66 protein-coding genes (2 of these 66 running past the window's edge) are annotated in these 57,671 nt (G+C 37.1%); 8 read left to right on the top strand and 58 right to left on the bottom strand.

Translation table 11 applies throughout. The annotated features are described in order from the left end of the window. The 31 genes from CKK03_RS13510 to CKK03_RS13660 form a co-directional block, all read right to left on the bottom strand. Nucleotides 1–232: the 5' portion of a cell division protein SepF gene (locus CKK03_RS13510; RefSeq protein WP_099363078.1), read on the bottom strand. It extends 203 nt beyond the left edge of the window; the window shows 232 of its 435 coding nt (coding positions 1–232); it begins with the start codon at nucleotides 230–232; its stop codon lies beyond the left edge, outside the window. A gap of 48 nt (nucleotides 233–280) precedes the next feature. Next, entirely contained in the window at nucleotides 281–958 is a 678-nt protein-coding gene (locus CKK03_RS13515; RefSeq protein WP_099363079.1) for a YggS family pyridoxal phosphate-dependent enzyme, read from the bottom strand. A 7-nt stretch (nucleotides 959–965) separates the two neighbouring features. Next, the gene (gene pgeF, locus CKK03_RS13520; protein WP_099363080.1) at nucleotides 966–1,787 is read right to left on the bottom strand and encodes a peptidoglycan editing factor PgeF; all 822 of its coding nucleotides are present in this window, start codon (nucleotides 1,785–1,787) and stop codon (nucleotides 966–968) included. A 156-nt stretch (nucleotides 1,788–1,943) separates the two neighbouring features. Then, nucleotides 1,944–2,189: a YlmC/YmxH family sporulation protein gene (locus CKK03_RS13525; RefSeq protein WP_099363081.1), complete on the bottom strand. Its 246-nt coding sequence runs from the start codon at nucleotides 2,187–2,189 to the stop codon at nucleotides 1,944–1,946. 188 nt (nucleotides 2,190–2,377) lie between these two features. Next, nucleotides 2,378–3,247 (bottom strand): RNA polymerase sporulation sigma factor SigG, encoded by an 870-nt coding sequence (sigG, locus tag CKK03_RS13530; protein ID WP_099352347.1) that lies wholly within the window; start codon nucleotides 3,245–3,247, stop codon nucleotides 2,378–2,380. A gap of 55 nt (nucleotides 3,248–3,302) precedes the next feature. Then, on the bottom strand, nucleotides 3,303–4,022 hold the full coding sequence (gene sigE, locus CKK03_RS13535; RefSeq protein ID WP_099352346.1) for an RNA polymerase sporulation sigma factor SigE: 720 nt from the start codon (nucleotides 4,020–4,022) through the stop codon (nucleotides 3,303–3,305). Nucleotides 4,023–4,095: 73 nt separating this feature from the next. Continuing rightward, complete coding sequence (gene spoIIGA / locus CKK03_RS13540) at nucleotides 4,096–5,022, bottom strand: sigma-E processing peptidase SpoIIGA (RefSeq protein WP_099363082.1); 927 nt, start codon at nucleotides 5,020–5,022, stop codon at nucleotides 4,096–4,098. Nucleotides 5,023–5,366: 344 nt separating this feature from the next. After that, the gene (gene ftsZ / locus CKK03_RS13545; protein WP_099363083.1) at nucleotides 5,367–6,521 is read right to left on the bottom strand and encodes a cell division protein FtsZ; all 1,155 of its coding nucleotides are present in this window, start codon (nucleotides 6,519–6,521) and stop codon (nucleotides 5,367–5,369) included. A 45-nt stretch (nucleotides 6,522–6,566) separates the two neighbouring features. Beyond that, nucleotides 6,567–7,859, bottom strand: a complete 1,293-nt coding sequence (ftsA, locus tag CKK03_RS13550; RefSeq protein ID WP_099363084.1) for a cell division protein FtsA — start codon at nucleotides 7,857–7,859, stop codon at nucleotides 6,567–6,569. 129 nt (nucleotides 7,860–7,988) lie between these two features. Further along, nucleotides 7,989–8,351, bottom strand: coding sequence for a small basic family protein (locus CKK03_RS13555; RefSeq protein WP_010282644.1), 363 nt, complete (start codon nucleotides 8,349–8,351; stop codon nucleotides 7,989–7,991). A gap of 18 nt (nucleotides 8,352–8,369) precedes the next feature. Continuing rightward, entirely contained in the window at nucleotides 8,370–9,080 is a 711-nt protein-coding gene (locus CKK03_RS13560; protein WP_099363085.1) for a DUF881 domain-containing protein, read from the bottom strand. Nucleotides 9,081–9,116: 36 nt separating this feature from the next. Then, entirely contained in the window at nucleotides 9,117–9,824 is a 708-nt protein-coding gene (locus CKK03_RS13565; RefSeq protein WP_245864117.1) for a DUF881 domain-containing protein, read from the bottom strand. Beyond that, nucleotides 9,808–10,611, bottom strand: coding sequence for a cell division protein FtsQ/DivIB (locus tag CKK03_RS13570; RefSeq protein WP_180271249.1), 804 nt, complete (start codon nucleotides 10,609–10,611; stop codon nucleotides 9,808–9,810). Before CKK03_RS13570 ends, CKK03_RS13565 begins: the two co-directional genes overlap by 17 nt. A gap of 209 nt (nucleotides 10,612–10,820) precedes the next feature. Further along, nucleotides 10,821–11,729, bottom strand: coding sequence for a UDP-N-acetylmuramate dehydrogenase (gene murB / locus CKK03_RS13575; protein WP_099363087.1), 909 nt, complete (start codon nucleotides 11,727–11,729; stop codon nucleotides 10,821–10,823). An 82-nt stretch (nucleotides 11,730–11,811) separates the two neighbouring features. Beyond that, complete coding sequence (gene murG / locus CKK03_RS13580; protein WP_099363088.1) at nucleotides 11,812–12,900, bottom strand: undecaprenyldiphospho-muramoylpentapeptide beta-N-acetylglucosaminyltransferase; 1,089 nt, start codon at nucleotides 12,898–12,900, stop codon at nucleotides 11,812–11,814. Nucleotides 12,901–13,010: 110 nt separating this feature from the next. After that, nucleotides 13,011–14,111 carry a stage V sporulation protein E gene (gene spoVE, locus CKK03_RS13585; protein ID WP_099363277.1) on the bottom strand — a complete coding sequence of 367 codons (1,101 nt, stop codon included), beginning with the start codon at nucleotides 14,109–14,111 and terminating at the stop codon, nucleotides 13,011–13,013. Nucleotides 14,112–14,159: 48 nt separating this feature from the next. After that, the gene (gene murD / locus CKK03_RS13590; protein ID WP_099363089.1) at nucleotides 14,160–15,512 is read right to left on the bottom strand and encodes a UDP-N-acetylmuramoyl-L-alanine--D-glutamate ligase; all 1,353 of its coding nucleotides are present in this window, start codon (nucleotides 15,510–15,512) and stop codon (nucleotides 14,160–14,162) included. After that, entirely contained in the window at nucleotides 15,513–16,487 is a 975-nt protein-coding gene (mraY, locus tag CKK03_RS13595; RefSeq protein WP_099363090.1) for a phospho-N-acetylmuramoyl-pentapeptide-transferase, read from the bottom strand. It lies immediately after the preceding gene. 2 nt (nucleotides 16,488–16,489) lie between these two features. After that, entirely contained in the window at nucleotides 16,490–16,936 is a 447-nt protein-coding gene (locus CKK03_RS13600) for a hypothetical protein (RefSeq protein WP_099363091.1), read from the bottom strand. Further along, nucleotides 16,937–18,400 carry a UDP-N-acetylmuramoyl-L-alanyl-D-glutamate--2,6-diaminopimelate ligase gene (locus tag CKK03_RS13605; RefSeq protein ID WP_099363278.1) on the bottom strand — a complete coding sequence of 488 codons (1,464 nt, stop codon included), beginning with the start codon at nucleotides 18,398–18,400 and terminating at the stop codon, nucleotides 16,937–16,939. It abuts the gene before it with no gap. A gap of 209 nt (nucleotides 18,401–18,609) precedes the next feature. Beyond that, nucleotides 18,610–20,565 (bottom strand): stage V sporulation protein D, encoded by a 1,956-nt coding sequence (locus CKK03_RS13610; protein ID WP_099363092.1) that lies wholly within the window; start codon nucleotides 20,563–20,565, stop codon nucleotides 18,610–18,612. A gap of 170 nt (nucleotides 20,566–20,735) precedes the next feature. Then, nucleotides 20,736–22,952: a penicillin-binding protein gene (locus tag CKK03_RS13615; protein ID WP_099363093.1), complete on the bottom strand. Its 2,217-nt coding sequence runs from the start codon at nucleotides 22,950–22,952 to the stop codon at nucleotides 20,736–20,738. Nucleotides 22,953–22,954: 2 nt separating this feature from the next. Then, on the bottom strand, nucleotides 22,955–23,317 hold the full coding sequence (gene ftsL, locus CKK03_RS13620; RefSeq protein WP_099363094.1) for a cell division protein FtsL: 363 nt from the start codon (nucleotides 23,315–23,317) through the stop codon (nucleotides 22,955–22,957). Between the two features lie 53 nt (nucleotides 23,318–23,370). Next, a complete protein-coding gene (gene rsmH, locus CKK03_RS13625) occupies nucleotides 23,371–24,303 on the bottom strand; it encodes a 16S rRNA (cytosine(1402)-N(4))-methyltransferase RsmH (RefSeq protein ID WP_099363095.1) in 933 nt (310 codons plus the stop codon). 296 nt (nucleotides 24,304–24,599) lie between these two features. Then, nucleotides 24,600–25,031: a division/cell wall cluster transcriptional repressor MraZ gene (gene mraZ, locus CKK03_RS13630; protein WP_099352331.1), complete on the bottom strand. Its 432-nt coding sequence runs from the start codon at nucleotides 25,029–25,031 to the stop codon at nucleotides 24,600–24,602. A gap of 120 nt (nucleotides 25,032–25,151) precedes the next feature. After that, a complete protein-coding gene (gene bshC / locus CKK03_RS13635; protein WP_099363096.1) occupies nucleotides 25,152–26,777 on the bottom strand; it encodes a bacillithiol biosynthesis cysteine-adding enzyme BshC in 1,626 nt (541 codons plus the stop codon). 91 nt (nucleotides 26,778–26,868) lie between these two features. Next, complete coding sequence (locus tag CKK03_RS13640) at nucleotides 26,869–27,261, bottom strand: DUF3397 domain-containing protein (RefSeq protein WP_099363097.1); 393 nt, start codon at nucleotides 27,259–27,261, stop codon at nucleotides 26,869–26,871. Between the two features lie 3 nt (nucleotides 27,262–27,264). Beyond that, the gene (locus CKK03_RS13645; RefSeq protein ID WP_099363098.1) at nucleotides 27,265–28,140 is read right to left on the bottom strand and encodes a 2-dehydropantoate 2-reductase; all 876 of its coding nucleotides are present in this window, start codon (nucleotides 28,138–28,140) and stop codon (nucleotides 27,265–27,267) included. Nucleotides 28,141–28,286: 146 nt separating this feature from the next. Continuing rightward, nucleotides 28,287–29,828: an acyl-CoA carboxylase subunit beta gene (locus CKK03_RS13650; protein WP_099363099.1), complete on the bottom strand. Its 1,542-nt coding sequence runs from the start codon at nucleotides 29,826–29,828 to the stop codon at nucleotides 28,287–28,289. A 10-nt stretch (nucleotides 29,829–29,838) separates the two neighbouring features. Then, nucleotides 29,839–30,051 carry a biotin/lipoyl-containing protein gene (locus CKK03_RS13655; protein ID WP_099363100.1) on the bottom strand — a complete coding sequence of 71 codons (213 nt, stop codon included), beginning with the start codon at nucleotides 30,049–30,051 and terminating at the stop codon, nucleotides 29,839–29,841. Nucleotides 30,052–30,065: 14 nt separating this feature from the next. Continuing rightward, on the bottom strand, nucleotides 30,066–31,391 hold the full coding sequence (locus CKK03_RS13660) for an acetyl-CoA carboxylase biotin carboxylase subunit (RefSeq protein ID WP_099363101.1): 1,326 nt from the start codon (nucleotides 31,389–31,391) through the stop codon (nucleotides 30,066–30,068). Nucleotides 31,392–31,580: 189 nt separating this feature from the next. Here CKK03_RS13660 and CKK03_RS13665 point away from each other — a divergent pair, with 189 nt between their 5' ends. Then, a complete protein-coding gene (locus CKK03_RS13665) occupies nucleotides 31,581–32,054 on the top strand; it encodes an N-acetyltransferase (RefSeq protein ID WP_099363102.1) in 474 nt (157 codons plus the stop codon). Nucleotides 32,055–32,098: 44 nt separating this feature from the next. Here the strand turns inward: CKK03_RS13665 and gerR are convergent, their stop codons facing one another. From gerR to CKK03_RS13685, 4 genes are all read right to left on the bottom strand, one after another. After that, nucleotides 32,099–32,716: a sporulation-specific transcriptional regulator GerR gene (gene gerR, locus CKK03_RS13670; RefSeq protein WP_099363103.1), complete on the bottom strand. Its 618-nt coding sequence runs from the start codon at nucleotides 32,714–32,716 to the stop codon at nucleotides 32,099–32,101. A gap of 85 nt (nucleotides 32,717–32,801) precedes the next feature. Further along, nucleotides 32,802–33,566: an enoyl-CoA hydratase/isomerase family protein gene (locus CKK03_RS13675; RefSeq protein WP_099363104.1), complete on the bottom strand. Its 765-nt coding sequence runs from the start codon at nucleotides 33,564–33,566 to the stop codon at nucleotides 32,802–32,804. 188 nt (nucleotides 33,567–33,754) lie between these two features. Beyond that, complete coding sequence (gene rpmF / locus CKK03_RS13680) at nucleotides 33,755–33,928, bottom strand: 50S ribosomal protein L32 (RefSeq protein ID WP_077617716.1); 174 nt, start codon at nucleotides 33,926–33,928, stop codon at nucleotides 33,755–33,757. Between the two features lie 39 nt (nucleotides 33,929–33,967). Continuing rightward, nucleotides 33,968–34,489 carry a YceD family protein gene (locus tag CKK03_RS13685; RefSeq protein ID WP_099363105.1) on the bottom strand — a complete coding sequence of 174 codons (522 nt, stop codon included), beginning with the start codon at nucleotides 34,487–34,489 and terminating at the stop codon, nucleotides 33,968–33,970. Between the two features lie 353 nt (nucleotides 34,490–34,842). Here CKK03_RS13685 and CKK03_RS13690 point away from each other — a divergent pair, with 353 nt between their 5' ends. Next, nucleotides 34,843–36,084: a nucleotidyltransferase gene (locus tag CKK03_RS13690; protein WP_099363106.1), complete on the top strand. Its 1,242-nt coding sequence runs from the start codon at nucleotides 34,843–34,845 to the stop codon at nucleotides 36,082–36,084. A gap of 39 nt (nucleotides 36,085–36,123) precedes the next feature. Here CKK03_RS13690 and CKK03_RS13695 read toward each other — a convergent pair whose 3' ends face one another. Together CKK03_RS13695 and CKK03_RS13700 are read right to left on the bottom strand one after the other, a co-directional pair. Continuing rightward, complete coding sequence (locus CKK03_RS13695) at nucleotides 36,124–37,158, bottom strand: SepM family pheromone-processing serine protease (RefSeq protein WP_099363107.1); 1,035 nt, start codon at nucleotides 37,156–37,158, stop codon at nucleotides 36,124–36,126. Beyond that, nucleotides 37,139–37,945, bottom strand: coding sequence for a patatin-like phospholipase family protein (locus CKK03_RS13700; RefSeq protein ID WP_099363108.1), 807 nt, complete (start codon nucleotides 37,943–37,945; stop codon nucleotides 37,139–37,141). The genes CKK03_RS13695 and CKK03_RS13700 overlap by 20 nt, the downstream gene beginning before the upstream one ends. A 266-nt stretch (nucleotides 37,946–38,211) precedes the next feature. Here CKK03_RS13700 and spoVV point away from each other — a divergent pair, with 266 nt between their 5' ends. Next, a complete protein-coding gene (gene spoVV, locus CKK03_RS13705; RefSeq protein ID WP_099363109.1) occupies nucleotides 38,212–39,438 on the top strand; it encodes a dipicolinic acid transporter SpoVV in 1,227 nt (408 codons plus the stop codon). Between the two features lie 36 nt (nucleotides 39,439–39,474). Here spoVV and coaD read toward each other — a convergent pair whose 3' ends face one another. The 3 genes from coaD to CKK03_RS24140 form a co-directional block, all read right to left on the bottom strand. Further along, a complete protein-coding gene (coaD, locus tag CKK03_RS13710) occupies nucleotides 39,475–39,969 on the bottom strand; it encodes a pantetheine-phosphate adenylyltransferase (RefSeq protein WP_099363110.1) in 495 nt (164 codons plus the stop codon). Nucleotides 39,970–39,971: 2 nt separating this feature from the next. Further along, nucleotides 39,972–40,541 (bottom strand): 16S rRNA (guanine(966)-N(2))-methyltransferase RsmD, encoded by a 570-nt coding sequence (rsmD, locus tag CKK03_RS13715; protein ID WP_099363111.1) that lies wholly within the window; start codon nucleotides 40,539–40,541, stop codon nucleotides 39,972–39,974. 106 nt (nucleotides 40,542–40,647) lie between these two features. Further along, entirely contained in the window at nucleotides 40,648–40,770 is a 123-nt protein-coding gene (locus CKK03_RS24140; protein WP_281254503.1) for a hypothetical protein, read from the bottom strand. A gap of 176 nt (nucleotides 40,771–40,946) precedes the next feature. Between CKK03_RS24140 and CKK03_RS13725 the strand changes: the two genes are divergently transcribed. Further along, on the top strand, nucleotides 40,947–41,336 hold the full coding sequence (locus CKK03_RS13725; protein WP_099363113.1) for a DUF7147 family protein: 390 nt from the start codon (nucleotides 40,947–40,949) through the stop codon (nucleotides 41,334–41,336). A gap of 560 nt (nucleotides 41,337–41,896) precedes the next feature. On the opposite strand, the gene CKK03_RS13730 is transcribed toward CKK03_RS13725, so the two are convergent. From CKK03_RS13730 to ylbD, 5 genes are all read right to left on the bottom strand, one after another. After that, nucleotides 41,897–42,172, bottom strand: coding sequence for a YlbG family protein (locus CKK03_RS13730; RefSeq protein ID WP_099363114.1), 276 nt, complete (start codon nucleotides 42,170–42,172; stop codon nucleotides 41,897–41,899). Between the two features lie 134 nt (nucleotides 42,173–42,306). Beyond that, complete coding sequence (locus CKK03_RS13735; RefSeq protein ID WP_099363115.1) at nucleotides 42,307–42,750, bottom strand: YlbF/YmcA family competence regulator; 444 nt, start codon at nucleotides 42,748–42,750, stop codon at nucleotides 42,307–42,309. A 71-nt stretch (nucleotides 42,751–42,821) separates the two neighbouring features. Next, a complete protein-coding gene (locus tag CKK03_RS13740) occupies nucleotides 42,822–43,205 on the bottom strand; it encodes a hypothetical protein (RefSeq protein ID WP_099363116.1) in 384 nt (127 codons plus the stop codon). Between the two features lie 95 nt (nucleotides 43,206–43,300). Next, nucleotides 43,301–43,540, bottom strand: a complete 240-nt coding sequence (locus CKK03_RS13745) for a YlbE-like family protein (RefSeq protein WP_099363117.1) — start codon at nucleotides 43,538–43,540, stop codon at nucleotides 43,301–43,303. A gap of 18 nt (nucleotides 43,541–43,558) precedes the next feature. Then, nucleotides 43,559–43,948: a YlbD family protein gene (gene ylbD, locus CKK03_RS13750; RefSeq protein ID WP_099363118.1), complete on the bottom strand. Its 390-nt coding sequence runs from the start codon at nucleotides 43,946–43,948 to the stop codon at nucleotides 43,559–43,561. 143 nt (nucleotides 43,949–44,091) lie between these two features. On the opposite strand from ylbD, the gene CKK03_RS13755 reads away from it, so the two are divergent. Next, nucleotides 44,092–44,589: a PaaI family thioesterase gene (locus tag CKK03_RS13755; protein WP_099363119.1), complete on the top strand. Its 498-nt coding sequence runs from the start codon at nucleotides 44,092–44,094 to the stop codon at nucleotides 44,587–44,589. Between the two features lie 12 nt (nucleotides 44,590–44,601). Next, nucleotides 44,602–44,967 (top strand): hypothetical protein, encoded by a 366-nt coding sequence (locus CKK03_RS13760; RefSeq protein WP_099363120.1) that lies wholly within the window; start codon nucleotides 44,602–44,604, stop codon nucleotides 44,965–44,967. Between the two features lie 22 nt (nucleotides 44,968–44,989). Here the strand turns inward: CKK03_RS13760 and CKK03_RS13765 are convergent, their stop codons facing one another. The 3 genes from CKK03_RS13765 to safA all read right to left on the bottom strand — a co-directional run bounded on the left by CKK03_RS13765 (nucleotide 44,990) and on the right by safA (nucleotide 47,239). Then, nucleotides 44,990–46,042, bottom strand: coding sequence for a CAP domain-containing protein (locus CKK03_RS13765; protein ID WP_245864118.1), 1,053 nt, complete (start codon nucleotides 46,040–46,042; stop codon nucleotides 44,990–44,992). 118 nt (nucleotides 46,043–46,160) lie between these two features. After that, on the bottom strand, nucleotides 46,161–46,586 hold the full coding sequence (locus tag CKK03_RS13770; RefSeq protein WP_099363121.1) for a CBS domain-containing protein: 426 nt from the start codon (nucleotides 46,584–46,586) through the stop codon (nucleotides 46,161–46,163). A 35-nt stretch (nucleotides 46,587–46,621) separates the two neighbouring features. Beyond that, entirely contained in the window at nucleotides 46,622–47,239 is a 618-nt protein-coding gene (gene safA, locus CKK03_RS13775; RefSeq protein ID WP_099363122.1) for a SafA/ExsA family spore coat assembly protein, read from the bottom strand. Nucleotides 47,240–47,411: 172 nt separating this feature from the next. On the opposite strand from safA, the gene CKK03_RS13780 reads away from it, so the two are divergent. Then, a complete protein-coding gene (locus CKK03_RS13780; RefSeq protein ID WP_099363123.1) occupies nucleotides 47,412–47,780 on the top strand; it encodes a YugN family protein in 369 nt (122 codons plus the stop codon). A 41-nt stretch (nucleotides 47,781–47,821) separates the two neighbouring features. On the opposite strand, the gene CKK03_RS13785 is transcribed toward CKK03_RS13780, so the two are convergent. The 9 genes from CKK03_RS13785 to cyoE all read right to left on the bottom strand — a co-directional run bounded on the left by CKK03_RS13785 (nucleotide 47,822) and on the right by cyoE (nucleotide 55,436). Then, nucleotides 47,822–48,187: an Asp23/Gls24 family envelope stress response protein gene (locus CKK03_RS13785; RefSeq protein WP_180271250.1), complete on the bottom strand. Its 366-nt coding sequence runs from the start codon at nucleotides 48,185–48,187 to the stop codon at nucleotides 47,822–47,824. Nucleotides 48,188–48,286: 99 nt separating this feature from the next. Beyond that, on the bottom strand, nucleotides 48,287–48,796 hold the full coding sequence (locus CKK03_RS13790) for a GNAT family N-acetyltransferase (protein WP_099363125.1): 510 nt from the start codon (nucleotides 48,794–48,796) through the stop codon (nucleotides 48,287–48,289). A gap of 123 nt (nucleotides 48,797–48,919) precedes the next feature. Continuing rightward, a complete protein-coding gene (locus tag CKK03_RS13795; RefSeq protein ID WP_099363126.1) occupies nucleotides 48,920–49,381 on the bottom strand; it encodes a DUF420 domain-containing protein in 462 nt (153 codons plus the stop codon). 38 nt (nucleotides 49,382–49,419) lie between these two features. Then, entirely contained in the window at nucleotides 49,420–50,319 is a 900-nt protein-coding gene (gene ctaG / locus CKK03_RS13800) for a cytochrome c oxidase assembly factor CtaG (protein ID WP_425432865.1), read from the bottom strand. Nucleotides 50,320–50,464: 145 nt separating this feature from the next. After that, on the bottom strand, nucleotides 50,465–50,791 hold the full coding sequence (gene ctaF, locus CKK03_RS13805) for a cytochrome c oxidase subunit IVB (protein WP_099363127.1): 327 nt from the start codon (nucleotides 50,789–50,791) through the stop codon (nucleotides 50,465–50,467). 4 nt (nucleotides 50,792–50,795) lie between these two features. Then, nucleotides 50,796–51,416 (bottom strand): cytochrome (ubi)quinol oxidase subunit III, encoded by a 621-nt coding sequence (locus tag CKK03_RS13810; RefSeq protein WP_099363128.1) that lies wholly within the window; start codon nucleotides 51,414–51,416, stop codon nucleotides 50,796–50,798. Then, nucleotides 51,416–53,290 (bottom strand): cytochrome c oxidase subunit I, encoded by a 1,875-nt coding sequence (ctaD, locus tag CKK03_RS13815; RefSeq protein ID WP_099363129.1) that lies wholly within the window; start codon nucleotides 53,288–53,290, stop codon nucleotides 51,416–51,418. The genes CKK03_RS13810 and ctaD overlap by 1 nt, the downstream gene beginning before the upstream one ends. 31 nt (nucleotides 53,291–53,321) lie before the next feature. Continuing rightward, a complete protein-coding gene (coxB, locus tag CKK03_RS13820) occupies nucleotides 53,322–54,389 on the bottom strand; it encodes a cytochrome c oxidase subunit II (protein WP_099363130.1) in 1,068 nt (355 codons plus the stop codon). Nucleotides 54,390–54,497: 108 nt separating this feature from the next. Further along, a complete protein-coding gene (gene cyoE / locus CKK03_RS13825; protein WP_099363131.1) occupies nucleotides 54,498–55,436 on the bottom strand; it encodes a heme o synthase in 939 nt (312 codons plus the stop codon). 658 nt (nucleotides 55,437–56,094) lie between these two features. On the opposite strand from cyoE, the gene CKK03_RS13830 reads away from it, so the two are divergent. Beyond that, nucleotides 56,095–57,072, top strand: coding sequence for a COX15/CtaA family protein (locus CKK03_RS13830; RefSeq protein ID WP_099363132.1), 978 nt, complete (start codon nucleotides 56,095–56,097; stop codon nucleotides 57,070–57,072). A 78-nt stretch (nucleotides 57,073–57,150) separates the two neighbouring features. Here the strand turns inward: CKK03_RS13830 and pyc are convergent, their stop codons facing one another. Beyond that, nucleotides 57,151–57,671, bottom strand: the final stretch of a protein-coding gene (gene pyc, locus CKK03_RS13835; protein ID WP_099363133.1) for a pyruvate carboxylase. Its footprint extends 2,920 nt past the window's final position; only the last 521 of its 3,441 coding nucleotides appear in the window; the start codon falls outside the window, past its right edge; it ends in the stop codon at nucleotides 57,151–57,153.

The raw sequence follows: 57,671 nt of genomic DNA on the forward strand, positions 1-57,671 counted from the left end.
CTCGTCTGTTTTTCAAATGATCGGCAATTTCTTGTGCCTCTGCATATACTCGAGGTTCAAATAAAATAACCTTAGAAGACTTTTGAACACTTTGCAAGCTTACTACATTTTGCTTTGCAGCTGGTTTTGCAGCCTTTGTAGGTTCTACTTCCTCTTCAAAATAATCTTCTTCATCATAATCATATTCATCTTCTAATGCAAAAAAGCTTTTAAATTTGGTTTTTATACTCATTTGTAACACCTCTCTCTTATCAAATGCTCCTTGGCTAATTTAATAAAGTTAAAATTCTTTACCAACCAATGAAGTACCTACTCGAATGAAGGTAGCTCCTTCTTCAATTGCAATTTCGAAATCGTTCGACATACCCATAGATAATTCAGTACATGGAGCATGTGGCAAACCAAGAGCTTGTACATCATCTCTTAGGTTTCGAAGTCTTTTGAAGCATGAACGAATAACATCTTGATCATCGGTAAATGGAGCCATTGTCATTAATCCGACTACCTCAACAGAAGGATATTTTTCAAGTTCCATTATAAACGACTCAAGATTTTCCGGTGACATTCCGTGTTTGGACTCTTCTCCAGATACATTGATTTGTACAAAACATTTTATTTTATCGCTCGCCCGCTTTTGAATTTCCTCTGCTAACGATATTCGATCGAGTGAATGAATATAGTCCACCTTATCAATAATGTTTTTTACTTTTCTTGTTTGAAGAGACCCAATAAAATGCCAAGTTGGTTCATTCCCAAGTTCTTCTCGCTTCTTTGTCAGACCTTCGTCACGATTTTCTCCAATATGTTGAATTCCTGCTGCAATTGCTTCCTTAGCTGTTTCAACACTTACATATTTCGTTACAGCAATAATTGAAACAGAATCTGCAGGCCGATTTGAACGCTTGCATGCTTGTTCAATGTTTTCTTGTATGTTTATTAGATTTTCTTTTACACTCATTTTAAAATTAATCCTCCTTAAAGCCAATAAAACTCATCATTCTTCCCGTTTTCCCGGCATCCCTTCGATGCGAAAAGAAATTCTGATTCTCACAGGACGTACAATACGAGGAAACTTGAATATTTTCAGGAGGAATTCCTGCCCTCACCATGAGCTGATAGTTCAGTTCCTTTAAATCTAACCGGTATTGGTTGTCACTCACTATTTCGTATGGTTTTGACTCTATTTTGTCCAAACTTTTCACGAAATCTATTACGTAATCATCCACAATGTAGCAGCATTTACCAATTGCTGGTCCGATAACTGCTTGGATATTATCTGGTTTAACACCTTCATTACCCCAAGCATGAATCATTTCACCTGCAATATCCTGAACAGTTCCCTTCCACCCTGCATGAGCAATTCCAATTATTTGTTTAGATGGTGCAATAAAGTAAAGTGGAACACAGTCTGCATAACAAAGGGTTAGCAGAATATTTTTCTCTGTTGTATATATCCCATCTGTATCCTTGATGCTATCATCGTATGTAAAAACACCTGCACCAAGATCTTTTTTAGTGACCTTAGCGATGTTATTTTTATGTGTTTGCTCTGAGCATACCCAGTTTTCAAGTGGAAAGCGGAGAATGTCTGCAAGCTGCTTTCGGTTTGAAATAACCGAGTTGTCCTCATCATTTACGTGTAAACCAAGATTAAAGGATTTAAAATCCCCTTCACTATCTCCGCCATTTTTAGTCGTAAAACCAGCAACCAATTTATCAGAAATATGGCTCCAAGTGGAAAGTTTTAAAACTTGTTCTGCCTTTTGAGTAAATGGTTCAAGCTTCATAACAACATCCTTTTATTCATAATTATCAGCACATCTTACCTAGATATGAAGACAATATTTTATTTTTAGAAAAATGAACCCTTCTTCTGCCTATTTTATCACATCTTAGCAAAAGAAAGGAGAATATGTTAGGAAAAATGTCAAAATTTAGCGCGATTACTCAGTCGTATTCTGAGTTCGCACTAAAATCACATCTTTACCGACTTTGATAATGTTTCTCCATGGAATCACAATCTCTTCCTCACGGCCAAATATGCCTAGTACCTTTCCATAGCCACCTATAATAATGGACTCTATCTTTCCAGTTGTTAAGTTAATGTCGATATCGCCAATATTCCCAAGTCTTTTTCCATCGACAACACTTACAACATCCTTCGCCTGAAAATCAGAAATTTTCACCATTTCCCTCCGCCTCCTTATAGTAAACTATATGACTGGCTTACTGCCTTTTATGAGACAAAATTAGACGAAGTGGGAAGGCTTTAATTTCACACGAGAAAAAAGCGATAAAAAAGACATTCGATTTCACCGAATGTCTGATATTTACCCTATTCATGCTATAACTTGTCCATTTAATGACTAGTCCATCATTAATTTTGGATGTTCTTATTCATTTGTTTAATTGCTGCTTTTTCAAGACGTGAAACTTGGGCTTGAGAGATTCCGATTTCTTCAGCAACTTCCATTTGTGTTTTTCCTTGAAAAAATCGTTTTCGAAGGATTAGTTTCTCACGATCATTTAGTCGTCTCATTCCTTCTTTTAAGGCAATCTCTTCAATCCAATTTGAATCACGATTTCGTTCATCACTTAACTGATCCATCACAAAAATTGGATCCCCACCATCATTATAAATCGGTTCGAATAATGATACAGGGTCTTGAATCGCATCAAGTGCAAAAACAATTTCTTCATGTGGCACTTCAAGAACCTTTGAGATTTCTTCTGCTGTAGGTTCCCTTGATGTTTCACTCATCAAACGCTCTCTTACTTGCAAAGCCTTATAGGCAATGTCCCGCAATGAGCGCGACACCCTGATAGGATTGTTGTCTCGTAAATAGCGCCGAATTTCGCCGATAATCATCGGGACTGCATAGGTGGAGAATTTCACGTTTTGACCAAGGTCAAAATTGTCGATTGATTTCATCAGACCGATACATCCGACCTGAAATAAATCATCCACAAATTCTCCTCTGTTGTTGAACCGTTGGATTACACTGAGAACAAGTCGTAAATTCCCATTTACGAGCTTATCGCGGGCTGACAAATCGCCACTTTGCATTTGTCGGAATAATTGCCGCATCTCTTCATTCTTTAGTACTGGAAGTTTTGAAGTATCAACACCACAAATTTCTACTTTATTTCGAGTCAATTCTTTCCCTCCTAACAGGAGTTGCTGTACAAAGTTAAGTATCTCCGTTAGAGGGAAAAATATGCATTTCGAATTCACAACTATTTCCATAGCTAGTGTATAAAAACAGCAAAATCAATAGCTTTAAAGGAAAATTATTTTTTATTTACACCATTTTGTTAAACTCTTTTCGAAGTCGTTTAATAATTCGCTTTTCCAGTCTTGAAATATAAGATTGCGATATCCCAAGCATGTCAGCAACATCTTTTTGCGTCTTTTCTTCTCCACCAATTAATCCAAATCTTAATTCCATGATTTGTTTCTCGCGATCATTTAACTGATGCAGAGCCTTCACTAATAACTTTCGGTCGACATTCGCTTCCAAATCCTTTGTAATGATGTCTTCGTCTGTTCCTAGAACATCCGATAATAATAGTTCATTACCGTCCCAATCAATATTTAATGGTTCATCAAAAGAAACCTCAGACCTTATTTTATTATTTCGACGCAAATACATTAAAATCTCATTTTCAATACATCTTGATGCATAGGTTGCAAGTTTGATTTTCTTTTCAGGATTAAACGTATTGACAGCCTTGATTAACCCAATTGTTCCAATACTAATTAAATCCTCGATATTAATTCCTGTGTTTTCAAACTTTCGTGCGATATATACAACAAGTCTTAGGTTTCTTTCAATAAGAATTGACCTTGCAGCCTGGTCGCCACTCGGTAACTTATTTAAGAGAACCTCTTCTTCGTCCTTTGATAAGGGTGGAGGTAAAGCTTCGCTCCCACCAATATAATAAATTTCATCTGTCTTCAAACCTAATTTTATTAAAAGTTTATACCACCAATATGTAAGTTTTAATTTTAATTTAGCCACAGATAAGTTCTCCCTTCTAATTTGTAAAAAGCGTGAGTATGATATTTATTAGAATAAATTTGTTAATTACCCCTTAAGAAGCTGTCTGAATAGAGCTTGATACAAGCATTTTTGGATGTACGATACAATCATACTCCCCATCAGTTGATAAAGTAGTATGGTTGAATGCAACCAATCCTTTTTTTACGATATTTTCTTCATTTCCATGATAGATTGTTATTCGGTCCGGTTTAACAGCTAATAAGAATTGATGTTCTTGGCCAACCCCATGATATGGAATAAGTCGTACACGACTTTCCCATTTATGAGATTCTGTTGAGGAATCATTTGTTAAGAGCTCTATATTTTTGGATTGTTCCATAAGGGCTTTAGGAAAGAGTTCTTCATATTTTGTGGTGTCTAAGATCATAACTGGGCTTTTTGTAATTGGGTCGAACAATTGATTTCCACTGTCGACCAAACCTTGTAAATGTAAGATGACATCATCTATCTCAAGCTTCACAGCAACAATCTGGTCATAGAAAACTTGCTTCGTTTCAATGTCATCCATTCTATTTTTTGAAAAATACCATAAGAGTGGAAAGCCGATTAATACAAATCCCCAACTAATTGGGTTTCCATAGCCAGTTGACTGAGTCATGATTGTTCCATCAAATACTTGAACATCGAATTCTAAAAAGTAATGAACCCCTATCATCCCACCTCCAATCATGAAAGTAGCAAAATAAAAGGTTAATAATCCTTGTAAAAAAAAACGAAATCGTTTATATCCGAAAGCAACTCCTACAATTACAATTGAAAAAAGAAGTTTTGTAACCGGATGAGATCCAATTTCTGCGAACGGAGAAACCACTAAGAGGACTAGTAAAGAGCCAATAAATGAACCTACTAAGATTCTCCATTTTACAATCTTTCGCTTTAGGATCATCGCAGTTAATAGTAATAATAAGGCGTCAAAGAAAAAGTTTAACAACCAGATTACATCTAAATAAATAGACACCCCATTTCTCCTTTCACCAAAAGTCACGTCACCTTAGATATATGTTTTTGCATTTGGTAAACTAGTTAGCTTAAAAAATAGTATATAGTACATCTTATATGGAAGTCTGTCACTTCATGCCGATAATAAAAGAGAAATTTTGGAAGATTAGTTCTTATTTTGTCAGTTAAGTTAGAATGAAGGGGAATTCAAAGAAATAGGTGAAAAAATAGAAAAAAGGCATTCGACAACTAAATTGTCAAATGCCTTTTTACGTACTTATGTGAGGCTTTATTTTTGGCTAGCTCTAGGAACCATCGGCTCGAGGTCATAAGCCGATAGGTGGGTGCCTTGCGCTTTTCTATTTATCCTCTTCTGTTACGGTTACGTAGGAATGTTGGTACATCAATTTCTTCTTCTACATGTACTGCACTACGTGTATTTACTTCCTGGACTGGCTCCTCACGTCTCATTTCTCTTCTTGGCGAAACCTGAACCTGTGGTTGCGGTTGTGCTTGTGGTTTTGCGCCAAATGAAGGTCGAGATGGACGTGTTGGGTTAACTTCTGCTTCTGTAAAACCAGTAGCAATAACAGTCACGACGATTTCTTCTTTTAGGTTTTCATTAATAACAGATCCGAAAATCATGTTAACTTCCTGATCTGAAGCTGATGCAACAATATCTGCTGCCTCTTGTACTTCATAAAGACTTAGGTTTGTCCCACCTGTAATATTCATAAGGACACCTTGTGCACCATCAATTGATGTTTCAAGCAATGGACTTGAAATAGCCTTCTTTGCAGCTTCTGCAGCGCGGTTTTCTCCTGTTGCAACACCAATTCCCATAAGAGCAGAACCTCTGTTAGACATAATTGTTTTTACGTCAGCAAAGTCAAGGTTGATTAACCCTGGTACAGCGATTAAGTCAGAAATACCCTGTACCCCTTGACGTAACACATTGTCTGCTTCACGGAACGCTTCGAGCATTGGCGTATTTTTATCAACAATTTCAAGAAGACGGTCGTTTGGAATGACGATCAGTGTGTCAACTGATTCTTTCATTGCACCAATACCACCGGCAGCTTGCGTTTGACGCTTTCTACCTTCAAAAGTGAATGGTCGAGTTACTACACCGACTGTAAGAGCTCCTAAATCTTTTGAAATTTGAGCAATAACAGGGGCAGCACCTGTACCTGTTCCACCACCCATACCTGCAGTAACAAATACCATATCTGCTCCCTTAAGAGCTTCTTCGATTTGTTCTCTACTTTCTTCCGCCGCTTTCTTTCCTACTTCAGGATTGGCTCCGGCACCTAAACCACGAGTTAATTTTCCACCGATTTGCATTTTTATTTCAGCTTTTGAAAGATTTAAGGCTTGGGCATCAGTATTAACTGCGATAAACTCGACTCCTTGAACACCATGTTCAATCATTCGGTTAACCGCGTTATTTCCACCGCCACCTACACCGATTACTTTTATAGTAGCTAATTGATCAACGTTTGTATCAAACTCTAACATTATAAGATCCTCCTAATTTGCAAATATACTTCTCTTTTAAACTAACTATTCAAAGAAGAGACCGAAAAACCTTTTAACTTTTTTCCCGATATTTTGCTCTTCTTTTGAGTTTTTAGGGTGACTTTTCGCTTGAGGCTGTCTAGCAGGTCTTTTTTCAGGATTTTCCACCTGGACCGTAGTACTTATTTTTCTTCCTTGGATTCTAGCTTGCTCATATGCGAACTGCAACAGCCCTACACCTGTTGCGTATTGAGGTTCTCTGACACCAATATAGTCTGGCTTTGCAATTCTAACATTGTTTCGTAACACAATTTGAGATAGCTCCAATACTCCAGGCATATTTGCTACACCACCTGTAAGAACAAAGCCACCAGGAAGATCTCCTACACCCATTTTCTTAATTTCCTTTTGTGCTAACTCTAAAATTTCTTCTAATCTAGCTTCGATGATTTCAGAAATTTGTAATTGGGTAAATCGTTCATGTTGATCACTGCCAATAATTGGAACATCAAATACTTCTTCATCAGAAGCATCGTCGTAAAAGGCATGTCCATGTTTAATTTTAATTTTCTCAGCATCTTCAGTAGATGTTCGTAATCCAATTGCTAAATCCTTTGTAATATGGTCCCCACCAACAGGTAGAACACTTGTTGTTTTTAAATGACCATTATTGAAGAGTGCAATAGTTGTAGAACCTCCACCAATATCAACGAGAGCAACCCCTAAATTTTTCTCATCATCAGATAAGGAAATTGAACCTGATGCGAGAGGTTGTAAGGAAATTGCCGTAATATCAAGTCCTGCTTTTTCTACACAACGCAGCAGGTTATGTAAAATCGTACGTGAAGTTGTAATAATAGTTCCTTCCACTTCAAGTCTAACACCTAACATACCACGTGGATCACTAATTTCATCATATCCATCTACAATAAATTGTTTTGGAATCATATCGATAATTTCTCTTTCAGGTGGTAGAGAAATAAATTGTGCGGCATCGATTACACGTAGGACATCTTCATTGCTTATTTCACGATTTTGACGAGACTCAGTAGAAACTGCCACTACTCCATGTGCATCCTGTAACTGAACATTGATAGCTGGAACGGATACAACTACTTGATTAATAGAAATGCCTACCATTCTTTCTGCTTGCTCAACTGCCTTCTTAATAGAATGAACGGTTTCATCTATGTCTACAATTGAACCTTTTTTCAAACCTTCTGATTTAACATTACCCACACCTATTATGTTAAGAGAATCATCAACCATCTCACCGATGATAACCTTAACATTGGATGTACCGATGTCAAGACTAACACATATTTCATTGCTGTTCATTCTGTGGCACCTCCTTTTTCACATAACACATTTCGTATAACATTTTTCGAACAACAATTGACATTTTTCATAATAATTTTTGTATATGAAAAATATTCAACAACCATAGGGGTTTTCCCTTTATAAAAATCAATTTTTTTCTATTTTATCACGAGAAAGGCTCCATTTGGATAAAATTATTCGTCGGATCACCGCAATATTTTGGAAAAGCCTTACTCCAAATGCGAAAACGGCTACCAAGTACAAGTCTACACCAAGATGCACACCTAGAAAAGCTAAACTTGCTGCCAATAAAATATTAAAAAAGAAACCAGAAACAAATACGGACTGATCATAAATATTTTGCAGATGTGCACGAATGCCACCGAACAAAGTATCAAGAGCTGCTAAAACGGCAATTGATAAATAATTCGAATACTCTGCTGGAATTTTGAACTCCGATAACAGTCCGAGGATGATTCCGACTATTAGACCGAAAATTGGAAGCCACATGACTATGTTCCACCTTTATCACTTATTATCTGGTTCCATATTAGGTTGCATTTCTGTAATCCTAATTGGGTCATCAAATGCAGGAATTGTTACAACTTTACTTGGTTTTGATATTTTTAATCGCAAATTATCAATAAAGAATTGTCGTTCTGCTTCTGATGCTTTTAATTTGTTATAAAGTCGTTCAGCATCGTCTGCAATGACCTTTATTTCAATTGGTAATGGACTTAGAGAATACGAATCAATTTTCGGTCTTCCTTGAATTTCTCGTATGACCGTTGTCGTAATAACACGGTGGCCGTCAATTGAAATCGCCTTTGCCTGATATGAATTCAATTCATTTACTAGCCATCTCAACAAACTTGGAGAAATAGTTGTAGCTTGTCTTCCTGCTTCATTGAACGATTGCTCAACTGTAATCGTAAGACCAGGACCTGATACTTGAGTAAGCCCTGCCTGTTTCTTTAATTCATCAAGCGTATCTTTAAGAATAAGCATTTTACTGTCATCACGTTGATTCTCGTATTGTTCCATCTTTGCTTCATATGTATAAATTTTTGTTAATAATTCTGTATATAATTCTTGTGATTGCTTCAAATCCTCACGCAATTCCCATAAATCACGTGTATCTCGCACTTCAGGTTCTTTAATGGTTTGGAATTGGACAGCAACCATAAGACCAATTATACACGTAATCACGGTGAAGCTAATGCCTGTTTTTTTGTCCAAGAAAAACCACCTAGCCTTCTATATCAAACATCCGGTTTATTCATTCGCCTGAAGTAATGGATCCATTTGAATTTGTGTTTTGTTCTCAATTTTCACGACTATATTGTCTTGAATCAATTGGTCTGTAATTCCACCATTCATATTTAGAGCCGGTATGAGCACATCGGGATCACCAATTGCTGTGATTACAAATGGTGCCGGATACGGTTTACCATCAACCACAACAACTGGTCCATTACAGTATATAAACGAATCATGACTAAGTCTTTTTCCATTTACCGAAACCGCTTGGGCACCTGATACATAAAGTTCATTAATGACCTTAAATAAATGACTCTCATGAACTAAATAATTATTAACATCTTGACCTGATGGAACGTAAGAGGAATCTTCGAGTGTAACTGAAACTCCTGGGCCTTTTACACCAATTTCACCAACGACCATCCGATACTTTTCTACTTCTTCTACAAGATTATAGTAAATTTGTTCTTGTTCCTCTTTCGCAAGTTCTTCTTCAATTGCTTGAATTTGATTTTGTTTTTCAATAAGCTTCAGTTGAAGCTCATTATTTTTTTCATTTTGTTCATTCAATTCTGTTCGTATTTTTGTTTCTTCATTCCATTGTTGTTCAGTGACCTGACTTGATTCCAATTGTTCTTTTGTAAATTGGTACGAGAATGAAATCATAAAGCCAAGGACTAAGCAGACAAATGAAAGAACCACATGCTTACCCTTCACTTTCATCTGTTACCATCTCTCCTTCTTCACTGGTGCTCTCTTTTTCATATGGAATAAAAGTTGGCACTACATCTAGTTCAATATATCCATTTAAAGATGGATCCAATTCACTGACGATTGTAGGATATGCTGGAATATTCTTCGCGAAATTTCGTACAGTAGCTTTAACTTCATACCCATCAATCATGTAAAGGGTCATCTGAAGAGGATCATATTCTGTAGGAGTATGGTGAATTTCGGAAATAAGCTTTGAAATTGAGGGTTGGATTTTATTTAGTTCCTTTGTAAGCAACTTTAATGCTTCATTATCCCAGTCTACTAAGATTGGCGCATCCACTGGAATCGCTTTTGAACCAAATTTTTGGGCATTCTCAATAATCTTCCCATTTTCAAGGATTGGGTAAAAAGTATTATGACCACTTATATATCCTACCCTTTTTAGCTCACTGACATTTATCTTTATATCGTTGGGAAATTTCTTTTGAATCGTAACTTCCTTAATTTCAGGGTGTTTTTTAATATTTTGTTTAACTTCATCCTGATTGACCTTCCAAAAGCTTGTCCCAACAGTCAATTTGCTAAGCTTTGAAATTTGTTCGGATGTGATATTTTGGTTGCCTGTAATAGTGATCTCGCCGATTTTACTTAAAGGAGATTGGAAATAAAGAATTCCGGAAAGCAATAAAAAGAAAAAGGTTATGTACATAATCAATCGACGATTAGCTTTTTGTTTTCTTCTTTGCTTAAGCTTTGGAATTCGGTCTTCTATTGTAACAACCTTTTGCTTTGCCAAATACATTCACCCCGCGAATCAAAAATCTCCTGTAATCATCTTAATATAACAACCTGTCCATTTTTATATAGGCAAAAACATGTATTTTAAAAATGCTTTGAACGAAAGAATAAACGGCATGTATACATGCCGTTTAGTAACTTATACAGTAACACATACATGTTATTGTATTATATCATATTTTCCTAAGAAATGGGTGTAGAATCTGTCTAGATTCGACCAATTATTTCAACTTCTGTTTCCATTCGCACACCGTGTAAAGTATAGATTTTCTCCTTTACGAATTGAATGAGATCAAGAACATCCTGCGCTTTTGCATTTCCAGCATTTACAATAAAATTACCATGCATTTCGGATATTTTTGCTCCGCCAATAGTATGGCCTTTCAAGCCTGATTTTTCTACTAATTGACCAGCATAATGCGGAAGTGGATTGCGAAAAATACTTCCAGCACAGGGTAAATCCCATGGTTGAGTGTCCCTTCGATAGTCTTTATTTTTTTTCATGACTGCCGAAATATCTGCTTTATCCCCTTCAGTTAATTGAAACGTTGCCTCTACTACAATTCCAGGGCGTTTCTTTTGAAGGATTGAGGTACGATAGGAATATTCCATTTCCTCATTGGAAAGCCATTCCAAACTACCGTCATCGAATAAAATATGTGCCTTTGTTAATATTTTGGAAATATCAGACCCATGTGCCCCAGCGTTCATATAGACAGCGCCACCGATGGAACCGGGAATTCCACTTGAAAATTCAAGTCCTGACAATCCTTTTCTTGCAATTTGTACAGCGAGACTTACGATTGAATAACCAGCGCCAACAGTTAATGTTGTACCTTGTAAGTCCATATGATTAATGCCATTTCCTAGTTTAATAACTGCACCTTCAATACCTTTGTCAGAAACTAGGAGATTTGAACCTCTTCCGATGGCCCGCCATTTAATTCCGTGTTTTTTTATTATTTCAAGGGTCTTTTTTAAGGATTCAACACTATTTGGTTCGATAAATAAATCAGCCGGACCACCAATCTTAATGGTTGTATGCTTAGATAAAGGTTCATTCTCTATAACCTTGCCAACATTCGACTCTTGAAGTTCTTTCACTATATTTTCCATGATTACCTCCTTCATCTGCATCTCGACTCAGAACAGACATTACTGTAGTATATGCTCGTTGCTGCTTTCATGGTACATTCGCCTAAATTAGATCATTCATTACATTGTATAGACGACTAGCGGCATCTGGTATCCCTATTTCTGAAGAAGCTTTTTTCATTTCCTCAAGTTTTATTGGATTTAATAGAATTGAGTCAATGTCCTTAATTAGCTGAGAAGCTGAAAGATCTCTTTCAAGTCTTAAAATGGCAGCCCCTTTATCACTTAAGGATCTTGCATTTTTCTCTTGATGATTATTTGTTACATATGGGCTTGGTACTAAGATGCTTGGTAGTCCTAAAGCAGTTAGTTCAGCTAAAGTTGTCGCACCTGCGCGAGCTACAACGAGGTCAACACCTGCTAGTACGTCCGGCATATTGTGAATAAACGGTTTGATGATTACATTATCAGGATTTCCAACCGCCTTTACCCGATTAAGTACATTTTCATAATGAACCTCACCTGTAACATAGAGGAATTGATAATTTTTTTCCTTCACTTCGGATAAAGCACTCAAAAATGCGTCGTTAAGTGGTTTAGCACCTCTGCTTCCACCAACTAGTAAAACGGATTTTTGGGAACTATTTAAACCAACAGATTCTCTCCCCGCATCTCCGTCTTTACCGATTACCTCAGACGCCCGTGGGTTTCCTGTAAGGATTACTTTTTCTTTTGGGAAAAACTGACCAGCTTCTTCAAAGCAGATGGCCACCTTGTCAACATATCGACTTAAAAATTTATTTGTAAGACCTGGTATGCTGTTTTGTTCATGAATGATTGTTGGTATATGTAATTTTGATGCTGCGTAAACAACAGGTCCACATACATAACCGCCTGTACCTATTACAACATCTGGTTTAAAGTCTCTAATCAACTTCTTACTGTCTTGGACACCTTTTAGGAACCGAGTAATTGTTTTAATATTTTCAAAGGAAAGCTTTCGTTTGAATCCAGTGATATGGATTTTTTTAAATGGTATCCCTTCACGGGTTACAATACTGCTTTCCAACCCTTTTTCTGTACCGATATAGAGAAATTCGGCAGAAGGATTCAGTTTTTTTATTTCTTTAATTAAGGCAAGCGCAGGATAAATATGCCCTCCTGTTCCACCACCACTAACAACTATTTTCAAGGAAACTCCTCCCGTTTTTGGAAGTTTATCGTTAAAATTAGTTTAACCCTGTTCAAGTAAACAGGGTTAAACTTTTTTCTAAGTATAACATATATTCATGTGTTTTTGGGTTAATACCTTGAATACCTACTAATATTTAAAAGGACACCGACTGCCATGAGCATTAAGGTTAAGGACGACCCTCCGTAGCTTAAGAAGGGAAGTGTAATACCTGTTACCGGCATCAGACCCGTTACAACTCCAATATTTATAATAACTTGAATCGCAATCATCCCGATAATTCCGATTCCTAGGAAACTTCCATATAAATCAGGTGCACCTAAAGCAATCCGTACGCCTCTCCAAAGAAGAATACTAAATAAAATGATGACAAACGAACCACCGATAAAGCCTAACTCTTCTGCCAGAATGGCAAAAATGAAGTCAGTCTGAGGTTCTGGCAAGTAGAAAAATTTCTGTCGACTTTGCCCCAAACCTAAACCGAATAAACCTCCAGGTCCAATTGCATAAAGAGATTGAATGATTTGAAACCCAGTTCCTAATGGATCTTCCCATGGGTCTAAAAAGGATGTAATCCGTTTAATTCGATACGGAGCCGATAATATTAAAGCAACAAATCCGGCCACTCCGATCAAGCCCAGGCCTACAAAATGGGAGATTCTTGCCCCTGCAACATAGATCATCACAACACAAGTTCCAACCATTACTGTTCCCGTTCCTAAATCCGGCTGTAGCATAATCATACCAAACGCCAGAAAAACAAGAGCTAGTGACGGCATTAGTCCTTTTTTAAAGGACGTAATTTTCTTTTGATTCTCAGATAGGAATTTTGCCAAAAACGCAATCATTGCTAATTTCATAAATTCGGATGGTTGAATTGAAAATGCTCCAACGCCTATCCAACTTTGAGAACCATTACGTTCCATTCCAATTCCAGGGATTAGTACAGCGACCAATAATACAAAACAAATAATGATTAGGACTTTTGCCCAGGTTCTCCAAGTCCAATAGTCCACATTCATAATGAAAAACATCGCAATGACTCCAACACTTGCAAATAATAATTGTCTTTTAGCAAAGAAAAACGAATCATCGAATTTATATGTAGCCCATATTGCACTGGCACTGTACACCATAATTAATCCAACTGCTAAAAGTGTAAGTGTTGTAATAATTAAAATGATATCCGGGGTCGTTCTCTGGGTCACAATCAAAACACCTCTACATTCTAGATTCAGAGCTCTAGATTGTCCAAGCCCTTACTTAAGCTTATGCACGGCGTTTATAAAAATGTCTCCTCTTTCTTCAAATGTTTTATGTTGATCCCAGCTAGCACATGCAGGTGATAATAAAATGACATCACCCTCATTTGAAAGATCATAAGCTACTTTTACCGCTGCTTCAACATTATCGACAGTTTTTACGATTTCTATTCCAGCAAGTTGGCCAGCTCTTTCCAGCTTTTTAGCTGTTTGACCAAATAGAACCATTGCTTTCACACGGGTTAGTTCATCTACAAGTTCATCAAATTCATTTCCACGGTCAAGTCCACCTGCTAACAAAATAACCGGTTGTTCAAAGGCAGAGATTGCCTTCTTTGTAGCAAGAATATTAGTTGCTTTTGAATCATTATAAAATTTACGATTTTCAATTGTAGTGACGTACTGTAGGCGGTGTTTAACACCTGTAAAACTTGTTAAGACCTCAATAATGGCGCGATTAGGTGTTGATACGAGCTTCGCAACCGCAACTGCGGCCAAGATATTTTCGAGATTATGAACACCTGGTAAAACAATATCTTTAATTTCAATGATTTTTTCATCATTAAAATAAATCGCCTGATCTTTTATATAAGCGCCCTCTTGTAATACTTTCGTGGTTGAAAAAGGAACTTTCTTACTTCTAACATTCTCAGCAGCAAACATCACATCCTTGTCATCTAAGTTGATGACACAATAATCAGCTTCTGTTTGATTTTCAAAAATTCTCGCCTTTGCTTTAATGTACTCTTCCTTTGTTCCATGGTAATCAAGATGGGCATCGAAAATATTTAACAACACGGCAATTTTAGGAGCAAAATCTTCAATTCCCATTAATTGAAAAGAAGAAAGCTCAGTCACGATAATATTTTCCTTTACCGCCCCTTGTGCAACCTCGCAAGAAACTGTTCCAATATTTCCTGCAATTAATGGAGATTTCTCTCCTTTTTCGAGCATTTCATAAATTAACGTGGTGGTCGTTGTTTTCCCATTAGACCCCGTAATCCCAATAAAATCGGCTGGAGTAATATGATATGCTAACTCCACTTCCGTTAAAATAGGGATGCCTTTATCGATCGCCTTAACAAGAATAGGATTACTATATGGGATTCCAGGATTTTTGATAATAAAGTCAAAATGATCATCCAAAATGTCAATTGGATGACCTCCACACACTACTTTAATTCCCATCTTTTCTAGTTCCTGAGCAGCCTCATTTTCTTCATATGGCTTTTGGTCATTAACAGTTAGAATAGCCCCAACCTCATGGAGAACTCTTGCTGCAGCATAGCCGCTTTTGGCAAGTCCAAGTATTAAAATATGCTTATTAGTAAACTTCTCTGATTTTTTCAATTAAATCCACACCTCAATATAGATTCCAAGAATGGCACACAATAATCCAACAGTCCAAAATGTCACAACAACTCGCCATTCAGACCATCCTACTAATTCATAATGGTGATGCAAAGGACTCATTCTAAAAACACGTCTGCCCGTTGTTTTAAAGGAAATGACTTGAATAATAACAGACAATGTCTCTATTACAAATACGCCACCAATTAATAATAATAATATTTCAAGCTTTAGCATGATAGCAACTGTCGCAATTGCTCCACCAAGTGCAAGTGAACCTGTATCACCCATGAATACCTTAGCAGGGTTGGCATTAAATACGAGGAATCCAAGAACTGCTCCGACTACAGCTACACAGAAAATAGCAACATCATATTGCGCTTGATTCCAAGCTAAAACCGCAAATGCCCCAAATGCAATTGCTGCTGTACCTGATACTAATCCATCTAAACCATCTGTTAAATTGACTGCATTGGAGAACCCTACTAACCATATAATTAACAGCAGTACATACAGAAGTTTTAGATCAAATTCAAAATCTGTACCTGGTATAGAGATCGCTGTTGAAAAGTTATTTTGTTTGAAAATAAAATAAAAAATGATAGCAATAACGATTTGACCAAACAGTTTTTGTCTCGAAGTCAAACCGAGATTCCTTTTTAATACCACTTTGATAAAGTCATCTAAAAAGCCCAGTACCCCATATCCTATTGTTACAAATAAAAGCAAATATGTAGTAACAGACAGTTCACCTAAACGATTTGACACTAATAGTGTAGTTAGTAAGATGGAAACCAGAATAATAATTCCACCCATCGTCGGTGTTCCCGATTTTTTTTGGTGGGATTTAGGTCCTTCCTCACGGATACTTTGTCCAAATTTTAATCTACGTAAGAAAGGGATAAAAATAGGGGAAAGAATGACACTTATTATAAACCCTATTGCTATCGAGTAAATGACTACTTCTTCTATCATCCTTATCCCCTCCCTTCTTCATACATTGCTACTTTTTTTGTTAGCTTCGTTATTTCATCCACTATGGGATTGTTTTGATTCATTTCTTCAGTTTCATCTTTAAATAGTCTAAATTTTGTCATTTGATCATACCCATTTTCTTCGATTTTTTTAAGATAGAATTCTAGGATTAGTTTAAGTGCTGGTAGTGGTTCTGGTACTACAAATACAGGGAAATGATTGGGAAGAAATCCCGGTAATTTCTCATCCTTGGGCCAAACTGCTGCAACCACACCATTATATAGCGCTCGCTTTAATAATTCATCCCTTTTTTCTTGTTCAATTGAAATAAATAGCCCTTTTTTCGTGATGAGGTTTGGATCAGTAATCACTTCTTCAAAATAAAAATCTTGACTCTTTAATCCATATGATTCTTGAAAAAGAATCCATAAATCGTGATTGGATAACAATTATTTCAACTCCTTAATTGCACGTGCTGCAACAAGGCGGTCATCAAACGAATGAACTTTATTCCCAATGATTTGATAGGTTTCATGTCCTTTGCCAGCAATGATTATTATATCATTCTCACCCGCATTTGAAATAGCATAAAATATTGCTTTTTCACGATCAGGGATTGTGAAGTATTGTTCTCCTACTACTCCCGCTTCCATCTCCTTTAGTATTTGAACAGGGTCTTCTGAGCGAGGATTATCTGATGTAAAAATAGGGATATCCGCAAATTTTGCAGCAATCCTGGCCATGATTGGGCGCTTTGAGCGATCACGATCCCCACCACATCCAATAATGACAAAGATTTTCCTTTTCGAAAACTCTTTTACCGTTTTCAAAACATTTTCAAGGCTGTCAGGCGTATGTGCATAATCCACAATTACAGTAAAATTTTGCCCTAGGTTCACAATTTCAAAACGTCCGGGAACACCTTTTACCTTTTCAACTGCTGCAATAATGGTTGTAATAGGTATTCTTGAAATGATACAAGTAGCGATTGCTGCCAACACATTATAAACACTAAACATACCAATTAATTTCATTTTCACCTCGTAAGAACCGAACGGAGTTGTTATAGTAAACTCTGTTCCTGAAGCAGTCATGCGGATACCTGATGCCATAATATCAGCTGAATGGTGAATTCCATATGAGATGATGGTTGCTGAAGTAGACCTTGCATATTCCCTTGAAGCAGGGTCATCATTATTCAATACAGCAAATTTTGGATTATCTTTGTCAAATCGATTACCTAAACCAGTAAACAACAGACCTTTTACTCTACGATACTCGTCAATTGTCTGGTGGTAATCCAAATGATCCTGAGTCAAGTTAGAAAAAACAGCAATATTAAAATCACATCCATGGACCCTACCAATATCTAGGGCATGTGAGGAAACCTCCATAACTGCGGTGTTTATATTCTCAGAAACCATTTGCTTAAAATACTTTTGCAGCATGATTGATTCTGGTGTAGTATTTTTCATTTCAATGGTTTTTTCACCAATTTTCGTATGCATGGTTCCAATTAAGCCAATTTTCTGGCCTGCTTCTCTAAATATCTCCTCAATTATGTGACTTATTGACGTTTTACCATTTGTCCCTGTAACTCCAATTAAATGGAGTTGATGTGTCGGGTGATGGTAAAAAGCGTCAGCCAACACAGCCATTGTTCTTCGGGTGTTCTTTACCTTGATAACCGGAATGGACACCTGGACTTCTTTTTCAGCAATAATCGCAACAGCACCTTGTTCTTCCGCTTGCTTTGCAAACAAATGGCCATCAAACGTACTACCTTCTACACAAAAGAATAAACTTCCCTTTCCTACCGCCCTCGAGTCCATTTCAAGAGATGTGATAAGTGGGTTGTCACTACCTTTTTCCGTAAAATCATGCAAGTTAGCTAATAATTCTTGTAATCTCATCATGAATTTTACCATTTCCCCTCGAAAGATTTACTCTGTCGAATGGGCACCAGATTAACATGTTACTCCAGACTTACGATGTTGTCTAGTACCCTATTTACCTATTAGACCTTTAACAAAAGGACACCTTACAAAAAATTTTATTCCTCTATATTAAAGGTATTCCTTTTTATAGAAAAAAGAAGCCTAAAGGGGAATCCTTTGGCTACTTAATTCTTATCTTTTGATTCTTTTTTATCTGCGCCTTCCCCGAGATGGATCCGTAATGTTGTTCCTTCTTGAACTCGTTCCCCTGCATTTGGAGCTTGGTCAACGACAACATTTCCTTCGCCACTTATATCCAGTTTAATATTCATTAATTGTTGTGGCAGCTCCTGTTTAGTCAATCCAATCACATCAGGAACTTCAAGATATTTTTTATCGGTCCACAATTTGATCTCTTTCTCGATTTGATTGTCACGCTTTTCAATACCAAGCAATGGTAAACTCTCACGCATAATATTTCCAACGATTGGCGCCGCTACTACTCCACCAAATTGCACAGTACCTTTAGGGTTATCTACGGCAATGTATACGACAATTTGTGGGTCATCCGCCGGTGCAAATCCAATAAAGGATACGATGTGGTTATTTTGAAGATAGCCGCCACCTTTTTTCGATTTTTGGGCAGTACCTGTTTTACCACCTACACGATAACCATCCACATAAGCTCCACCACCAGAACCTTTGGCAACAACATTTTCAAGCGCAAAACGAACCTGTTCGGATGTTTCTTTTGAAATAACACTCCGTACAGCTTCAGGCTCATTCCGTTTAACAACCTGACCTGTTATAGGGTCCACCCATTCTTTAGCCACATATGGCTTATATAGGGTCCCTCCATTTACCGCCGCAGCTACAGCCGTGACCTGCTGAATCGGTGTTACAGCTACCCCTTGGCCAAATGCTGTTGTAGCCAACTCAACAGGACCTACATTTTCGGGTTTAAATAGAATACCTGTTCCTTCTCCTTGAAGATCGATTCCAGTCTTTTGTCCAAATCCAAAATTCTTTATATACGTAAATAAAGTATCTTTTCCTAATCTAGTGCCTAATTCTACAAATCCTGGGTTACATGAGTTTTGTACGACCTCTAAGAAGGTCTGATGCCCATGTCCGCCCCTTTTCCAGCACTTAAGTGTTGCTCCCCCTACTTTTGCAAAGCCAGGATCCGTAAAATGATCATTCTTTAAGTTGACTTTTCCTTCCTCTAAGGAAGCTGCAAGTGTAATAATCTTAAAAGTCGAACCAGGTTCATACGTACTCCAAACTGGGAGGTTACGGTTATATACCTCTTGTGGGACGTTCCTGAAGTTGGCAGGATCAAAATCAGGTCTTGAAGACATTCCTAAAATTTCTCCATTATTTGGATTCATCGCAATCGCAATGATTCCATCAGGGTTATATTGTGCTTCAGCATTATCAAGTTCCCGTTCAATTACGGTTTGTATTTTCGTATCAATCGTTAGCCTCAAATCCAAACCGTCCTTCGGAGGTGTATAATCATCTGCTATATCTGGCATTCTTCTACCTTTCGCATCTGAATAGAACTGAACACTTCCTTTTTCACCCTTTAGTTCTTCATCATAACTTTTCTCAAGTCCTGTTAATCCCTGGTTATCGATACCAGCAAAGCCTAATACATGAGAGAGGTAGCTGCCAAAAGGATAATGACGCTTCGAATCTTCCGCTATGTAAACACCCTTTATCCCAAGTGCACGGACCTCATTCGCTTTTTCATGAGAAATTTTTCTGCCCTCAGGATTGATATATACCTTTGACTCATTTTGGGATATTTTTTTAAATGCTTTCTCTTTTGACATATTTAAAACTGCAGCTAATTTTTCTGCTGCCTCAGCAGGGTTTTCAATTTGTCTAGGAACAACTAAAACTGTCGGAGCACTTTGATTGGTGGCGAGGACAACATCGTTGCGATCGAGAATTTTCCCTCGTTCAGGCTCAAACGGAATGTCCCGGCTCCATGAATCTTTTGCAAGAGCAGTTAGCTTTTCTCCTACAAAAAATTGAACATACCCTAAGCGAACATCAATAATCAGAAATAATAGAAACCCTATAAATAGTACTAATGATAATCTTCTTCGTACTGTTACATTCGAAACTCGCATATTGTTGTACCTCCTATTAAAACGTAAGCGCCTTTAAAAAGTGAAAATCTCCTTAAAATCCAAGGCTCGTCTAAATATATGCTTGTACAGGAATGAATAGAACAAATCAAATGCGCAAGTAATGTACGTCGATAATCCAAAAAATAAGCAACAAAAAAGGAACTGAAAAATCAGCTCCTTTTTTGTTCTTTCTCACTATTCTCTTCTTCAACGGGTTCTTCTCCCGGCGTATTTGGTGTTTCAAGATTTACGGTTAGCTTATCTCCATCTTTTAAAATGGATCCTGGCTCTAAGCTTTGTTTGACAACATAACCATTCCCACTATAAGATACTTTGATATTCGTTAAATCAGCTAACATCATGACGTCCCGTAAAGACCAGCCCGTCATGTCCGGAAGGGTTGCATCTTGGTCAGTACGAAGGAATATATGTTCATTTGGCAGAACTTTTTCGCCTTGTTTTGGAATCTGAGCAATGATTTTCTTTCCATTTCCAATCACAGTCGCTTTAAGATTTTGCTTTTCAATCGCTGCTATTGCCTCTTCTATTGATTTTCCTGCATAAGAATCAGTTACTATTTCTTGATCTACATTCTCATTATTTTCTGGACTTTGATCAGTTGGTTGAATATTTAAATACTGTAGACTATTTTTCATAACATGATTGAATACCATCGCAACTGGTTCGTTTCCAATGTCCGTATCCTTAAGCTCTGGTTGTTGGACTGCAACGTAAACAACAAGTTTCGGATTATCCAGTGGAGCCATCCCAAGAAATGAATATAAATAATTTCCTCTTCCATATAAATACCCACCCTGAGGACTAGGAATTTCGGCAGTACCCGTTTTCCCTGCCACTTGATAACCTTCTAGATTATATTGTCTTCCAGTTCCATCCGTTACCACTTTACCTAACAAATCTAACACATGCTTAGCAGTTTCGGCTGACACAGGTTGACCTGCTACTTTAGGCTCATGGTCGACAACCGTTTTATTCGTATCAGGGTCAACGATTTTATCGACAACATATGGTTTCATCATCTTTCCGCCGTTCGCAATGGCTGTTGCGGCCTGAACCTGCTGTATTGGAGTTACAGAAGATGCTTGTCCAAATGCGGTAGATACTTTATCAATCTCCCATTTAAAGTTTATCTTATTTTCAACTTCGCCTTCTAAATCAATACCAGTTGGTCGGTCAAGACCAAAACGACCTAAATACTCCAATAATTTATCCGTACCCAGTTGCTCATTTGCAATCTTTGCAAATGAAACGTTTGAAGACTTAAGCACGCCTTCATCATAGGTAATCGAACCCCAACCTACCCTGTTATGGTCACGTATGGTTTCTCCACCCACAGAATAGCTTCCGGATGCGAATTTTGCATTCCCATTATAGACTCCCTCTTCTATCGCTGCTGCCAATGTGAATATCTTCATCGTAGAACCTGGTTCATAGGGATAGGCAATCACATCATTCAGGTAATTTTCGATATTTCTAACATTTGGGTCAAAGCTCGGTCTTGTTGACATAGCTAAGATTTCACCGGTCTTTGGATTAGCAACAACACCAATCACTTTTTTCGGCTTATATTCCTTAACAGCCATGTTCATGGCGTCCTCTAAGAAAGTTTGGATTGTTTGGTCAATCGTTAAATAAACATTACTTCCATTATCGGGGGCTACTATCTGTTCTTTAGCGTCCGGAAGCTTATACCCTTTTGTATCACTTTGAAATTTCATATAACCATCTTCTTCACGAAGATATTTATCGAGGTCTTTTTCAATCCCCAACATCCCGACGGTATCCGTCTTTTTTGTTTCCTTATCAGTTACTTTACCGGCATACCCCACAAGATGTGATGCAAATGTCCCATTCGGATAGTAGCGTTTTGATTCTCGTCTAAAGGCGATGCCAGGCAATTCTAATGCTTCAATTTCTTGCTTGAGTGAAGTACTAATATCGCGACCATTCGTACCAAACTCAACCTGTTTTCGATCAGGCTTTGTTAGTATTTTATACATTTCGTTTTCTTCCATTTTTAAAAGCGGCGCGAGCTTGCTTGCCGTTTCTTCAGGATCAACTACATGTTTCGGATTATCTTCATCTATCGTTAGTTCTTCGTCGAGGATTGCGACCACTGTAAATGAAGATGTGTCCTCAGCAATTGGATTTCCATTGCGGTCGTAAATTGCTCCTCGTTTCGCTTCAATTGCTCTTTGTTTTGTATATTTTTCTTCTGCTAAAGCCGCTAAAACAACACCATCAACCTTACCCGTACCTTGGATATACACAAATCTTGCCATCAATGTAAAAAAGAGCAAAGCAAATATTATACTAATAAATGCTGCTCCTCTGTTTATATTGTTATTTTTAACCTTTATTTTCATGATTAGTTTCCTTGAACCACTTTAACGTTATTCTCATTTAAGACAAGTCCAAGTTCTCTTGCTTTTTCCCATAAACGCTCATATTCGCTTAGTTCTTGAACTTGTACATAAAGGTCATTGTTTGTTTTTGTTTGTTGACTAATTGATGCTTCGATTTGTTGGATTTCGATATTTGTTTTGTAGATGGATACTTGGTTAGATATGATATGAATTGCGCAGAATATCACAGCTACAGAGAAAATAATCCCTAATATCTTTTCCCCTAACGAAAATCGAAATTTCTGTCTTCTTTCCGGTCGTGTCTTTGGTGCCTGATTCGGTTGATAGTTTTCTGTTTGTCTAACTTTGTATGCTAAATTACCCATCATATCCCTCCTTAAGTATCTCTTCTATTTATTAATGAATGTAGCCACGAAACTCAAAGTTTCTCTGCAATCCTTAACTTTGCAGAACGGGCCCTTTTGTTTGCCTCTAATTCTTCTTCTGTAGGTAATATCGGTTTTCTAGTGATAAGTTTTAATGTAGGTTTATATTCATCAGGTATAATTGGAATACCTGGTGGTAGGGGTGGACCTTCACTCGCCTTTTTAAAGGCAACCTTACAAATCCGATCCTCCAGTGAGTGAAAGGTTATGACACTTACTCGCCCACCTGTTGCCAAAAGCTCAATTGACTGGTGAATAGCATCTTCAAATACCTTTAATTCATCGTTAACTGCAATTCGAATCGCTTGGAAAATTCTTTTTGCTGGATGTCCGCCAGTTCTTCTAGCCGCAGCAGGAATCCCCTCTTTAATTAACTCAACCAATTCTCCTGTCGTTTCGATTGTTTTCTTTTCTCTTGCAGCCTCTATTTTTCTAGCAATTTGTTTGGAAAACTTTTCTTCACCGTATTGAAAAAAGATTCTTACCATTTGCTCATATGACCAATTGTTGACAATATCATAAGCTGATAATGTTGCATTTTGGTCCATTCGCATGTCAAGTGGTGCATCGTGGTGATAGCTAAATCCTCTTTCCGGTGTGTCTAATTGTGGTGATGATACCCCTAAGTCAAACAGGATTCCATCAACAGCCGTTATACCTTGTTCATGTAATTTCTCAGTTATGTGGGCAAAATTACTTTTGATGATGGTAACAATGTCACCATATTCCGCAAGCTTGTCCTTTGCATTTGCAATTGCAATATCGTCTTGATCAAAAGCATATAGCTTACCCTTGCTTGAAAGCTTTGAAGCTATGTATGAACTATGTCCTGCACCGCCAAGTGTGCAATCTACGTATATTCCATCTGGATGAATCTTCAATCCATCAGCAGCTTCTTCTAATAGAACGGTTTTGTGTTTGAACATGTTAGCACCTCTTATTTCAGTAATACACTTATTTTATACACAAGAGTTCATTCAAATGCGCCTTAGTGTATTTGCCGCCCGATTTTTTTAGGCCCACACGATGTGGGTCACAAAGACGTTGCCACAGGAAGTGGCGTTCTTAGTCTTTGATCTTATGATCGAAAAACTACCTTTGAAAAATCGTGGCATCCGCCGGAGGCTATAACTTTATTCAGTCTGGGTCTGAATCCTCCCAAAATATTATACTAATAAAACATTCATCACACCATAAAAAAAGTGAATCCTGCTGAATAAAGTTATATATCAAAACCGATCATATTTTCAGCTATATCAGAAAAAGATTCTTCGGAAGCAGCGAAATATTCTTCCCACTTCTCCTTACTCCAAATTTCAATACGGTTTGATACTCCAAGTACTACACATTCCTTCTCAAGCCCAGCGTATGAAACTAACGGTGTTGCAATATTTACTCTTCCTTGTTTATCAAGTTCACATTCAATGGCTCCAGAAAAGAAAAAACGTGTGAACGCACGCGCGTCTTTTTTAGTAAGTGGGAGTGTTTTTAATTTTTCCTCAAGTATTTTCCATTCTGATTGTGGGTAACCGAATAAGCATTGATCTAAACCTCTAGTTAAAACAAATGTTTCCCCTAGGTTTTCACGAAACTTAGCAGGTATAATCATTCGGCCTTTCGTATCAACAGTATGATGGTATTCTCCCATGAACATATCTATTGTCCCCACTTTCTGACTTTATATTACCACAATCCCCCACTTTCCACCACCGGTTTTTATAATATTTTTCCAAATAAAAAAAATCCCCGGAATTCCGAGGATTTTCGTCATATTCTACATTTTTACTACCTTATGCTTTCCGTTAAATTCAAACGGAAGTGCTAATAAATCTTGGATAAAATCGTCTCCGTATTTATTTAAATAGTAAAAAACATTCCAAACTCTCTCCTGTGGGGAGCCAAGTGGTAGAAGAGATTTTTCAATTCGGTTAAACCGATTCAATTCTACTTCATTACGGTTTAAAATACTTCTTTTTATTGTGTTCTTCACGAAATCAAGCTGCGATTGGATGTTTTGAGCATTTTTTAAGAGAAGATCCCCTAATCCTGAATCAACTTCAAGCCCCACTTTTCGTATCTTCTTATGAATTTGCTCTACTTCTTTTTTCGCATCGAGGATAATCCCGTCTACATCAGCTGTTTGTTGTTCCAACCATGACTGTTTCACTTTTGAAAGTTCTCCAGAAAGGGTAGCTTGAATCGTTAATCCCACTTCTTCGATATTAGATTCTATCGCCCTTTCAACAATTGACATCATGAGTCTTGGTACAACAGGAGGCATCTGAATCTCCATAACAGTAAACACCTTTTTTAACTCGGCCCAGTATGAAACCTCACCAGGTCCAGAAATAAAAGCTAGTGTTGGAAACAAGAACTCCTGCATAACTGGTCTTGTTACCACATTGTTACTTAGAAGTTCTGGTTGTTTCTCCGCAACTTCAAGCAGTTCGTCTCCACAAAGTATACATTCATTGTTTTTCCCGCTAAACACATCATGTTCCACATTATACTCAAGTAAAATACGTTCATCATTTTGTGTATAAAAAAGGTTTGCACTCGACTCGTTCATTTCAATCATTTTTGGGTATTGATTAGATGACAATACCTCTTGCTGAAGCAACAATCCATCATGGATCTCTCTATTTTTTTCAACCATTTTTCTTAAAAATTGAGATTGAATGGTTCTAATTTCTTTTGATCCTGAATCAACAAGGATAAGACCGGTTTCTCCAAATAGATCATTAATAATCTGTACAAAGAAATCAACATATGTCTTTGATTTTTCCGCAAACCCAGTCAAACGTTCCAGAAGTCGATTCGTATGGTTTGTTTCACCATATGTCTCGAAGATTTCTTCTATCCATTCTAAAAAGCCCGCTTGTTCAATCTCAATCGATGAAACCATTGTTTTACGATTGTGATATTGTGGAACAGCCCTTTTTCGAATACCATTTTGCAGATTTACAAAGAGATGATTGATTTCCGCAAAATCATGGTCCTCTCCCGCAATCCAGAACACTGGTAGAACCGGTACATTTAATTTCTCTTCTTGCTCTTTTGCAAGTTTTATAATAGATACGATTTTATGGATCGTATATAATGGCCCAGTTAAAATACCCGCTTGTTGCCCACCAATCACCACGACACTGCTTGGATCAAGTAGCTTATTAATATTCTCGATCGTGTGTTCATGATAATTGAATCTTTTATTAAAGATAAGCAAATGCTCAACAAGTTTTTCACGTTCAAAATGCCTTTTTTGTAGATCCTTTTTTCTTATCTCATAGACAAGGGGAGAATGTATATCATAATCGAAAAATTTCTCTATATCCATTTTATTTAAAAGATAGTCATTGACTAATCGATTTGATGATGGCAAAGAGAGATCCAAAACCTCCATAAATTCTTGTTCTTCCTTTCTTATCCAGTATGTATCTTAGATGAGTATAGCACGCTTTTTCTATAAACCAAAAATATTCGCTCATGATGGATTAATTTATGGTTGTGACGAAAATTCGTTGAACCAAGCCGATTAATAGTAAAAGAAAATAAGCAAATGTAGATGCAAGAAAAACAAATCGCCAAGATTTCTTTAATACTTTTACCGTATCTATTTCATGACTTTTTCTCCAGGTCACAAAACCAGTCAGCAAAATGGAAAAAACAAGGATCAGGATAATTAGCCAAAGCATGCTTTTTCCAACAATTACGAGCAATAAATAATGCACTGCGATGAGGAAAAATACGGTTGTAATATCCACCGAAAGAAAAAATGATTTTCTGTTATTTTTCATTATAAATCTACTAATTAAATAGACTAGTATAAAACCAAGCACAGGAACTGTAACAAAGGTCGCTGCAATACCGGCAAAAAAATTGATCATTCCCTATCCCCCTCTTCTTTCCATCCCTTTTATAGAATCATATAGAAATTGTGTTATCGCTACTTCCCGCTCTATTTTCTTTGCTTCTGCTAAAACATATCCTAAAATGGCCTCTATTTCCGTTTTTCTTCCTTCTTCTATATCTCGTAACATGGATGATTTATTTTGAGCAGTATTTTTACAAATTGTCGTCACGAGCTCCCACATTTGTTCTTCATTACAAGGTATGACAGACACAATTTCACTAAATATACTCTTCACTTGGTTCTTGAAATACTCATTTTGAAGCAATTCCCCATTCTTAACACCATATAAAGCTGTTAATGGGTTGATGACAGCATTCGCAATCAGCTTTGAAGTTATCATTTCATACCAATCGTGATGACATTCGATTTGGAACTCCTCGGTTGTTATGTCAAATGTGGGAAAATCCCCTTTAAAAATCGCTAACTTTGTACGACCAACGCCAGTATGTATGATGGTAGTGTCATTGAATTTTAATGCACCATGTTCTACAACACCCACAAGGATATTCATATTATCAAGTTTTTTCATAAAATCAAGATGACCCATTCCGTTTTGTAGAAAACAAACTGTTTGTACCTTTTCTAAATCTTTGATCTGTGAAAGGACGTCCTTCAATATGTATTGTTTCACCGCGATGAAAAGTATATCTTCCCCGATTACACTAGCATTACTTGATACGGCTTGTACTCGGTATGTATTTGACGTATTTTCATTTTCTATTGTTACGCCATTTTGATTAATTTCAGATGCCTGACGTTCAGTTCTCGTATATAGGGTTACATCATGTTTTTCTGAAAGATAGCCTGCAAATAACAACCCGATAGAACCCCCACCAATTATTCCAATTTTCATAGTTCCAACTCCATAGTATGTCCTACCTTTATATTACCAAAAAGCCCGACAAAATGACTAGATACTTACAATAAAAGGTAGGCAAAATCATACCAAAACAGAAATAACCCCAAGGCAATTCCTTGGGGTCAAATTTTCCTTCTTATTTATACTGGATAGACTGGATGTTTTTTCTGGCCGAATTCAAGTTCTTTTGTTGCGTAAGCAGCCAAACGATCAATGAGGACATGTCTAAGCTCTGCAGCTGGAACAATATCATCAACAATTAGCTCAGAAGCAAGCTTGTAAATATCGATCGTCTCTTTATACTCTTGTTGTTTTTGTTGAACAAAAGCGACCCGCTCTTTTGGGTCTTCAATTTCATTAATTTTATTTGAATATACCGCATTAACCGCTGCTTCAGGCCCCATAACTGCAATTTGGGCTGTCGGAAGTGCGACACAGTAATCCGGCTCAAAGGCAGGACCTGCCATTGCATAAAGTCCAGCACCATATGCTTTTCGCACGATAACTGAAATTTTCGGTACAGTTGCGGAACTCATTGCAGCAATCAATTTTGCTCCATGTCTAATAATGCCCGCCCTTTCAACCTTTGTACCAATCATAAACCCAGGAACATCAGCTAAGAACACTAACGGGATATGGAATGCGTCACATAATGTGATAAATTTAGCCGCTTTGTCTGCAGAATCTACAAATAGAACGCCACCCTTTACCTTTGGTTGGTTAGCAATAATTCCAACAGGTCTTCCATCTATACGTGCTAACCCAGTAATTATTTCGGGAGCAAATAGTTTCTTAATCTCATAGAAGCTTCCTTCGTCAATGAGGGAATCAATGCCTTCGTACATATTAAAAGGAGCATTCTGATTTACAGGAATGATCTCTTGTAGGCTTTTACCTTCCTTTGGGAATCTCCCTTCCATACAAGAGGGTTTATTCAAATAATTTGCAGGGAAAAATTGCAAATATTGTCGTGCACTTTGAATCGCTTCCTCTTCATTGGTAGCAAGTACATCTCCACAGCCACTAACTGTACAGTGCATTCTTGCCCCGCCCATTTCTTCTAAGGTCACTTTCTCACCAATGACTTTTTCGGCCATCCTTGGTGATCCTAAATACATTGAAGCATTCTTTTCAACCATAATCACAATATCGCAAAATGCAGGTATATAAGCCCCTCCTGCAGCTGATGGACCAAATAAAATACATATCTGAGGAATCATCCCTGAAAGTTTTACTTGATTATGAAAAATACGCCCTGCCCCGCGACGATTCGGAAACATCTCAAGTTGGTCTGTAATCCGAGCTCCAGCGGAATCTACTAAATATAATAGCGGTACACGAAGCTTTTCAGCAGTCTCTTGAATCCGAATGATTTTCTCAACCGTCCTAGCTCCCCATGAACCCGCTTTAACAGTTGAATCATTTGCCATTACACATACTTTTTGTCCATTTATTTCCCCAATTGCTGTAACAACACCGTCTGCTGGAAGGTCGCCCGCTGAATTGTTTGCGTATTTTCCATCCTCTTGGTATATTCCTTTATCAAACAAAAGCGCAAGACGGTCACGAACAAATAATTTATTTTGTTCTTTCAGCTTTTGATGGTATTTTTCATGACCTCCCGCCTCGATTTCTTTACTTTTTTCTACTAACTTTTGGTCCAAATCCTTTGTATGAAGCATTATTCCCCTCCTATTCTAGTACAAGTAATACTTCGTCTTCGTTTACAAAATCACCGATTTCTACTTTAATAGATGCAACCTTGCCAATCTGTGCGCTTTCTATCGGTATTTCCATTTTCATTGATTCCAGCATGACCACAACTTGGCCTTCGTTAATCTCATCCCCTTCTGAAACCAACACTTGTAAAACTGTCCCTGCCATACTCGCCGTTATTTCTTTCATATTAATTCCCCCTATTAATTGAGATATTTTGTGGTATATTCTCCTTTTAAAAAGGATTCCTCGTTAATTATTCGTTGGAATAAAGGGATATTCGTTTTTATTCCTTTGATTACAATTTCATTCAGATAGTCCTTAGCTGTTTCAATCGTTTCTTTTCGGTTGTTTCCATTCACAATAATTTTTGCAATCATCGGGTCGTAAAAAGGTGTAACAGTTGTTCCTACCTCATAACCATTATCTACTCGTACATTTGGAACATTTTCCGGCAATGTATATTCCGCTATTTTTCCTGGAGATGGGAAAAACTTTACCGGGTCTTCTGCATACACACGAAACTCAATCGAGTGACCTGATGATAGTATGCCATCCTGTGTCAAAGGTAGTTTCTCTCCCCTCGCCACAAGAATTTGCCACTTTACGAGATCCGTATTCGTAATCATTTCCGTAATGGCATGTTCAACCTGAAGTCTCGTATTCATTTCTAAGAAATAGAAGTTTTCTTCTTCATCGACAATGAACTCAATCGTACCAGCATTTGTATAGTGCACATATTCTGATGCCTTTTTGGCTGCATGACATATTTTTTCACGCGTTTCATTTGACAAGAATGGAGAAGGTGTTTCCTCTATTACTTTTTGGTTTCGTCGTTGAATCGAACAATCTCTTTCAAACAGGTGAACAATGTTTCCGTGATGGTCACCAAAGATTTGTACTTCTATATGTCTTGCATTGGGAATGAATTTTTCGATGAACACTTCATCATTTCCAAAATACGTCTTAGCTCTAGTTTTTGTTGCGTGAAACGCTTTTTCTAGTTCTTCCTCAGAATTGCAACAAATCATCCCAATACCACCACCACCACCACTTGCTTTTAGCATTACTGGGTAGCCATATTCTGCTGCAAGCGTACACGCTTCCTCTATCGTTTGAATACCTTCATTACTTCCTGGTACAACAGGGACACCCGCTTCAATCATTGTTTGTCTCGCTTTTACCTTATCGCCCATCAATGAAATAATCGAGGGTGAGGGTCCAATGAAAACCATCGCTCGTTCCGCAATTGCCTTTGCAAAAGTTGCATTTTCCGATAAAAACCCATAGCCTGGATGGATTGCATCAACATGCTCCTTCTCAGCTATTTCGAGGATTTTATCCATTTGAAGATAGGATTTTATAACAGGTGCCTCACCGATCCGATGCGCTACAGTTGCGTTTTTTACAAATGGTAATTGCTGGTCCGCATCTGAATAAATAGCGACTGTTTCGATCCCCATCTCGTGGCATGTTTTCATGATTCGTAAAGCGATTTCTCCCCTGTTCGCAATTAATACTTTTTTCAAGATCTTTTCCCCTTTCGTTGAAAGATCAAATCCACCCACCATATAATTTCTACACGTATCTACATAATCCTGCATTTTTTTGAAAACGCTTTCTATATTTTTCTACAGAATTTTTTGTATTTTTGTTGTATAATGATTTTATATTCATAATTACAGTTTCTCTTAGTAGAATCGCAAGGGGGATACAAAATGTATACGGCAAAGATTGAGAAATTATTAGTAAACTACAAAACACTTGAAGAATTTAAAGCATTTAAAGAATACGGTCTTCAAGAATTATCCATGCTGGAAGACCTTGAATCGAACATTATTGAAAATGATAGCGTTTCACCGTTTTACGGAATTTTCTTTGGTGATAAATTAGTGGCACGTATGAGTCTTTATCGTGTTGATAAAAAATTCAATAAACATTTTGAACCCGCACAAGATTATTTGGAGCTTTGGAAGCTTGAAGTCCTTCCAAATTATCAGCAAAAAGGATATGGGAAAGCATTAGTGGATTATGCAAAATCGTATAATCTACCGATTAAAACTAATCCACGTGTGAAATCCGCCGGTTTTTGGGAGAAAATGGGCTTTATCCCTGCATCCTACAATATGGAACGTGACCTTGGAGAAAACCCACTCCTCTGGTTCCCAGATGGAGTACATGAAATCGACTGATACAAGAAGAAAACAGCTGAACATTTTGTCAGCTGTTTTCCTTTTTATTTCTCAACGCGTTCCAAATTCCCATTTCGATCCATTTGAAATTTAACCTTCTTACTTCTTTCATCCTCTTGGAGAACCACCATTTTACGAGCACGCTCCATGATTTCAATTAAGGCCTTATAATCTTCTTCAATTAATTGAATATTATTTTCTAACGTATTATTTTGTGTTTTTAAGGTTTTGACTTGTTCTTGAAGCTTACTTATTTGAGTGTTCAAGTTCCGATTTTCATTTACGACCTTCTGGAACTCACTTTCCGTCTTTTCATATTCTTCAAGGAACCGAATGACATCTCTCAATTGCAATTCTTGTTGTTCACTATTTTCATTTTCAGTGACGACTGGTTCAGATGAATGATCCTGAAGTTGTTCACTATTGGTTTGTTTCTTCAATTCCTTGCGCTGTTTTTTGGCAAGTTCAATTCCTGATTTATATTGTTTACGCACATATGAATTCCATCTAAAACCACAGGCTGCTGCGGTTCGGGATAGTGTTCGGCCCACCTCTTCAAATGCACCTAATTGTGTGCCTCCCTCACGGATATGGCGCAATACTACCTCTGCAAGCAATAAATCTTCATCTTGAGTCCATGCATCTTGACGTGTTGAAGTCATATCTTTCCCTCCTAAACTTCCTTTTTATTAATACATATGCATGTAATAGAAAAGATAGACTACTCACACTCTAGCATGGAAATAATTATTCTTTTTGCATGATTTTACGTACTGCTTCTAGATGTTCTTCGGTTACCCACAAAGTAGTACACTCCTTGATCTCCTCCGTTATTCTCTCCTTCATCCTGGTTGCAGACCATTTCCTATTTACTACCTTTTTGTACGCATTTACAACTTTAGTATTATGTAAAAATTCTTTAGTAATAAATTCTTTGCATTCCATAATTAAATTGTCCTCTAACAAGATATGTTGAACAAAACCAAGCTCTTTACCGGCTTCGCTTGAAAAAATTTCACCTGTTAGAAGAAGGTGATACGCTTTGTCAATCGATACTCTTTCTAATAGGATAGTTGCACCACCCCAGCCGGTAGTAATCCCCTGTTTCCCTTGAACAAAGCCGAATCTACTTCCACGAGATGCTAGTCTATAATCACAGGCAGTCGCAAGCTCACAGCCACCTCCAATTGCTAGTCCGTTCAGTAGAGCGATAGTTGGTTTCGTTAAAGTAGCAAGTGAGTATAGTATCATCCCCATCTTACTAAGCATTTGATATGCTTCTTGCTCTGTATTAAGGTTTTGAAAAACGGATAAGTCTCCACCTGAGCAAAATGCTTTTTGTCCAGTACCCGTAATCACTAAAACTTTATCGTCATCATTTTCTTCTACTTCAGTGATTGTCTTTTTAAGCCCATCCATCACTTCATAATCGATTGCATTCCATTTTTCAGGGCGATTGATTGTAAACCAAACGATTCCCTCTTCATCTCGTTTCACTATGTATTTTGACATGGATTTACCCCTTAAGCCTTTTTATCTTATTGTACTGGTAAAAAATTGAGATTTGCAACATTGGATTGAATAACATTAGAAAGAATCTGAGGTGTTTTCTTTGAGTGGAGGAGGTTAGAAAGTAATCTAGACAATGTAAAAAGCGTATCGATAACAATGTTATCAATACGCTTTAACATGTCAACAAATTATTTGTTAACAACTTCTTTTCCTTTGTAAGTACCGCATTCTTTACATACGCGGTGTGCTAATTTCATTTCACCACAGTTTGGGCATGCCACCATACCTGGCACTTGTAATTTGAAATGTGTACGACGTAATCTTTTTCTTGTTTTAGAAGTTCTTCTAAAAGGTACAGCCATTATTCCCACCTCCTTAAAAAGAGTAGATCAAGATGGATTTTATTCGTCTTCGAAGAATTTTGCTAATCCTGCTAACCGTGGGTCAATCTTGTTCTTTTTATCATCTTCACTGATAACTTCCCAATCTTGTCCTGATTGCGGTGCTGCATCTTCAGAGTTCGAATCATCATCACAAAAAATCTGAATTGGTATTTCAAGTAAAATATTTTCCTTGATTAGCGGAAGTAAATCAATTACTTCTCCTTTAACTTGATGAACATCCTCTTCCGACTCTAAGTCAAATTCAGATGTCTGTCTAAGTAAAAACGTTTCAGTTGTTTTGATCTCGAATGGAAATTTTACATCAACCAAGGTTCGAGAACAAGGCAAAATCATTGATCCAGAGATTGCTATATGAAAGCTTGCTTTTGTGGAGCTGAGATCAGCACGACCGGTTATTTGTACCGGTGAAATATCTCGAATTGATTTCTCGATCTCCATTAAGTCTCTTACATCAACAGTTTCGTCAATCATTAGACCTTTTCGAGCTAACTGATTTAATTGATTAATTGTCCATTTCAAGTGAAATCACCTCAAGGCAACAAAGGTAATTATAGCTTTGCGGATTACATTTGTCAATATTTTTTCTTTACACTATACTTAAAGTGTAGATACTTATCTACTATATCAGCTTTTCCAAAAAAATGATATTTAAAAATAAAGTTTTAAATAGAAATGTATAAGGGCCTTGAGAACGGAACATCGACTAACTTCCGCCATGTCCTGTGGCAAACGTCGATGTCAGCACTTCCTGTGCAAGTCTGACAAGCACAAGACGGGCCGGCTAGAAGGTTGCTTTTTGACCTTCTTGACGGAACGCTTGTGACCTCGAGGGGCTAGGCGCTTATGCTAGACATTGAAAAAAGGGTGAAATGATGAAGGCTGTAGGTGTAATTGTTGAATACAATCCATTTCATAATGGACATAAGTACCATCTTGAAGAAACAAAAAAGAAAACACATTCAGATTGTACGATTGCAGTAATGAGTGGAAATTTTCTTCAACGCGGCGAACCTGCCCTTGTTTCAAAATGGACAAGGACCAAAATGGCGTTAGAAGCAGGCGTTGACATCGTCATTGAATTACCATATGCATTCGCCACTCAGAAAGCACAAAACTTTGCGAATGGTGCAATATCACTATTAAGTGCACTTCATTGTGACAAAGTTTGCTTTGGTAGTGAAAATGGAACAATTGACGACTTCAAAAACACCGTGGATTTTATGGAAAAAAATCAACAATCCTATGATTCCACCACTCGGCAGAATATGAAAAAAGGATATAGCTATCCTAAAGCAGCTTCTCTTGCTTATTCTTCACTTTCAAATAATGATACATACGTTGATTTATCGAAACCAAATAATATTTTAGGCTATCATTACGTAAAAGCTATCAATGATCAAAATAGTAGCGTTAAAGCTGAAACAATTATGAGAACATCTGCCGGTTATCATGATGAAACCTTTTCTCATGAATCCATCGCCAGTGCAACTAGTATTCGTAAAACATTATTTTCAACTGAGAAAAATATGGATCATATTAAAAATTATCTCCCACCCTCAACTTCCAAATGGCTTTCTTCCTATTTTCTAGAGAACCAATTATTCCATCGGTGGGAGGATTACTTCACATTATTAAAATATAGGTTACTAACGTCTACACCGGATGAATTAGCAAAAATTTATGAGGCCGAAGAAGGAATTGAAAATAGACTGCTAGCCCATATTACAGAAGCAACCTCCTTCATGGATTTTATGGAAAAAATCAAAACAAAACGATACACATGGACAAGACTTCAACGTTTATGCGTACATATATTAACAAATACAACAAAGGAACAGCTGAAACCAGTTAATGAAAACCCACTGGCCACCTATATTCGTTTACTAGGTATGTCTCAAAAAGGACAGAACTATTTGAATCACATTAAAAAGGAAGTAGAACTTCCCATTGTTTCAAAAATATCAGGGTTTTCGGATGAACTATTTACACTTGATGTAAAAGCTACTCAAACCTATTTAGCTATATTCCCTGAACCACTTCGCTCGTCACTTCTACGACAGGAATATGCTACTCCACCGATTAGATATGATGAAGAACACCAAAAATATTTATAAAAAAATTAGCCGCATCCATTTTTGGAAGCGGCTGATTTTTTATTTACTCTTTTCATCAAGATTCTCAAGATAATGAAGTGCATCCTCAAAAGTATCTACAGGAACGATTTTCATGTCTGTCTTAATATCTTTAGCGGTTTCTAAAGCTTGTCGATAGTCTGAATCTGCTGCACCATTTTCATTCGGTGCAAAGAATATGTCAACATCTGTGTTATCCGCAGCGACTATCTTTTGTCCAATCCCACCTATTGGGCCGACCTGTCCCTTCGTATTGATTGTTCCAGTACCAGCGATGCGTAATCCGTGTGTCAAATCCTTCTCTGTTAGCTGATTATAAATCTCAAGTGTAAACATGAGACCAGCCGAAGGACCACCTATTTTTTTTGAATCAATTTTAATTTTTGGATCTGCTACCACTTCGAGATCTGTAATTAACTCAATTCCAATTCCAATTTTGTCTGGATCCTTTGGAAAAGGCGCTAGTGAAACAGAGACTGTTTTCTCTTCTCCATTTCGTTCAACCTCAATGTTTATCGTTTCATTCTCTTTTTTATCAGCTACATATTTCATAAATTCTGTATGTTCTTCAATTTGTTTCCCATCAACTGCAAAAATTCGATCGCCTGGCTTTAACACTTTCTCAGCCGGCATTCCCTCGACAATACCCATTATGTAGATTCCATGGTTTTTTACCGTTACAGGCTTGTTCGCATACTTATAGGCAACCGTAATTGCTGATTCCTGTGAATCCTCCATATAAAATAATTGACGATTCGTATACTCTTCATCACTCTCATTGTCCCGTCGCACATGATTAATCGGTAAAATTTCATGATACTTTTGGAACTTAGCCCATGCATAGCTAAAAATATTGGCTTGACCAAGGCGAATCGTCGTTAACATGAATTCCCCTTCTTCATCATAGCCATTTTCAACATTAATAATGGGGTCGAGCTCTGTCGCCATCCCTGGTTTTGTCACGTAATATGGGAGTTGGATAAAGGTGCCCAAAATTGCAAGCACCACACCTATTACGAGGGCTTTTAAGTACGCTTTATTTCTCTTTCTCTTCATTCAATGCAGACTCCTTCCACTTTGCAATTGCCTCTTGGATCATAGGAAGTTGTTTTCTCGTTTCCTCTTCCCCGATTCGGATAATATCCTCAATATTTGTAAAAGCACGGGAACTAAAATGCCCTACATGCGGACGGATCATGATATCAGAGGAAAATTCCCCATACTTCACAAGCTCCTTCTGCATAATATCTATACTCTGTAATATGACATCAAATATTGAAGCAACCTCTTCATTTATTTTAACATGTGAGACGTCCACCGCAATAACGATATCTGCGCCCATGTCTTTTGCTACAGAAATGGGAACACGATCAATTACACCACCATCGACTAGGATGCGACCATCAATTTTTTCAGGCACAAATATTCCAGGGATGGCAATACTGGCTCGGACAGCATCTGCAACGGGACCATTTCGAAACACAACTTTTTCACCCGTTAATAAATCAGTTGCCACAATACCTATTGGAATATCAAGTTGTTCTATATTTTTTCCGTGTGTGAATACACGTATTAGTTCCTTTACCCTTTTTCCAGCAATAAATCCCATTTTAGGAACGGTAAAATCTAAATAATATTTGCGTTTAAATGCAAGTGCAAGCTTATATAATCGGTCAATATCCAACCCTGCGCCGTAAAAACTTGCGACCAAAGAACCCATGCTTGTTCCAGCGATGAGGTGAATTGGAATATTTTCTTCCAAAAGTACCTTAATTACTCCCAAATGTGCAAATCCTCTTGCCCCACCAGATCCAAGCGCCAATCCGATTACAGGTTCGTTCATACGAATCATCCCCTAACATTGAAACTATAACAGTATATGAAAAAAGAAATGAAAACTTGTACAAACTTTTGGTCTAAATTTGCCACCTATACACGTATATTTAAATAGATGTACAAACCATCGATTGATATTTGTTGATACTTTTCATTACACTCACGACGTCAGAATTAAAGAAAAAGAAAATTTCGAAAACTGTGGACTCTCTTATTCTATCACTTAAATCAACTAATTGTATAGAAAAGAAGACTTCTATAGGAGGAGTACCATTGATACGTTCTAGGTTCAAAACAGTAGCAATTGCAGCAGGTATTACCTTACTTACCATTGCACTAATTTATTTTCCAAAGGAATCACTTGAAGCTTCGAGGGTCGGTTTGGAAATGTGGTGGAAGATCGTTTTTCCATCCTTACTTCCGTTCTTAATCATTTCTGAATTATTAATTGGTTTTGGTGTTGTTAAATTTATCGGTGTCTTATTTGAACCACTCATGAGACCGCTGTTTCGTGTTCCAGGTGTAGGTGGTTTTGCATGGGCGATGGGTATGGCTTCAGGGTTTCCTGCCGGTGCAAAGCTAACTGCACGGCTTAGACAGGAGAAACAGATTACAAGGGTCGAAGCAGAAAGACTTGTTTCCTTTGCGAATGCTTCAAATCCTCTTTTTATATTTGCCGCCATTTCTGTAGGTTTTTTCGAAAACCCAAGGTTAGGAATCTTGCTTGCTGTTAGTCATTATGTCGGAAATTTTTGTGTCGGATTAATTATGAGGTTCTATGGTAAAAAAGGCGACGAACATACACCAAAAGATGATGAGAAAAAGAGTATTATTGTGAAAGCCTTACAGGAACTCCACCGTACAAGACTGAAGGAAAAGAGGCCATTTGGTCAATTATTAGGTGATGCAGTAACCACCTCTATTCATACCTTATTAATGATTGGTGGATTTATCATTTTATTCTCTGTGTTTAATAAGCTACTCTCTTTAATTAATGTTATTGCCATAATTGGGGCAGGATTATCGGTGTTATTAAAACTATTCCAAATGCCAACCGAACTCAGCATCCCGCTTATTTCCGGAATATTTGAAATTACAACAGGATCGATGATGACAAGTGAACTAGAACACATTGAATTGCTTCCTAAAGTGATTGCTGTCAGCTTTATTCTTGGATTTTGCGGATTATCTGTTCAAGCACAGGTTGCGAGTATACTAGCGGAAACCGATGTGAGTTTTAAGCCATTTTTTATGGCCCGAATTATGCACGGCTTTTTGGCTGGAGTGATCACATTCTTTTTATGGAATCCACTTTATGTGAAAAATAAAGGTTCAGAAGAAACAACGGGTGTCTTCTCTCCATTGATACCAGAGCATTCACCCTTATGGGTAGAAACGGTATGGAGTGGATTATTAACCTACGGACCGCTTTTTACCATATTATCTTTATTTTGTTATATCGGTATCTATTCCATTAGAATGAAAAGCCCTCGCATTTAGTATGCTGGGCTTTTTACTGTTTGTATTAAATGATATTTAACCTTGATGGTTGGTGTTGAATTTCTCTTTAAGGGCAAGTTCTACTGGCTTAGGTACAAGCTCTGAAATTTCACCATGATACTTTGCAGCTTCTTTCACGATACTTGAGCTTAAAAATGAATATTGATTATTGGTCATCATAAAAAAGGTTTCGATATCTTCATTTAAAATACGGTTCATTGAAGTAATTTGCATTTCGTACTCGAAATCTGAAACAGCACGAAGTCCACGTAAAATCGCATTTGCATTTTTCTGACTTGCATAGTCCATTAACAAACCTTGAAAAGATTCAACCTCAATATTATGTATATCCTTTGTGCTTTCTTGTAAAAGTTCGATCCGTTCCTCTACTGTAAACAAAGGTTTTTTTGATGAGTTATTTAATACGCACACGTAAATTTTATCAAATACTTTTGCGCCTCTTTTAATAATATCAAGATGCCCATTTGTTACAGGATCAAAACTTCCTGGGCATACTGCAATTCTTGTCATTTCTATTCCCCTTCCCATCCCTCTTCATATCTATAAATTGATACACCAATGATTCCATACTCTTCATGGCGAACTAATTCAAAGTTTCCGATTGACTTTTCGAGTAATACTTCTGAATCATGTTCTGCAATAATAACTCCATCATTTGTTAACAACTGATGTTTACTAATTTCTTCAATGAGTTCTGTTAATTTCTGCTGTTTATAAGGCGGATCTAAAAAGATTACATCAAATTTAATGTCCCGCTTTACGATTGCCTTTAATGCTCGTACAGCATCATTTCGATATACCTCTGCCTGATCCTGAAGGCGACATGTTTCTAAATTTCCTTTTATCGTTTGAATCGCTTTTTGATCACGATCAACAAAAATCATTTTGTCGATTCCGCGGCTAAGTGCTTCAATTCCAAGTCCGCCACTTCCACCGAACAAATCAAGACCAACACCACCATCAAAATAAGGGCCGATGATATTGAAGATCGCTTCTTTCACCTTGTCCGTTGTTGGGCGTGTAGACGACCCTGGTACCGCTTTCAAGTGCAGACCTTTCTTTATCCCAGATACAACCCTCACTACTATCACCACTGTCTATGTAAAATGAATAACATTATCCTACCATAAACATTATCGTTTGTTAATCAATAACGAATAATTAGAGGACGAAAGGTCAGCAAAAATTTTACTTCGATAATAAAAATACGCCAGAGTATGTATACACAATTTTCAATTGGTCATAATTAGTAATAACAACATCATTCGAGGATGTTGTTGCCAACCGCGGAGAAGACTTACGTTTCCCCATAAGTTCTTCCTCCGGTTTCTCCTCTCCCTTTGCCTTCTTCCATGTGAACGGTAACGAAAACATGGAATGGAAGGACCCTGCAAGTAACTTGCAGGGTTTTTTTGTTTGTAATTGTTAATTCTGATCAAATCGTGATACAGTAAACATGGAAAATATGAAAGTAAGGGGAATTTAGTATGATACAACGATTTATAGAGCTGGGTGAAGGATACTCTGATATTTATGAACTTCTAGAGCTGATGAAGAATAATAGGGACAGGGTCTCGAAACTATTGGCCTTTAACACTACCGTTCAAGATAGGCAGGTATCCTCTATAGCAGTAGCATTCCAACCAACAAATCCTGGTAATTTTCAAGCTATCTACATTTGTAGGGAAGGTATACCGAACCCGGAAATCAAACCGAATAAGAGGTACTCTCTCTTTGCTGAATTGGCTAATGATCTTGATTTATCCATTATTACACTTGATGTAAAACCATCCACCATGTTTAGTGAAAAAGAACTTTATTATCAACACTTAATTGGGATTCTAAGAATGAACCGATACATACCACCGATGCAATAACAAAATAACTATATGGAGGCCGTTCGGCAAATAGCAAAAGGTGTTGGCTAGCGCCTTGAGCTAGACAATGAAGGCGCAATTCCTTTTTCTTACCCTCACTTGTGGTTCGGCCATTGTGTGAGGGTACGATTAACTCTTTTTCGTACCCTCACTTGCGCTTCGGCCATTGCGTGAGGGTACGATTAACCTTCTTTCTTACCCTCACTTGTGCTTCAGCCAACGCGTGAGGGTACGATTAACCTTCTTTACTACCCTCACTTGCGCTTCAGCCATCGTGTGAGGGTACGATTAACTCTCTTTCGTACCCTCACTTGTGCTACCATCATTGCACGAGGGTACGATTAATCTCTATTCGTACCCTCACTTACACATCGGCCATTGCGTGAGGGCACGTTTAACCTCTACACTCCTCACTACGGCACATCCTGTTTTCTTTTTGTTGATTTTATACCCAAACTCAACATACCATCATCACTCGTAACTCTGTATTCAGCTAAAGCTGACCTAGAGCCAGACAATAAAAAAAGCTTATCAAAAGCAGGATGCTTTTGATAAGCTTTTTATAGTCCAATCTTATAATCGTATTCCTTAGCGCGATCTGGTTTTCGGTTCTCGAATTCAATCTTTAAAAATGGTTTATATGATGGCTCTACTCTTTTTACGAAGGCAAGCGAATTTAACTTTTCTACGATTGAATCGGTGTTTTCCATATCGTTATAAAGAACCACGTATTTTAGACGTTTTGATACATAATGAATATTGCCAAATTTACGCAGCATTTTTGAATGCTTTAGCGAATGTAGCCAAACGATAATTCCTTGGCGTTGTCCAATCATAGTGTTTTCTCCTTATTTCAATAACTTTTTTATAGTGTAGCACAATGAGTTAAAATTTTACAATATGAAATAAAGTAGAAAACTTACTTTTTTCTGAAAATATGGGTAGGATATTCATATTTTTTGCTAATCTATTAATGACAGCCACATGCTCCGCCGCTACCACAGCCGCCGCCACAGCTTGAGATGGAATCAAAATATGGGTTACCTGTTGGCACTTTAATATGTTTTGATACAGCTCCACCTAGTAACACGCTGATTTCATCAAAGACTTTTTGAATATTATCTTCTGCCTTTTTAAATTCAGCAATGGTTTCATGAAGATCTAGCTTTCTTTTTAACTCTCTTGTCTCTTTGGAAACCGTTCGAAAATCAGGATGGTATTTCCCGAATCGTTGAACCTCGTCATACTTTTCCTTCATATTCTGAAATTCCGCGATCAGTTTTTGTGCTTCTTTATCCTTTTGTAATGTATATAAACAGCTGCGATATTCCTCAGCCAGTTCAGATTGTAGAATCATTGATGCTAGGCTTTCTGCCTCTTCAAGTATCTCAACTCTCTCAATTGTAGCTATCAAAAAAAACACCTCCATAATCACTATACCATGATTTTTCACGAATCGCATCTTATGAATACTTTATAACTTTATTACTTTATTTGAACATGAATCGTGTGGTCGAGATTGTAATTTGTTAAATCATTATGGACTACTTGAATCTTTAGGGTATGTTCGCCCTTTGTTAGCCCTTTGATGATAAATGCAGCCGTGGATATCTTTTCTGTCCGACGTCCATCGACTATCACATGAAGATGGCCCTCACCTTCATTCTTATGCCCGCCACTTTGTTTGAACGTAAAATTTGGGATCATGCATTCCAGATATACATCATTTCCCCTAACATGGTGATTCACATGTAGAGTTCGTACTGATTTGTTCGTAACGTTCTCAGTAATCGTAGCCTCAACCAAATTTCCATCTATAAAAACATATAGGTAACTTAGAATTAAAAGGGACAAAACAAACTTGTACAACTTTCTACCACTCCTTTTTTTCCTAGTTTTTCCTATCACATTACAAATATCCTGCCTTCCTAAAAAAGAGCGACTCTTAAAGAGTCGCCTTGCCTTTAATCACTTTGTCGCATGCCTTGATACATTTGTAGCATGAAAGAGGCCATTTCTAAAGACTGGTTGAGTTTTTGCACTTTATGTGGAAGGGTCTGTTTAAAATATGACTTTGACTCCATTTCAAGGCTCTGAAAATCATTAGGATTCCTAGTTAATTTTCTGTACCAAATTGGGTTTTGACGTACAAAAGTACGAAGTTGTTTTTTTGTTTTGAGGTATTCATAGGTATCTTTTCGCATCATGCTCCCCCTACTGACCTAGTCTTTTCGAAAGGCAAACGGTTGAGGTTGTCGGTGCGAAGACTGCCCTTGTTTCGGCTTTTCTTCTCCACGAAACTGATGGATGACTGCTTGAATCGTTGAAATGGCTTCACTTACATTTGAGATTTGCTGCTGAAGATTATTCATATCTGCATTTTTAAAGGATGAAAAGATTTTCCCAATAAAATCTTCTTTTTCACTTTCTTCTGTCTTACTGTTGTTATTTTTATATTTTTCCCACTTCTCATCATTCTCACCAAGTATATACCAATCTTCATATACTTCCTGCCAGTTAAGTACTCCTTTTCGCACTTCCTGAACCAGAATTGGATGTTTCTTAACAAAAGATTTAAATTCTTGAACGGATGGATGAAGTTTTTTTCCCATACCAATCACCTCTTTTTCATACGATTGCCTACTATAGTTTATCTTTAATAAATTGATTTGTTCGCCCATTTTAAATTGCATTAAGCCCAATATCATTGTTAAAATAAGAATAATAAAAATATTATGGATTTGAGGTAATTATCATGGAAGACCGTATCCTACAAAAATTACAAACATTTTTCGTTGAGGCAAACGAAGAAGAAAGACAGGCATTAGAACAAGTAATCGATGCTGTAATTCGTAAACAAACAAAACAAAATGGATCTTATATTGGTGGCTTATTACAAACAAGTCGAAAAGTTCTTGATGATCAAACCTATGAAATTACCATTCCTAATACGGAGCTAATTCAAAACCCATTAAAAATCGTCCATGGGGGGATTACAGCAACTCTCCTTGATTCTGCTATGGGTTCAGTAGTTCACCATGTCCTCCCTCACAATAAAGCAGCCGTAACAACTGAAATGAAAATTAATTATGTGGCTCCGGGAATCGGAAAAGAATTACGCTGTGTCGCGCAAATGATACATAGAGGTTCAAAAATATGCGTGACTGAGGGAAGAGTATTCCGTGACGATGGAACATTAATTGCTCATGCAACAGGCAGTTTCTTTATCATTAATCGTCCAAGCAGAAAATAACGAGGTGTAGGAATGGTTACAGCCATTGTTATTCCACTCATTATTGTCTATTTTTATGTACTTTCAAAAAAAGAAAGAAAGAAATATGAGGAAAGCTGGAAAGCTCTTGAAAATGTAAAAGAAGAAGCAGTAATCAAAGGTCGAGTTATCAGTAAGAACGAAGAAAAGCAACGCTATTATTATCATAAATTCGTTCTCGTGACTGAATTAAAAATAAAAACGGCCACAGGCATCATTAAAGCTAAACGGATCATTCCACTAAGGGATGGACATACGCCTGCTCAAATTAAAATAGGTGATGAAATTTCGTGTATTGGTGAATGGACAAAAGATCATTTCCAGTTCTACAAATATCAAATCATAGTAAATAAAAAGTAAGCAATACACTTAGTTGCATTGCTTACTCCCATTTTTGAATAAAGTTTTGCGTGTAGTATTTTTCGTGTACCCCTACCCCAAGAAAGTTGTAATCCTCATTTAAAAGAGTCTCACGATGTCCCTCACTATTAAGCCATCCTTCAACAGCTGCGATACCGTCAACATATTTAGCCGCAATATTTTCTCCCGCAAGTTGATAGCTTACCTCTCCATTAGCTAAGCGGTCAGCTAGTCCCCCTTTTGTCGGCGAGGTATGGTCAAAATATTCATTCGTACTCATATCTTTACTATGTAAATAAGCAACACTAGCTAACTTTTCGTCCACTTTTAGTGGGTGAAGTCCATGTCTAGTTCGGATCACATTGGTTATATCTAGAATTTGGGCTGAATTTCCTTGTTCTACTTCCTTCCATTCTAGCTTTGAAACTTCTTTTGCGGACAGTAATTCACCTCGATATGCTAATTCATAGGGACGAAGCTTAATCAGCGTCTCTCCATCTAAAAAACGAATGCTCGAAATCTCATCTGTAAACGTATCCACATATACTTGTACATAGACATTCCCCATCGCAATCAAAGGTCTAGCATTCATTTCTTCTTCAGTTAACTCAAATCGATATGGATTTTTATCCACATTCAAAGAGATTTTAGGTTTTATTAAGCCTTTTGAACGTAACTCTGCAATAGGTTGTCCAATTTCAAATGGTTCAACTTGTACATCATTCCCTGTTCCAAACACGGTAACAACACGATCATTTTCAATTCCCACCTGGATATAATTTTGTGGGGTAGAGTTATACACCCACCAATTATAATCATAGGATGAACGGTCTATTCGGTTGGGCTCACCCAGTATTTCTACTATTTTTGAACTCTCCACTCCAATGAACGAATAGAGCCCTTCAAATTGATGAATCTCCTTTTGATAGGGTATAGTGTTTTGTTCAGTACTTACATGGTTTGATAACAACTTATTATCATTAATACCATTCACTATTTCTGTTCTTCCGTGTTTGATAGAAATATAATAAATGCTAGAAGCTAAAAGTAAGATAGTAACTGCAATCTTAGCCAATTTCAGAAGAACCACTTCCTAACATCAATCATTTTCTATCATATATATTAAAGTTTTCCTAGATTTATGCGTTAAACGAAAGAATAATAAAACAGGCACCAATTAGGTGCCTGTTAATTTAGTGTAGTTGGTCCTGTTCAGATATGTCACTTAATGCTTCTCCTGCATGATTATCCGACATTTTATTTGTTGCCAAGTCACCTAATGAAACAATCCCAACTAATTGACCATTCTCTACCACTGGTAAACGTCTAATTTGATGTTTTGCCATCAATTCGGACGCTTCTTCAAGTGACGTATCAGGTGAGCAAGTAACTAGATTATCACTCATCACATTTGTTACTTGATTGGAGCCTGATCTTTTTTCAGCATACCCTCGTACAACTAAATCGCGATCAGTGATCATTCCGATTAATTTTTGATCTTCTAATATAGGAATTGCACCAACATCTAAATCCTTCATTTTAACTGCTACTTCATACACATTATCAAGGGGCGTACAATATTCAACATCAGTACTCATTACATCACGAACAGATTCCATTGTATCCTCCTTTTTAAAGACTCTCATTATTAATCTTATTTACCGATAAACATTTGGGTCCAATAATGTCTTTTTGAACCACCTTCTGCATACCCTACACCAATATGCGTAACATCTCGTTTTAGAATATTTGCTCGATGTCCAGGGCTGTTCATCCACGCGTTCACAACTTCTTGAGGTGTTCTTTGTCCAGCGGCAATATTTTCAGCTGCTGTTCGATAAGAAATCCCAAAGTTTCGCATCATCGTAAATGGTGAGCCATATGTTGGTGAAGTATGGTCAAAATAGTTTCGGTCTCTCATATCCACAGATTTATAACGTGCCACACGTGACAGTTCCCAATCAATTTTCAATGCAGGCAATCCATATTTTGCACGTTGTTGATTGGTTAAAGAGATAACCTGATTCTCAACGCTTTTGACATTTTCCAGAATTGGGATTGTTACCTTTTGACCCGGATAAATGAGGTTTGGGTTTCTAAACTGCGGGTTTGCTGAAATTATTTCGGACAAACCAACTTGATAGCGTACAGAAATCTTCCATAAAGTATCACCTGGCTGTACGGTGTATGTAGTCGTACCTTGTCCATTCGCAATCATTGGACCACTTAAAATAAAAAATAAACCTGTAAGGATTAAAAGAAATTTCTTCATCGTATCCCTCCTTTCTTTGTTAGTTTGACCAAAACTGAAGAAATTCCACATAAAATAATTTTTTATTTTTCGTGACATATTAATGTCAAACGTTGCAACTTGTATGTTTTCGTACTATTATTATACTGAGAACATATAAATCGTTGTTTGACGGTTTTTGGAGGGATATTAAATGAGATTTGAAAATACGGGGATTGAAAACGTAACAATCGAATTACCAAGATTAACTGACATAATGAGATCAGAAGGTTTTATTCTTGCAGGTCAGTGGGATTACGAGAGAATTACATACGACCGTAAGTTTGAGATTAAAGGTGATATTTACTACCTTCGTGTACAAGGTCATGCGGTTGAGGGAGTAATCGAAGAAAATGCAACTGATGCAGTCATTAAACTACTTACACCTTTCGTTGGTAAGTACTATTACCCACATGGTGTCGAATATGGCGAAGAGGAAGTTTTCCCTAAAACTTTAGTAGATCAATGTGAACGCATCTTAGCAAAAGTAAAAGAAAATATTGATGCGGTTGTAAACGCATAAGCTTGCAATGTAAAAAGGAACAGTCGTAACTGTTCCTTTTTTTACGTTGTTGGAAGTGGTTGTTTGTTCGTAAGACCTTCCACTTTAATTGTAAGACTAGATAAGCTAATCCCGGTCATACTTTTTATCTCATGTAAAATCGCTGCTTGCAGGAGTTCACATGTCTTTTTTATTTCTAAGCCGTATTCGATAGCGATTTTTACCTCAAGGGCAATCCCTTCTTCTTCATCCTCGATTACGGTAATACCGTTTTTATGAAAATTCCGATTTAGAATGCCAGAGACCCCATCCTTTAATCCTGATACAATCGTAACTCCTTCAATATCTTCGGCACAAATCGACGCAATCATTGCTAATACATCATTCTTAATATAAAGCGATCCATTTTCTAAGGCTTTTCTAACCACCCCAACCACACTCCTTCTCAATTTCAAGACCACCATGGTTACTCCTACCATATGCAATAAGGAATGAATTGGGCACTAGCCTAGAAAAATTTTTCTTTATTAAATAACTTTACGAAGTTCCCAAGTTAAAAACTTACCATCTTTCTTTGTACATCTCATTCCTAGCTTTTCAAAAAGCCGGATCGATTGATAGTTACTATCACTACATTCCATAAGTACTTTTTTTGCGTCCGCTTGTGAAACAAGCCAATCAATTAAAGCGTCCACTGCTTCATAAGTTAAGCTCGATTTTTGATAATCTCGATTCATTGTATACGTCAATTGGACATTACCTTTCTTATCTGGTTTGCCATGAAGATAAATATCGCCAATAATCCGTTTATCGGCATAATTAATGATTAGCCATAATCCCCAGCCATATTGATTTTCATCCTTCTCAAGCTGTTCTATATAAAACGGAAGAATACCTGTTATTAATGGAGATGGCCAATTTTGTGGAATCGTTATAGGTGATCGTTTTTCAAGTTCTTTGCGATGAAAAACTAATGACTTGGCAATATCCAAAGAACACGGAACCAATAATAAGTTTTCTGTAAAGATCTCAATCATCCTTAACACTCCCCTCTAAGAAAGATACGTTATGTGCATAGAATAACAAAATAAAAAGGTGCTCTAGAATATTGTATTCTAGAACACCTTATACATATTACAAACAATCCATTCTACCATTGTTTAAAAACCTAAAATTGCTTTTAACATCGATGTAGTTTCTCCACCCTTGTAAAAGACATACAACAAGAAATAAACCGCTACACCTGTTAAGGCTGTAAAAAACCATATGATGCTTGTGATGGGTCCCAGCTTACGGTGCTTTGCAATTTTGTTTTTAAAACCAAGATATAATGTAATCACTCCGAATATTGCACCTGTTGTTGCCAAGAATATATGAAAGATTAAAAATATCGTATAGTATATCTTAACATCGTCAGGTCCGCCAAATGAAGTATTTCCGATAAATACCGTTCTCGACATATAGATAATGAAGAAAATCAATGCAAATATAGCAGCGGTCGTCATCGCTTTTTTATGTGCATCAATTCTTTTTTGTTTAATTAGATACCAACCGATGGCAACTGTTACTGCACTTAAAACAATAAAAGTGGTGCTCACTGTAGGAAGAATCGGTAAATTCATAGTAAACCTCTCTCACATCGTTCTCTCTCTATTTTTTATTAGTTCGTTTGGGGCTTGAGTAATTGCTCGTCAAGAATTTTTTCTTCCTCACGTTCCTTACGTACCCATTCAAAGAATACTTTCCCTAGTAAAATCGCATAAACAAACTCTTGAATAATTTTCATAATAACGCCACCAGTACGTTGGTCTTCAAGAGGAGGCATGAAATTAAACATCTCTGGTCCAGTAAGATTTAGACTGGCTAGCATTGAGGCTGGTACACAAAGCTCTAGAGCAGTTACCCATGACCCAAGTTCTGTATATGTTGAATACATAGCTACATCTGAAAAAATAATAAGTGCACATGCAGGTGTTAGTAACATACCGTCTGCGAAAATGTAACCAACTTTTTTAAGTCCACTCAATGTGTTCCACTCTTCTAATTTATTAATTAAAGGCCACCACATAAAGAAAGCAGCAATAAAAATAAAAGTCGTTGTTGCAGCATGAATGAACACATTGGTTTTTACAAAATCAAAAATAAGTGGGATATGATATAAAGAAAATGAACCATTAAATACAACTAAAGCAATTAAAGGTTTTGTAAAAAATGTAAAAAGTGGCTTAATTACTTTTAGATTTATAAAGGTTCTCCATAGCCAATTAGGCACACCCAAAATAAAAAATGTCGGTACAATTAAATATAGTGTTGCCATTTGCGTCATATGAGCAGTCATAGTCATATGGCCTAATAAATCAATCGGACTTCCTTTGCAAAAATAAAGCAGTGCCATTCCGATCATAAACAAAATCTTTGTCTTAATTGAAGTAGGTTCAGAATGAGTAAATCGATGTCTCCATGGACCAACAATCATAAAATATAGAATCAAAATGGCGATAAGTGATCCTAAAAAATAGGGACTCCACAATGCCCGAAAACCAAAGATATCGATAGACATCTCTATCTCACCTCTCTTAATAATATAAACAATGTACACATACTATTAATTATACCTTTAGGGAAATAGTCATGCAAACAAACCATTTATGAACTTTTAGTGTCTAAAAAAAGAAAGCCGGCATTATACCGACTTTCTCCTACTCTTACCACCAAATAATTGTACTGAAGCATAGAACAGTAATAGCAGCAATTAATACTCCTGAAAACATGAACATTTTTGGTGCTTCATGTCCTTTATGATTCATGTGCATGAAGTAATACAATTGTAAAATAACCTGAATCACCGCTAGAAGTATAATAAATGGTACAACGAACCATGGTGAAAATTGTTCAGACCCAACTGCTATAAATGCAATGATAGTAAGGAAAATCATGAGAGCAAAAGAGATAACATGCTGCTTCATTTCTTCCGCACTTTTTCTTTTGCGATAGGCTAAATCAACATTCGTGTTATTAGTATTATTTGCCATGTGTTTATCCCACCATTCCCATTAAATATACAACAGTAAAGATGAACACCCATACTACGTCAATAAAGTGCCAGTAAAGGCTAAAGACATAAAACTTAGGTGCATTATATAAATCTAATCCACGGTTAGCGTTTCGTATCATAAGTGCAAGAGCCCAACATAGTCCAAATAGTACGTGAGCACCGTGAGTTCCAACTAATAAATAGAAAGCAGATCCAAATGCACTTCCTGTGATTGTATGACCTAAATGTACATAGTGGTTAAATTCGTAAATTTCCAATCCTAGGAAAGCTGCACCAAGAAGTACAGTTAGACCTAACCAAAGTTGCATTTTCTTAAAGTTGAAGTTCTTCATATGGTACATAGAGTACACACTTGTTAATGAACTTGTTAAAAGAATCATTGTCATCGTAAAAGCAAGTGGTATTTCAAATAAATCCTGTGACGATGGACCTGTACCATTACTCTTGTTTAATGCTAAATAAGTTGCAAAGAGGGAAGCGAATAGAACTGTTTCGCCTCCAAGGAAGAGCCAAAAACCAATAAATTTATTTTTTCCTTCAAGGGTCGCTTTCTCAGGCTCTGCAGGAAAAGTTTCAGCTGTTAATTTTTCTTCTACATGCATTATGCCTCAACCCCTTTCTTGTCATCATCATCCATTAAATCTGCTTTATGAATGTGGTAGCCATGATCATCGATAATTGAGCGTAATAGCATCGAACCAAATGTGATGATACCTCCAATGATCATTACTGGAACAGACCAGCTAACACCATCTGGATGGTGTAAGAACCCGAAAGCTGCAACAAATAGTCCTAAAGAAATGATGAAAGGTAGGATTGAACTGTTTGGCATATGAATATCTCCAAGTGGTTCTGCTGGAGTCATCTCTTTCTTGCCTTGCATTTTTTCTACCCATAATGGATCTAATCCACGGACTAAAGGTAATTGCTTATAGTTATATTCTGGTGGTGGTGATGAAATAGCCCACTCTAGAGTACGGCCGTCTCCCCACGCATCAGCTGTTGCATTTTCACCTTTAATTGAGGTGATTACAATATTGTAAAGAAGAACAATTACACCTAATGCCATGCCAATAGCACCTATTGAACTGATTAAGTTTCCAAGTTCCCAACCATGATTTGGTAAGAATGTGAATACACGACGTGGCATTCCCATTAAACCAAGGAAATGTTGGATAAAGAATGTTAAATGGAAACCAATTAAAAATAACCAGAAAGTTACTTTTCCAAGAGTATCGTTTAGCATTTTACCAAACATTTTTGGCCACCAGTAGTGAGTACCCGCGAATACCGCTAATACAACTCCTCCAACAATAACATAGTGGAAGTGAGCAACTACGAAATAAGTATCATGATACTGGTAATCTGCAGGTGCAGAACCTAACATTACACCAGTTACCCCACCCATAATGAATGATGGAATAAATGCAACTGCATATAACATCGGTGTTGTAAATTTAATTGAACCGCCCCACATTGTGAAGAGCCAGTTAAAGATTTTAATACCGGTAGGTATAGCAATTGCCATTGTAGCAACCGCGAAAATCGCGTTCGCAATCGGTCCTAGACCAGTTGTAAACATGTGATGAGCCCACACCATGAATCCTAAGAAACCAATTAATACTGTTGCGAATACCATTGAAGAGTATCCGAAAAGTCTTTTTCTAGAGAATGTTGCAAAAATCTCAGAGAAAATACCAAACGCTGGGAGAATTAAGATATAAACTTCTGGGTGACCGAAGATCCAGAATAAATGCTCCCAAATAATTGTGTTTCCACCCATTGATGGAACGAAAAACGCAGTACCAAAGATACGGTCAAACATCATTAATAACAACCCTACAGTTAATGGAGGGAATGCAAATAGTATTAATGCTGAAGCAACAAACGTAGTCCAAGTAAATAACGGCATACGCATATAAGTCATACCAGGTGCTCTCATTGTGATGATAGTTGCTAAGAAGTTAATACCACCAATTAAAGTACCGATACCTGAAATTTGAAGACCAAGTACATAGAAATCAATACCATGACCTTCGGAGTGTAATGCAAGCGAAGCATATGAAGTCCAACCTGCATCAGGTGCTCCACCCATAAACCAACTTAAGTTTAAGAATACTCCTCCAAAGAAGAATAACCAGAAACCTAACGCATTAACAAAAGGGAAAGCTACGTCACGTGCACCAATCTGAAGGGGCATGACGGCATTCATAAATCCTAATAAAAGCGGCATGGCTGCCAAGAAAATCATTGTTGTACCATGCATTGTAATGATTTCATTGAAAAAACCAGCTGTTACAAAGTTATTATCTGGTACAGCAAGTTGAATACGAATAATAAGAGCTTCTATTCCTCCGAGAAGGAAGAAGAATCCACCTGCTATTATATAAAGTTTAGCAATCTTTTTATGGTCAACGGTTGTTAAATAATCCCATAAAGTAGCGCCAAACCCTTTTTTCTGAGCTACAGTACTCACAATGTGACCTCCTTATTCTAAATTTTGTACATTAATCTTCGACACTAAGGCCCATTAGATATTCAGCTAAAGCATCTAAATCCTGGTCTGATAAACCTTTATTATCATAGGTTCCTGTCATGCTGTTACCCGGCTTAATTGATTCAGGATCCTTCAACCAATTTTTCAAGTTTTCTTTGTTGTATTCTAATTTACCAGCAATGCTAGAACGATCACCGAAGTTAGCTAAGCTTGGTGCAGTCGGACGCTTTTCACCTGGGTTGATTGCGTGACACGCGATACAGCCGTTTGCAGTAAATAATTCTTCCCCAGCTTTTGCAACATCATTTGCAGGTACGTGTTCTACGTCCTTAGCAGCAACCATTTTGTCAATCCACTGATCATATTCAGCACGTGGAACTGGTTTTACTTTGAAATCCATTAAAGCATGTGAAGGACCACAAAGTTCAGCACACTTACCATATAATAAGCCGCCAGCCTCTTCTGTACTTTCAGAGTCAAACTCTAACCAGAATTTGTTTACGTTATCTGTATTAGTGTCTAATTTCCCACCCGCAGCTGGAATCCAGAATGAGTGCTTTACATCTGCTGCAATAAGGTTAAAATAAACTTTTTCATCCGTTGGAACAACTAACTCTTGGGCAGTTACAATACCATGACCTGGGTATTCAAATTCCCACCAATATAAATTTGCAGTAACATTTATTACTACCGCATCTTCATCTTGTTCCATCGCCTTTACATCTGCTAATTTAAATGTTGCAGATACGGTTGGTATTGCAAGAACCAAAAGCAAAAGTATTGGAATAGTAGTCCAAATAATTTCTAAAGTGTGATTTCCTTCGACTTGCTTAGGAATCTTGTTTTCGTCACCTTTTTTACGTCTGAATTTTACTAAGGCAATAACGAAGATAATTGTAACTACTGCAATAACGATGACCATGATCAATGTAGCTAAGATCATTAAATCGTACTGCATTTTCGCAACTTCCCCTGCTGGGGTAAGTGCAGAAACGAATGGTTCCCCACACCCTGCTAACAGCAGCGCCATGAAACTAAACAGTGTGAACAAGCGCACTTTTGGTAGCCATTTTTTCATAGCTTAATCAAACCCCTCTTTCAAGAATATTTTGCTACTATCTTTATTGATAAAGATATTAAATCCTTCTACTTTATTTAGAAGAATTATTTATATTTTGAAACCCACTTACACTAACGTAACGATGATCATAGTTACAAACATAATCGTTAAGTAGTTAAGCGAGTAAACAAACATCTGTTTTGCCCATTTGATATCATCTTTCTTTTTAAAACCACTAATACCGAGGACTAGCCATCCGATATTTAGGAGGGTTGCAATGATTACAAATAGGCCGCCTAAAGAAAACATATAAAAAGGAAGTGGAAGCAAGCAAAGAACCCAAATCATGATTTGCCTCTTTGTCATTGCAAATCCGTGAACAACTGGCAACATCGGAACTCCTGCTGCACGGTATTCTTCAACTCGTCTCATCGCAAGAGCTAAAAAGTGAGGCGGTTGCCAGATAAACATAATAAAAAACAAAAGCCACGCTAGAACGTGTAAGTCTGGGTCAATCGCTGCCCACCCAATAAGAGGAGGTACAGCCCCAGATATACTTCCGATTACGGTATTAATTGTATATCTGCGTTTTGACCACATTGTATATAAAACGATATAAGAGAAAACTCCAATTAATCCAATCACTGCAGCAGTAACTGTAGTGAGAAGTAGAAATCCAGTTCCTATTAGTATGAGTATTAATCCCAATACTAAAACATGTTTAGGATTAATTCTACCGGTTACAGTTGGACGTACTTTTGTACGTTCCATCACATGATCAATATCTCGATCATAATAATTATTCACCGCACAGGAACCACCTATAACCAATGCAGAACCGACTAGCGCATATATAACGATATCGATTTCCTGCAAAAAGCTTCGGCCCGTAAAGAACAAGGCAAGCCATACACCCGTAAAGGCGGTTATTAGATTGGAATTGACAATCCCAATTTTTATGATTGCTAGGAAATCTTTATAGGCAGTGGTTCGATATTCCTGATCACGATTTTTTTCATTCTGTATTTTTTCATCTGCACTAAGTACAGATCTTGTCGTCGTCATCATGAAGCCTCCTTATTTTATTAACGATACTTTCAAACATTGCTTACAGCAATCTCATCAGCCTCATTTTTTTCAATTAATGTAATACCATCATTCTGCACTATCTTCAATCTTAAAAAACGCAATTATAAAAATAAAGCGTTTTCGAGATGTAAGGTATGTATAAAAAGTACAAGTTATATGTTATCTAGTTTATTATGTTGTAGATATTATAAATTATATTAAAAAATACCCTTTCTGTATATTAAATCACATTTTTTAGTTTTTTTGTGAACATTTCGTTAATAATTTATGACTTTTTTGTGACCTTTAAATGACCGCAAAACCGCTATTTAAACACTATTATCACTATATTAATAGTGTTAATCCCTTCTTTACAGGTACTTGTCGAATTTTAAAACAATTCCCCTATCTATTTCTAGCAAACTCCTTCATATTTTTCAACCTTTTTTACTACAATAATAAATTTTTTTCAATTTCATGTGGGTTGTAAACAAATCGTAAATTGTGTAATATCGATAAGAGTGTTCCTTTGAAATTTATCTATTCTTTAGGTATGATATATATCGAAAAATAAAGGTAGAATTTAGGGATATCTGCGAAGTAAAGTTAAATACTAGACCATGTTATAGTTTTATAAAAGTAAGAAGGTGATTTTTTGAGCCGTTCATTAAAATGGTTATCGGTTTTAACAACGATCGGTATGCTATTTGTATTAATCGGTGGTGCGCTTGTAACGAAAACAGAATCAGGAGCTGGTTGTGGAGATTCATGGCCTTTATGTCATGGACAGTTAATCCCTGAAGAAATAACGTTTGAATTAGTCATTGAACTAAGCCATAGGGTTGTTTCTGGAGTTGTGGGGATATTAGTATTAGCTTTATCTATTTGGGCTTGGAAAGCAATCGGTCACATCAGAGAAACGAAATTTTTAGCATTTATATCCTTCTTTTTCTTAGTGTTACAAGGACTGATTGGTGCTGCAGCAGTTATGTGGGGACAATCTGATATTGTACTGGCCCTTCATTTCGGAATTTCGCTGATTTCCTTTGCTTCGGTACTATTGTTGACGTTGCTTATTTTCGAGATTGATAAAAAGTTTGATGCTGACTCACTTGTGATTGACGAAAAACTACGAACTCAATTTTACGCCATAACTATTTACAGTTTAGTTGTTGTATATACTGGTGCACTCGTGAGACATATCGGCGCTTCTCTTGCTTGTCCCGATTGGCCTGTGTGTACTTACAATAATATCGGCCTCCCCACTCAGATTCATGAATGGGTTCAAATGGGGCACCGAGCATTAGCCGGTATATTATTCATTTGGGTATTGTCCCTTTTTATCCGCATTTACAAGCACTATAAGCACGAAAAAGTTCTTTATCGCGGCTGGATGATTGCTCTGGGTTTAGTGTCGATTCAAGTTGCTTCAGGCGCCGTCATTATTTTTTCCAGACTAAATCTATTTATTTCTCTAGCACACGCTTTATTTATTGCTTGTTTATTTGGAGTTTTTAGTTACTTTATTCTATTATCTTCAAGAAGCAAGAAAAATGAGATGGCACTGCGAACAGCTGCTGAAAATTCGAATGAAGAGTCTGTAAATGCAAATCAAACAATTACAGTTCAATAAGTCAAAAAATCCGAGGAGGCTCTCCTCGGATTTTTTTGCATAACAAAGCCCCAAATTAAACTTTGGGGCTTTCTATGATTATTTTGTAAGTTCAAGTAAGAGATCGCCTGTTTGAATAGCTTCACCGTTTGCAACGTGAATATCCTTCACTATTCCAGTGTAAGGTGCTTGTACAGTAGTTTCCATCTTCATGGCTTCTGTAATCATGAGATGGTCCCCTTTATTCACCTTGTCACCTTTTTCTACTAATACTTTTATCACGGTACCTGGCATTGTTGCACCAATATGGTTTTCGTTATCGCGATCAGCTTTTAGCTTTGCAACAACTGTTGATTTAATATTTGTATCTTTAACGATTACTTCACGAGGCTGACCATTCAATTCGAAATAGATAACCCTTGTACCATCTGGTTGAGCTTGACCTACTGAAACAAGTTTAACAATTAATGTCTTTCCTTGTTCAATTTCAACTTCAATTTCTTCTCCAAGTCTCATTCCATAAAAGAAAGTTGGTGTATCTAACATTGAAATATCGCCAAATTGCTCAAACATCTTTTGATAATCCATGAATACCTTTGGATACAACGCGTAAGAGATCA

The sequence above is a fragment of the Fredinandcohnia onubensis genome (assembly GCF_002734215.1).
Classification (GTDB): domain Bacteria; phylum Bacillota; class Bacilli; order Bacillales; family Bacillaceae_L; genus Ferdinandcohnia; species Ferdinandcohnia onubensis.

What these genes read in the sequence shown, in the direction of transcription:
- CKK03_RS13655 (WP_099363100.1), bottom strand. Translation starts at nt 30,051, where the DNA reads ATGAAAGAAATAACGGCGAGTATGGCAGGGACAGTTTTACAAGTGTTG.
- ftsA (WP_099363084.1), bottom strand. Translation starts at nt 7,859, where the DNA reads ATGAACAGCAATGAAATATGTGTTAGTCTTGACATCGGTACATCCAAT.
- CKK03_RS13730 (WP_099363114.1), bottom strand. Translation starts at nt 42,172, where the DNA reads ATGATTGGACAACGCCAAGGAATTATCGTTTGGCTACATTCGCTAAAG.
- CKK03_RS13690 (WP_099363106.1), top strand. Translation starts at nt 34,843, where the DNA reads ATGAAGGCTGTAGGTGTAATTGTTGAATACAATCCATTTCATAATGGA.
- mraZ (WP_099352331.1), bottom strand. Translation starts at nt 25,031, where the DNA reads ATGTTCATGGGAGAATACCATCATACTGTTGATACGAAAGGCCGAATG.
- CKK03_RS13650 (WP_099363099.1), bottom strand. Translation starts at nt 29,828, where the DNA reads ATGCTTCATACAAAGGATTTGGACCAAAAGTTAGTAGAAAAAAGTAAA.
- sigG (WP_099352347.1), bottom strand. Translation starts at nt 3,247, where the DNA reads ATGGAAATAGTTGTGAATTCGAAATGCATATTTTTCCCTCTAACGGAG.
- gerR (WP_099363103.1), bottom strand. Translation starts at nt 32,716, where the DNA reads ATGACTTCAACACGTCAAGATGCATGGACTCAAGATGAAGATTTATTG.
- CKK03_RS13645 (WP_099363098.1), bottom strand. Translation starts at nt 28,140, where the DNA reads ATGAAAATTGGAATAATTGGTGGGGGTTCTATCGGGTTGTTATTTGCA.
- CKK03_RS13665 (WP_099363102.1), top strand. Translation starts at nt 31,581, where the DNA reads ATGTATACGGCAAAGATTGAGAAATTATTAGTAAACTACAAAACACTT.
- ctaG (WP_425432865.1), bottom strand. Translation starts at nt 50,319, where the DNA reads ATGTCTATCGATATCTTTGGTTTTCGGGCATTGTGGAGTCCCTATTTT.
- CKK03_RS13605 (WP_099363278.1), bottom strand. Translation starts at nt 18,400, where the DNA reads ATGAGATTACAAGAATTATTAGCTAACTTGCATGATTTTACGGAAAAA.
- CKK03_RS13555 (WP_010282644.1), bottom strand. Translation starts at nt 8,351, where the DNA reads ATGTGGCTTCCAATTTTCGGTCTAATAGTCGGAATCATCCTCGGACTG.
- rsmH (WP_099363095.1), bottom strand. Translation starts at nt 24,303, where the DNA reads ATGTTCAAACACAAAACCGTTCTATTAGAAGAAGCTGCTGATGGATTG.
- CKK03_RS13790 (WP_099363125.1), bottom strand. Translation starts at nt 48,796, where the DNA reads ATGATTGAGATCTTTACAGAAAACTTATTATTGGTTCCGTGTTCTTTG.
- CKK03_RS13525 (WP_099363081.1), bottom strand. Translation starts at nt 2,189, where the DNA reads ATGGTGAAAATTTCTGATTTTCAGGCGAAGGATGTTGTAAGTGTTGTC.
- CKK03_RS13795 (WP_099363126.1), bottom strand. Translation starts at nt 49,381, where the DNA reads ATGAATTTACCGATTCTTCCTACAGTGAGCACCACTTTTATTGTTTTA.
- CKK03_RS13565 (WP_245864117.1), bottom strand. Translation starts at nt 9,824, where the DNA reads ATGAAAGTGAAGGGTAAGCATGTGGTTCTTTCATTTGTCTGCTTAGTC.
- CKK03_RS13745 (WP_099363117.1), bottom strand. Translation starts at nt 43,540, where the DNA reads ATGCGAAAAGATACCTATGAATACCTCAAAACAAAAAAACAACTTCGT.
- CKK03_RS13770 (WP_099363121.1), bottom strand. Translation starts at nt 46,586, where the DNA reads ATGGAATCTGTTCGTGATGTAATGAGTACTGATGTTGAATATTGTACG.
- coaD (WP_099363110.1), bottom strand. Translation starts at nt 39,969, where the DNA reads ATGACAAGAATTGCAGTATGCCCAGGAAGTTTTGATCCTGTAACAAAT.
- pgeF (WP_099363080.1), bottom strand. Translation starts at nt 1,787, where the DNA reads ATGAAGCTTGAACCATTTACTCAAAAGGCAGAACAAGTTTTAAAACTT.
- CKK03_RS13610 (WP_099363092.1), bottom strand. Translation starts at nt 20,565, where the DNA reads ATGCGAGTTTCGAATGTAACAGTACGAAGAAGATTATCATTAGTACTA.
- CKK03_RS13615 (WP_099363093.1), bottom strand. Translation starts at nt 22,952, where the DNA reads ATGAAAATAAAGGTTAAAAATAACAATATAAACAGAGGAGCAGCATTT.
- CKK03_RS13780 (WP_099363123.1), top strand. Translation starts at nt 47,412, where the DNA reads ATGAGATTTGAAAATACGGGGATTGAAAACGTAACAATCGAATTACCA.
- ylbD (WP_099363118.1), bottom strand. Translation starts at nt 43,948, where the DNA reads ATGGGAAAAAAACTTCATCCATCCGTTCAAGAATTTAAATCTTTTGTT.
- CKK03_RS13640 (WP_099363097.1), bottom strand. Translation starts at nt 27,261, where the DNA reads ATGATCAATTTTTTTGCCGGTATTGCAGCGACCTTTGTTACAGTTCCT.
- ftsZ (WP_099363083.1), bottom strand. Translation starts at nt 6,521, where the DNA reads ATGTTAGAGTTTGATACAAACGTTGATCAATTAGCTACTATAAAAGTA.
- mraY (WP_099363090.1), bottom strand. Translation starts at nt 16,487, where the DNA reads ATGATAGAAGAAGTAGTCATTTACTCGATAGCAATAGGGTTTATAATA.
- bshC (WP_099363096.1), bottom strand. Translation starts at nt 26,777, where the DNA reads ATGGAGGTTTTGGATCTCTCTTTGCCATCATCAAATCGATTAGTCAAT.
- safA (WP_099363122.1), bottom strand. Translation starts at nt 47,239, where the DNA reads ATGAAGAAATTTCTTTTAATCCTTACAGGTTTATTTTTTATTTTAAGT.
- rpmF (WP_077617716.1), bottom strand. Translation starts at nt 33,928, where the DNA reads ATGGCTGTACCTTTTAGAAGAACTTCTAAAACAAGAAAAAGATTACGT.
- ctaF (WP_099363127.1), bottom strand. Translation starts at nt 50,791, where the DNA reads ATGGCAAATAATACTAATAACACGAATGTTGATTTAGCCTATCGCAAA.
- CKK03_RS13755 (WP_099363119.1), top strand. Translation starts at nt 44,092, where the DNA reads ATGGAAGACCGTATCCTACAAAAATTACAAACATTTTTCGTTGAGGCA.
- murB (WP_099363087.1), bottom strand. Translation starts at nt 11,729, where the DNA reads ATGGAAAATATAGTGAAAGAACTTCAAGAGTCGAATGTTGGCAAGGTT.
- CKK03_RS13760 (WP_099363120.1), top strand. Translation starts at nt 44,602, where the DNA reads ATGGTTACAGCCATTGTTATTCCACTCATTATTGTCTATTTTTATGTA.
- CKK03_RS13515 (WP_099363079.1), bottom strand. Translation starts at nt 958, where the DNA reads ATGAGTGTAAAAGAAAATCTAATAAACATACAAGAAAACATTGAACAA.
- CKK03_RS24140 (WP_281254503.1), bottom strand. Translation starts at nt 40,770, where the DNA reads ATGGGGAAACGTAAGTCTTCTCCGCGGTTGGCAACAACATCCTCGAAT.
- CKK03_RS13675 (WP_099363104.1), bottom strand. Translation starts at nt 33,566, where the DNA reads ATGTCAAAATACATAGTGAAACGAGATGAAGAGGGAATCGTTTGGTTT.
- CKK03_RS13700 (WP_099363108.1), bottom strand. Translation starts at nt 37,945, where the DNA reads ATGAACGAACCTGTAATCGGATTGGCGCTTGGATCTGGTGGGGCAAGA.
- CKK03_RS13725 (WP_099363113.1), top strand. Translation starts at nt 40,947, where the DNA reads ATGATACAACGATTTATAGAGCTGGGTGAAGGATACTCTGATATTTAT.
- coxB (WP_099363130.1), bottom strand. Translation starts at nt 54,389, where the DNA reads ATGAAAAAATGGCTACCAAAAGTGCGCTTGTTCACACTGTTTAGTTTC.
- ftsL (WP_099363094.1), bottom strand. Translation starts at nt 23,317, where the DNA reads ATGGGTAATTTAGCATACAAAGTTAGACAAACAGAAAACTATCAACCG.
- CKK03_RS13695 (WP_099363107.1), bottom strand. Translation starts at nt 37,158, where the DNA reads ATGAAGAGAAAGAGAAATAAAGCGTACTTAAAAGCCCTCGTAATAGGT.
- CKK03_RS13810 (WP_099363128.1), bottom strand. Translation starts at nt 51,416, where the DNA reads ATGCATGTAGAAGAAAAATTAACAGCTGAAACTTTTCCTGCAGAGCCT.
- cyoE (WP_099363131.1), bottom strand. Translation starts at nt 55,436, where the DNA reads ATGACGACGACAAGATCTGTACTTAGTGCAGATGAAAAAATACAGAAT.